The 57671-nt window shown below is 59.7% G+C and carries 52 protein-coding genes, 1 pseudogene and 1 riboswitch (2 of these 54 running past the window's edge); of the genes and pseudogenes, 19 read left to right on the top strand and 34 right to left on the bottom strand.

Features of this window, described 5'->3' with window-relative positions; translation table 11 throughout:
- Nucleotides 1-782: the 3' portion of an OmpP1/FadL family transporter gene (locus FW764_RS04240; RefSeq protein ID WP_446432891.1), read on the top strand. 523 nt of this gene lie to the left of the window's left edge; the window shows 782 of its 1305 coding nt (coding positions 524-1305); its start codon lies off the left edge, out of view; its stop codon occupies nt 780-782.
- A 64-nt stretch (nt 783-846) separates the two neighbouring features.
- Here FW764_RS04240 and FW764_RS04235 read toward each other — a convergent pair whose 3' ends face one another.
- From FW764_RS04235 to cobO, 13 genes are all read right to left on the bottom strand, one after another.
- Nucleotides 847-1395 (bottom strand): glutathione peroxidase, encoded by a 549-nt coding sequence (locus FW764_RS04235; RefSeq protein ID WP_446432890.1) that lies wholly within the window; start codon nt 1393-1395, stop codon nt 847-849.
- A 150-nt stretch (nt 1396-1545) separates the two neighbouring features.
- The gene (locus tag FW764_RS04230) at nt 1546-2754 is read right to left on the bottom strand and encodes an MFS transporter (protein ID WP_446432889.1); all 1209 of its coding nucleotides are present in this window, start codon (nt 2752-2754) and stop codon (nt 1546-1548) included.
- 52 nt (nt 2755-2806) lie between these two features.
- On the bottom strand, nt 2807-3211 hold the full coding sequence (locus FW764_RS04225) for a MarR family winged helix-turn-helix transcriptional regulator (RefSeq protein WP_446432888.1): 405 nt from the start codon (nt 3209-3211) through the stop codon (nt 2807-2809).
- Nucleotides 3212-3253: 42 nt separating this feature from the next.
- Complete coding sequence (locus FW764_RS04220; RefSeq protein WP_446432887.1) at nt 3254-3982, bottom strand: adenosylcobinamide-GDP ribazoletransferase; 729 nt, start codon at nt 3980-3982, stop codon at nt 3254-3256.
- Nucleotides 3983-3984: 2 nt separating this feature from the next.
- Nucleotides 3985-4560, bottom strand: coding sequence for an alpha-ribazole phosphatase family protein (gene cobC / locus FW764_RS04215; RefSeq protein ID WP_446432886.1), 576 nt, complete (start codon nt 4558-4560; stop codon nt 3985-3987).
- Nucleotides 4557-5612 carry a nicotinate-nucleotide--dimethylbenzimidazole phosphoribosyltransferase gene (cobT, locus tag FW764_RS04210; RefSeq protein WP_446432885.1) on the bottom strand — a complete coding sequence of 352 codons (1056 nt, stop codon included), beginning with the start codon at nt 5610-5612 and terminating at the stop codon, nt 4557-4559. Before cobT ends, cobC begins: the two co-directional genes overlap by 4 nt.
- The gene (gene cobU, locus FW764_RS04205) at nt 5609-6130 is read right to left on the bottom strand and encodes a bifunctional adenosylcobinamide kinase/adenosylcobinamide-phosphate guanylyltransferase (RefSeq protein WP_446432884.1); all 522 of its coding nucleotides are present in this window, start codon (nt 6128-6130) and stop codon (nt 5609-5611) included. The genes cobT and cobU overlap by 4 nt, the downstream gene beginning before the upstream one ends.
- A gap of 160 nt (nt 6131-6290) precedes the next feature.
- Nucleotides 6291-7742 (bottom strand): cobyric acid synthase, encoded by a 1452-nt coding sequence (locus FW764_RS04200; protein WP_446432883.1) that lies wholly within the window; start codon nt 7740-7742, stop codon nt 6291-6293.
- On the bottom strand, nt 7739-8728 hold the full coding sequence (gene cobD / locus FW764_RS04195) for a threonine-phosphate decarboxylase CobD (protein ID WP_446432882.1): 990 nt from the start codon (nt 8726-8728) through the stop codon (nt 7739-7741). The genes FW764_RS04200 and cobD overlap by 4 nt, the downstream gene beginning before the upstream one ends.
- Entirely contained in the window at nt 8721-9629 is a 909-nt protein-coding gene (gene cbiB, locus FW764_RS04190) for an adenosylcobinamide-phosphate synthase CbiB (protein WP_446432881.1), read from the bottom strand. Before cbiB ends, cobD begins: the two co-directional genes overlap by 8 nt.
- A complete protein-coding gene (gene bluB, locus FW764_RS04185) occupies nt 9626-10276 on the bottom strand; it encodes a 5,6-dimethylbenzimidazole synthase (RefSeq protein ID WP_446432880.1) in 651 nt (216 codons plus the stop codon). The genes cbiB and bluB overlap by 4 nt, the downstream gene beginning before the upstream one ends.
- The gene (locus FW764_RS04180; RefSeq protein ID WP_446432879.1) at nt 10273-11679 is read right to left on the bottom strand and encodes a cobyrinate a,c-diamide synthase; all 1407 of its coding nucleotides are present in this window, start codon (nt 11677-11679) and stop codon (nt 10273-10275) included. Before FW764_RS04180 ends, bluB begins: the two co-directional genes overlap by 4 nt.
- Entirely contained in the window at nt 11676-12287 is a 612-nt protein-coding gene (gene cobO, locus FW764_RS04175; RefSeq protein WP_446432878.1) for a cob(I)yrinic acid a,c-diamide adenosyltransferase, read from the bottom strand. The genes FW764_RS04180 and cobO overlap by 4 nt, the downstream gene beginning before the upstream one ends.
- Nucleotides 12288-12367: 80 nt before the next feature.
- Nucleotides 12368-12616, bottom strand: a riboswitch (cobalamin riboswitch).
- Nucleotides 12617-12715: 99 nt separating this feature from the next.
- Between cobO and FW764_RS04170 the strand changes: the two genes are divergently transcribed.
- Nucleotides 12716-14029, top strand: coding sequence for a PQQ-dependent sugar dehydrogenase (locus FW764_RS04170; protein WP_446432877.1), 1314 nt, complete (start codon nt 12716-12718; stop codon nt 14027-14029).
- A 125-nt stretch (nt 14030-14154) separates the two neighbouring features.
- On the opposite strand, the gene FW764_RS04165 is transcribed toward FW764_RS04170, so the two are convergent.
- The 5 genes from FW764_RS04165 to FW764_RS04145 all read right to left on the bottom strand — a co-directional run bounded on the left by FW764_RS04165 (nt 14155) and on the right by FW764_RS04145 (nt 18748).
- On the bottom strand, nt 14155-14694 hold the full coding sequence (locus FW764_RS04165; protein ID WP_446432876.1) for a C40 family peptidase: 540 nt from the start codon (nt 14692-14694) through the stop codon (nt 14155-14157).
- Nucleotides 14695-14839: 145 nt separating this feature from the next.
- Complete coding sequence (locus FW764_RS04160) at nt 14840-15469, bottom strand: C40 family peptidase (protein WP_446432875.1); 630 nt, start codon at nt 15467-15469, stop codon at nt 14840-14842.
- Nucleotides 15470-15682: 213 nt separating this feature from the next.
- Nucleotides 15683-16387 (bottom strand): DnaA regulatory inactivator Hda, encoded by a 705-nt coding sequence (gene hda / locus FW764_RS04155; protein WP_017134884.1) that lies wholly within the window; start codon nt 16385-16387, stop codon nt 15683-15685.
- Nucleotides 16388-16591: 204 nt separating this feature from the next.
- A complete protein-coding gene (locus FW764_RS04150) occupies nt 16592-17665 on the bottom strand; it encodes an AI-2E family transporter (RefSeq protein WP_446432874.1) in 1074 nt (357 codons plus the stop codon).
- 42 nt (nt 17666-17707) lie between these two features.
- On the bottom strand, nt 17708-18748 hold the full coding sequence (locus FW764_RS04145; RefSeq protein ID WP_446432873.1) for a DUF2066 domain-containing protein: 1041 nt from the start codon (nt 18746-18748) through the stop codon (nt 17708-17710).
- 354 nt (nt 18749-19102) lie between these two features.
- Here FW764_RS04145 and purM point away from each other — a divergent pair, with 354 nt between their 5' ends.
- From purM to FW764_RS04110, 7 genes are all read left to right on the top strand, one after another.
- Complete coding sequence (purM, locus tag FW764_RS04140; protein ID WP_083357440.1) at nt 19103-20161, top strand: phosphoribosylformylglycinamidine cyclo-ligase; 1059 nt, start codon at nt 19103-19105, stop codon at nt 20159-20161.
- Nucleotides 20161-20811 (top strand): phosphoribosylglycinamide formyltransferase, encoded by a 651-nt coding sequence (gene purN, locus FW764_RS04135; RefSeq protein ID WP_446432872.1) that lies wholly within the window; start codon nt 20161-20163, stop codon nt 20809-20811. The genes purM and purN overlap by 1 nt, the downstream gene beginning before the upstream one ends.
- 8 nt (nt 20812-20819) lie before the next feature.
- Nucleotides 20820-21533, top strand: coding sequence for a DUF3108 domain-containing protein (locus tag FW764_RS04130; RefSeq protein ID WP_446432871.1), 714 nt, complete (start codon nt 20820-20822; stop codon nt 21531-21533).
- A 332-nt stretch (nt 21534-21865) separates the two neighbouring features.
- Nucleotides 21866-22054, top strand: a complete 189-nt coding sequence (locus FW764_RS04125) for a hypothetical protein (RefSeq protein ID WP_078738442.1) — start codon at nt 21866-21868, stop codon at nt 22052-22054.
- A gap of 382 nt (nt 22055-22436) precedes the next feature.
- Nucleotides 22437-24362: an IucA/IucC family protein gene (locus FW764_RS04120; protein ID WP_446432870.1), complete on the top strand. Its 1926-nt coding sequence runs from the start codon at nt 22437-22439 to the stop codon at nt 24360-24362.
- Entirely contained in the window at nt 24352-25563 is a 1212-nt protein-coding gene (locus FW764_RS04115; protein WP_446432869.1) for an MFS transporter, read from the top strand. Before FW764_RS04120 ends, FW764_RS04115 begins: the two co-directional genes overlap by 11 nt.
- An 11-nt stretch (nt 25564-25574) precedes the next feature.
- Nucleotides 25575-27695, top strand: coding sequence for a TonB-dependent receptor (locus FW764_RS04110; RefSeq protein ID WP_446432868.1), 2121 nt, complete (start codon nt 25575-25577; stop codon nt 27693-27695).
- Between the two features lie 101 nt (nt 27696-27796).
- Here FW764_RS04110 and FW764_RS04105 read toward each other — a convergent pair whose 3' ends face one another.
- The 8 genes from FW764_RS04105 to FW764_RS04070 all read right to left on the bottom strand — a co-directional run bounded on the left by FW764_RS04105 (nt 27797) and on the right by FW764_RS04070 (nt 41478).
- On the bottom strand, nt 27797-28342 hold the full coding sequence (locus FW764_RS04105) for a DUF2058 domain-containing protein (protein ID WP_003230516.1): 546 nt from the start codon (nt 28340-28342) through the stop codon (nt 27797-27799).
- Between the two features lie 25 nt (nt 28343-28367).
- The gene (mazG, locus tag FW764_RS04100; protein WP_446432867.1) at nt 28368-29201 is read right to left on the bottom strand and encodes a nucleoside triphosphate pyrophosphohydrolase; all 834 of its coding nucleotides are present in this window, start codon (nt 29199-29201) and stop codon (nt 28368-28370) included.
- Nucleotides 29202-29209: 8 nt separating this feature from the next.
- Nucleotides 29210-31453: a GTP diphosphokinase gene (gene relA / locus FW764_RS04095; protein WP_446432866.1), complete on the bottom strand. Its 2244-nt coding sequence runs from the start codon at nt 31451-31453 to the stop codon at nt 29210-29212.
- 150 nt (nt 31454-31603) lie between these two features.
- A complete protein-coding gene (gene rlmD, locus FW764_RS04090; protein WP_446432865.1) occupies nt 31604-32956 on the bottom strand; it encodes a 23S rRNA (uracil(1939)-C(5))-methyltransferase RlmD in 1353 nt (450 codons plus the stop codon).
- Nucleotides 32956-33858, bottom strand: a complete 903-nt coding sequence (gene cysM / locus FW764_RS04085; RefSeq protein WP_124359320.1) for a cysteine synthase CysM — start codon at nt 33856-33858, stop codon at nt 32956-32958. The genes rlmD and cysM overlap by 1 nt, the downstream gene beginning before the upstream one ends.
- 105 nt (nt 33859-33963) lie before the next feature.
- Nucleotides 33964-39831, bottom strand: a complete 5868-nt coding sequence (locus FW764_RS04080; RefSeq protein ID WP_446432864.1) for an NEL-type E3 ubiquitin ligase domain-containing protein — start codon at nt 39829-39831, stop codon at nt 33964-33966.
- Nucleotides 39832-39978: 147 nt separating this feature from the next.
- Nucleotides 39979-40578: a tRNA-uridine aminocarboxypropyltransferase gene (locus FW764_RS04075; RefSeq protein WP_446432863.1), complete on the bottom strand. Its 600-nt coding sequence runs from the start codon at nt 40576-40578 to the stop codon at nt 39979-39981.
- Nucleotides 40579-40584: 6 nt separating this feature from the next.
- On the bottom strand, nt 40585-41478 hold the full coding sequence (locus FW764_RS04070) for a LysR family transcriptional regulator (RefSeq protein WP_027603788.1): 894 nt from the start codon (nt 41476-41478) through the stop codon (nt 40585-40587).
- 149 nt (nt 41479-41627) lie between these two features.
- Here FW764_RS04070 and speB point away from each other — a divergent pair, with 149 nt between their 5' ends.
- From speB to FW764_RS04050, 4 genes are read left to right on the top strand one after another with little or no spacing between them, the layout of a single operon-like run.
- On the top strand, nt 41628-42578 hold the full coding sequence (gene speB / locus FW764_RS04065) for an agmatinase (protein ID WP_083357426.1): 951 nt from the start codon (nt 41628-41630) through the stop codon (nt 42576-42578).
- Nucleotides 42578-43000, top strand: a complete 423-nt coding sequence (locus FW764_RS04060; RefSeq protein WP_446432862.1) for a YybH family protein — start codon at nt 42578-42580, stop codon at nt 42998-43000. Before speB ends, FW764_RS04060 begins: the two co-directional genes overlap by 1 nt.
- 21 nt (nt 43001-43021) lie before the next feature.
- A complete protein-coding gene (locus tag FW764_RS04055; protein ID WP_446432861.1) occupies nt 43022-44533 on the top strand; it encodes a purine-cytosine permease family protein in 1512 nt (503 codons plus the stop codon).
- A 35-nt stretch (nt 44534-44568) separates the two neighbouring features.
- Complete coding sequence (locus FW764_RS04050; protein ID WP_446432860.1) at nt 44569-45951, top strand: sodium:solute symporter; 1383 nt, start codon at nt 44569-44571, stop codon at nt 45949-45951.
- 134 nt (nt 45952-46085) lie between these two features.
- On the opposite strand, the gene FW764_RS04045 is transcribed toward FW764_RS04050, so the two are convergent.
- The gene (locus tag FW764_RS04045) at nt 46086-46208 is read right to left on the bottom strand and encodes a PA1414 family protein (protein WP_269457884.1); all 123 of its coding nucleotides are present in this window, start codon (nt 46206-46208) and stop codon (nt 46086-46088) included.
- 142 nt (nt 46209-46350) lie between these two features.
- Nucleotides 46351-47244 carry a putrescine utilization regulator PtrR gene (gene ptrR / locus FW764_RS04040; RefSeq protein ID WP_446432859.1) on the bottom strand — a complete coding sequence of 298 codons (894 nt, stop codon included), beginning with the start codon at nt 47242-47244 and terminating at the stop codon, nt 46351-46353.
- Nucleotides 47245-47347: 103 nt separating this feature from the next.
- Between ptrR and FW764_RS04035 the strand changes: the two genes are divergently transcribed.
- A complete protein-coding gene (locus tag FW764_RS04035) occupies nt 47348-48565 on the top strand; it encodes an MFS transporter (protein WP_446432858.1) in 1218 nt (405 codons plus the stop codon).
- A gap of 4 nt (nt 48566-48569) precedes the next feature.
- Here the strand turns inward: FW764_RS04035 and FW764_RS04030 are convergent.
- From FW764_RS04030 to FW764_RS04020, 3 genes and pseudogenes are all read right to left on the bottom strand, one after another.
- Nucleotides 48570-49034, bottom strand: a pseudogene (locus tag FW764_RS04030) (cytosine permease); the annotation flags it as partial.
- Between the two features lie 51 nt (nt 49035-49085).
- The gene (locus FW764_RS04025; protein WP_446432857.1) at nt 49086-49484 is read right to left on the bottom strand and encodes a DUF2177 family protein; all 399 of its coding nucleotides are present in this window, start codon (nt 49482-49484) and stop codon (nt 49086-49088) included.
- Nucleotides 49485-49536: 52 nt separating this feature from the next.
- Entirely contained in the window at nt 49537-50373 is an 837-nt protein-coding gene (locus FW764_RS04020; protein WP_446432856.1) for a CvfB family protein, read from the bottom strand.
- 321 nt (nt 50374-50694) lie between these two features.
- On the opposite strand from FW764_RS04020, the gene FW764_RS04015 reads away from it, so the two are divergent.
- The 3 genes from FW764_RS04015 (at nt 50695) to FW764_RS04005 (ending at nt 52751) form a co-directional block, all read left to right on the top strand.
- Complete coding sequence (locus tag FW764_RS04015; RefSeq protein WP_003193095.1) at nt 50695-50874, top strand: hypothetical protein; 180 nt, start codon at nt 50695-50697, stop codon at nt 50872-50874.
- 221 nt (nt 50875-51095) lie between these two features.
- A complete protein-coding gene (locus tag FW764_RS04010; protein ID WP_446432855.1) occupies nt 51096-51818 on the top strand; it encodes a TorF family putative porin in 723 nt (240 codons plus the stop codon).
- A 66-nt stretch (nt 51819-51884) separates the two neighbouring features.
- Nucleotides 51885-52751 carry a DUF6279 family lipoprotein gene (locus FW764_RS04005; RefSeq protein ID WP_446432854.1) on the top strand — a complete coding sequence of 289 codons (867 nt, stop codon included), beginning with the start codon at nt 51885-51887 and terminating at the stop codon, nt 52749-52751.
- A 17-nt stretch (nt 52752-52768) separates the two neighbouring features.
- On the opposite strand, the gene FW764_RS04000 is transcribed toward FW764_RS04005, so the two are convergent.
- A complete protein-coding gene (locus tag FW764_RS04000) occupies nt 52769-53158 on the bottom strand; it encodes a transcriptional regulator (protein WP_446432853.1) in 390 nt (129 codons plus the stop codon).
- Between the two features lie 155 nt (nt 53159-53313).
- On the opposite strand from FW764_RS04000, the gene FW764_RS03995 reads away from it, so the two are divergent.
- Nucleotides 53314-53589: a hypothetical protein gene (locus FW764_RS03995; protein ID WP_446432852.1), complete on the top strand. Its 276-nt coding sequence runs from the start codon at nt 53314-53316 to the stop codon at nt 53587-53589.
- Between the two features lie 49 nt (nt 53590-53638).
- Here FW764_RS03995 and FW764_RS03990 read toward each other — a convergent pair whose 3' ends face one another.
- Nucleotides 53639-54985, bottom strand: a complete 1347-nt coding sequence (locus FW764_RS03990; RefSeq protein ID WP_446432851.1) for a DEAD/DEAH box helicase — start codon at nt 54983-54985, stop codon at nt 53639-53641.
- Nucleotides 54986-55178: 193 nt separating this feature from the next.
- Here FW764_RS03990 and FW764_RS03985 point away from each other — a divergent pair, with 193 nt between their 5' ends.
- The gene (locus FW764_RS03985; protein ID WP_446432850.1) at nt 55179-56480 is read left to right on the top strand and encodes a mechanosensitive ion channel family protein; all 1302 of its coding nucleotides are present in this window, start codon (nt 55179-55181) and stop codon (nt 56478-56480) included.
- A 70-nt stretch (nt 56481-56550) separates the two neighbouring features.
- Here the strand turns inward: FW764_RS03985 and FW764_RS03980 are convergent, their stop codons facing one another.
- On the bottom strand, nt 56551-57671 hold the 3' portion of the coding sequence (locus FW764_RS03980) for a hypothetical protein (RefSeq protein WP_446432849.1). 121 nt of this gene lie beyond the right edge of the window; the window shows 1121 of its 1242 coding nt (coding positions 122-1242); its start codon lies beyond the right edge, outside the window — the gene reads right to left on this strand; its stop codon occupies nt 56551-56553.

Raw genomic sequence — 57671 nt, 5'->3', positions numbered from 1 at the left:
CCGGCACGCTGGAGTCGCAACCCAACCTGGGCTTGCTGCCACTGCCGGGCCTGGCAGGCACCGGTGACAGCAAAGTTAAAGTCAAAGGCGACGACACTGCATTGGGCTTCAACGCCGGTATCTTGGTGCAAGCCACCGACACCACTCGCGTCGGCCTGACTTACCACTCGAAAGTGAAATACAAGCTCGAAGGCCACACCGACGTCACGCCAGGCACCGGCGTTCCTGGCGCTTACCTGCGCGCCAACCGCTACGATGCCTCGCTGAAAGTTGACACCCCTGAATCCTGGGACGCTTCGGTGACTCAAGACCTGAGCGATGCCTGGAAGGTTTACGGTGGTGCGACCTGGACGCGCTGGAGCCGCCTGAAAGACATTACCGTCAACAACGAAGGTGTAACGGCAGCGACAGGTGGTGCACTTGCACCGCGTATCGTCGGCCAGATCCAAGAGCCACAGAACTGGCACGACACCTGGGCTTACGCTCTGGGTACTTCGTACCAAGTCACCAAGCAAGTGGTCCTGCGTACCGGCCTGACCTTCGACCAGTCGCCGACCAACAACACTGACCGTTCGCCGCGTATTCCTACCGGTGACCGGACCATCTTCAGTGTCGGCCTGGGCTACGCGGTGATGGATAACATGACCATCGACCTGGCTTACTCCTACCTCAAGGAAGAGCCGGTCAAGGTGAACAAGCAGAACGCGCTGGGCCAGACCTATGCGTCCAAGTACGAAAACAGCGCCAACGGTTTCGGCCTGGGCATGACGTACAAGTTCTGATTCAAGCCGTATAAAAAAGCCCCGCTCTCCTGCAAAGGAGGCGGGGCTTTTTAGTTGCCGATGATCAGGGTTTAGACGCAATCGCCTCTTCAACCGCTTTGATCAGCTCCGGGCTGTCCGGCTTGGTCAGGCTGGAAAAATTGGCAATCACCTTGCCCTGGCGGTCCACCACGTACTTATAGAAATTCCACTTCGGCGCGCTGGTCTGCTGCGCCAGGACCTTGAACAAATGCACCGCGTCCGGCCCCTTGACCGTCTGTGGCTCGATCATGGTGAAAGTCACGCCGTAATTCACGTAACAGACCTTGGCGGTCTCCTCGCCAGTCTTGGCTTCCTGCTTGAAGTCATCGGACGGCACGCCGATCACTTCCAACCCTTGGCCCTTATAGCGTTGGTACAAGGCTTCAAGGCCTTTGAACTGCGGCGCAAAGCCACAAAAGCTGGCGGTATTGATGATCACCAGGGGTTTGCCGGCAAAGCGTTGGCACAAATCGATGGATTCTTTGGCCCGCAATTTGGGCAAATGGCCTTCCAGTAACGGCGGGCAATTGGCAGCCATGGCCGCACTACCAACAGCCATCAGGACGGGTACCGCGAGCCAGCGCATCAGCATGTCGAAAGTCCTCGGTTCAGTTCAGACACAGAACTTAACAGATGGACATACCCAGTTGCATCAACGCCAGCCCGCCGCGCTGCCAGCCCCACCAGCCCAGCAGCAACAGAACGACGAACGCCGCAACCATCAAACATCGCACCGTCACACTCATGCCACCTCCATCTGCGTTTGCAAGCGCTGAACTGGCCGCTCGCGCACCGGCCAGTTCAGCGCCGCAGCCAGCAGACTCAAGAGAATCGCCACCTGCCAGATCAAATCGTAGTTGCCGGTTCGGTCATAGACCACTCCGCCCAACCAGCCCCCAAGGAACGAACCAAGCTGATGAAACAGGAACACAATCCCACCGAGCATTGACAGGTTTCGCACGCCAAACAGGGTCGCGACCGTACCGTTGGTCAGCGGCACGGTGGACAGCCATAGAAAGCCCATCGCCATGCCGAACAGGTAGGCCGTGACTTCGGTCACCGGGGCCCACAGGAACAGCACGATCACCACCGCGCGCAGCAAATACAGACCGGTAAGCAAACGCGGTTTGGACATACGCCCGCCTAGCCAGCCGGCGGTGTAGGTGCCAAATACGTTAAACAAGCCGATCAACGCCAGCACCGTAGTACCCGTCGTGGCCGGTAGGTGCTGATCGACCAGGTACGCAGGCAGGTGCACGCCAATAAACACCACCTGGAAACCACAGACGAAAAAGCCAAAGGCCAGCAGCCAGAACCCCGAGTGGGAGCATGCTTCCTTCAAGGCTTCACGCAAGGTTTGCTGGCCGGTCATGACGGGCAGTGGTTTGTCCTTGAGCATCGCCACCAACGGCAGGATCAACGCCACCATCAGGCCCAGTGCCAACAAAGCGGCCGACCAACCCAGCCAGCCGATCAGGCCCAGGGTGCCCGGCACCATGGCAAATTGGCCAAAGGAACCTGCGGCGCTCGCGATGCCCATGGCCATGCTGCGTTTTTCCGGCGCCACCGCGCGCCCGACCACGCCGAGAATTACCGAGAACGAGGTGCCCGACAGGCCGATCCCGATCAGCAAGCCCGCGCTCAGGGACAACGACCACGCCGAATCGGACATGCCCATCAATACCAGCCCGACGGCGTACAACACACCGCCGACAAACACCGCTTTGGTGGCGCCAAAACGATCGGCCAAGGCCCCGGTAAACGGCTGCGCCAAGCCCCAGATCAGGTTCTGCAGGGCGATCGCGAAGGCAAAGGTCTCACGACCCCAGCCGAATTCCGTGCTCATCGGCGCCAGGAACAGGCCAAAGCCATGCCGCACCCCCAAGGACAACGCCAGGATCAGCGCACTCCCCACGAGAACCCAGCCACTGGTGCGCCACATCGAGGTCATTCTTATTCTCCGTCGCGGGTATATACCCGCTTGTATTCGAACTAACTCCCGCTCAGGCGAGTTCGTCCAGCAAGGCCAACAAGGTTTCGCGCTTTTCGACGCCTAACTGATCAATCAATTTCTGCTGCGCGGCTTCCCAGGCCGGCAACGCAGCGGCCAGGCGCTCCGCGCCAGCTGCAGTCAACAACACCAAGCGATTACGCAAGTCATCACCCTCGACCAACTGCACCAGACCCTCGCCTTCCAATACGCGCAGGTTACGCCCAAGCGTACTGCGATCCAGGCCCATGGCTTCGGCCAGGCTGGAAATGCTTGGTTGATCAAGGCGCTGCAAGTTACACAGCAAAGAATACTGGGCGACGTTGATCCCGAAGCCGTCGAGAGCGCCGTCGTAATACCTGCTGACGCCACGCGCGGCACGTCGCAGGTTGGTGCATAAACATTGGGAGGCAAGCATGGAAGGTGTATATACCCGCGATTATGCAAATGCAAGTAAGTGTTACAGCGCCAAGCCGACCAACACCACGACTTCCAGCAACTCCAACAGCGCGCCGGCGGTATCTCCAGTGGTGCCGCCAAGGCGGTTGACCATCAGCTGGCGCAGGCCGACAAAGCACAGTGCAGCGAGTAAAACAGCAATACCACCACTGAAACCGCCGATCAGGAGGCAGGCCAGACCGCTGAGGATCAGCACCTGCTGGCCGACGATCCTCGGCAGATGATCCGACAACGCCTGCCCCAATCCACCTGCACGCACATAGCGCGTCGTGAGGAACAGCGCCAACATCGCAGCACGGCCGATCAGCGGCGCCAGGATCAGCGCCGCACTGTTGTGTTGCTCGATCAAGGCCACCAATGCGGCGAACTTAAGCAGCAACACCAAGCCCAGCGTGACCACCGCAATCGGCCCGCTGCGCGGGTCTTTCATGATGGTCAGCGTACGTTCGCGGTCGCCAAACCCACCGAGCCAAGCATCGGCGCTGTCCGCCAGGCCGTCCAGGTGCAGGCCACCACTGAGTAACACCCAGGCCGTCAACAACAGCGCTGCATGCAGCAATAATGGTGCGCCCATCAACGCCGTATTCAAGGCCCACAACAGCCCCCCAAACAACAACCCGACCACTGGGTAAAACAGCAACGAACGTCCCAATTCCTGGGGCTGCGGCATGCCCGGCAAACGAATGGGCAGGCTGCTGAGAAATTGCAGGGCGATCCAGAACGGCAGCATCGTCAGATTCCTTCCTTCAACACACCATCGGCCACCACCTGCAGACTGAACAGCCCGGCGTGGCCGACTTCGACATTCAGCAACTGTTCGCGCGGCAAGCCCCGCGCCTGCGCCAGCAGCAGGCGCATGACGCCACCGTGGCTGATCAACAACACACGCTCACCGGCATACGCCCGATGCAGGCGTGAGACGGCGCCGAGAACACGATCGGAAAAGTCGCTGACGCGCTCGCCCTCTGGCGGTGTGAAACGGTAGGGGTCAGCCCAGAACAGGCCCAAGCCTTCGGCGTCGGTCTCCATCAGCGCTGCTGCGCTTTGCCCTTCCCAGGCGCCGAAGTGCAGCTCCTGCAGGTCCTTTTCCAGACTCACCGGCAGATTGAGCCGCGCGCTCAACTCATGAGCGAACTGCGCACAACGTTGCAGCGGCGAACTGATCAACCGATCCCATGGCCCCTGCTCCGCCACGGCGGCGCGCATTTGCTCCCAGCCCTTGGCGGTCAATGCGTCGTCCAGGCTACCGCGCAGGCCACCGCCCAGCTCGGTTTCACCGTGGCGCAGCAGGTCCAAGTGCAAGGTCATGTCGGGCGGTCTGCCACGGCGGCTTCGGCGAAGGTCGCCATCTGCCCGTGCAAAGCACACGCCAGACGCAGCAGTGGCACCGCCAGCGCGGCACCGCTGCCCTCACCCAGGCGCAGGCCCAATTCCAGCAACGGTTGCGCCTCAAGGCTTTGCAGCACATGCCGATGACCCGGCTCAGCCCCGCGATGGCCGAACACCAGCCACTCACGGCACGGCGGATTCAGACGGGCGGCAACCAACGCCGCGACCGTGCAGATGAACCCATCTACCAGCACTACGATGCCTTCCTGGGCGCAGGCCAAGTAGGCGCCAACCAGCGCAGCAATTTCAAAACCGCCGAGGTTGAACAGGGTCTGCAACGCGTCGCCACGCTGCCCGGCATGCAACGCCAATGCGCGCTCAATGACGGCCACCTTGTGACTGACACCCTGAGCATTTAAACCGGTGCCCGGACCTGTCAGGTCGCTGACCTGGCAATCGAGCAGCGCGCAGGCCAAGGCACTGGCGGCGGTGGTATTGCCAATGCCCATCTCACCGCCGATATACAGCTGAGCGCCGCTTGCCAAGGCACGGCGTGCACTGTCGCGGCCGGCTTGCAGGGCCAATCGCCCCTGAGCCGCAGTCATCGCCGGGCCGTTGACGAAATTGGCTGTTCCCGCACCGATGTTCAGGTGACGCACACCCGGCAGATTCAGTGACGGCGTTACCGTACCGAGGTCGACGACCTCCAACTGCGCATTCAACTGGCGCGCCAACACACTGATGGCCGCGCCCCCGCTGACAAAGTTGTGCAGCATTTGCCCGGTTACTTCCTGGGGAAACGCCGAAACACCTTCCGCAACCACGCCGTGGTCACCGGCGAAAATGGCGATCCACACGTGGTCCACCAACGGCTTGACCTGGCCCTGCAAGCCGGCCAACTGCACCGCGACGACCTCCAACTGGCCGAGAGAGCCCGCCGGCTTGGTCAGTTGCTGCTGGCGAGCCAGCGCGTGTTCGTACGCCACAGCGTCAACGGCCTTGCAGGGGTTGAGCCACCAGATGTCAGTCATAACGCAGTACCTTTCAAAGTCAGGGGCAGGCCGGCGACCGTCAGGACAACACGCTGACAGCGCTCGGCCAAGGCTTGATGCAGCCAACCGGCTTCATCCACATAGCGGCGAGTCAATTCGCCCAGCGGCACGACACCCATTCCGGTTTCGTTGCTGACAAAAATGATTTCACCTGGCAGCGAGGCCAGGGTTTCCAGTAATTGATCACGCTCGAACGCCAAGCGCGCCGGGTCTTCGAGCATCAGCAGATTGGTCAGCCACAGGGTCAGGCAATCCACCAGGAGGCAGCGCTCGGCTGCGGCGTTTTCACGCAGTACTCGAGCGAGTTCGACGGGTTCTTCGATCAAGCCCCAGTGATCGGGGCGACGCTGGCGATGCAGCGCGACGCGCTGGTTCATTTCGCCGTCCAGCGGCTGGCTGGTGGCGATATAGGTGACAGGCAAGCCGCTCTCACGGGCGAGCTTTTCGGCGAGACGGCTCTTGCCGGATCGGGCACCGCCGAGGATCAACTGATACATGGGAGGGCACCTTTGTCGGCCAGCCGATAATCTGAAGTGGGCACTGTCGAATGTGAGAGCGGGCTTGCTCGCGAATGCGCAGTGTCAGTCGGCTCATTTGCAACTGACCCACCGCATGCGCGAGCAAGCCAGCTCCCACCTGAAGTCCATGTGTACACCGTCAAATCCCGCACAGCTTGCGCAATAAGTCGGTATCCAGATGATTCGCCACCAAGTCCGCCAACCGCTCAATATCACGCTCGCGCAAAGCGTGGTAATCCACGTCCTCCACAGACGCCAAACCAGCCCAGCGCAATAACGCGCTGCAAGCGGCCGGCGTCTCGAACAACCCATGCAGATAGGTACCTAGAATCTGCCCGTCTTCACTCTGCGCACCATCACTACGGCCATCATCCAACTGCACAGCAGCACGCGACAAGGCAGTGCCCGAGGTCACCCCCGCATGGATCTCATAGCCACTGACCTCAGCATCCTCCAGCAACAACCGCCCACGCACATTGCGCAACTGCTTCTCTTCCTCCAGCGTCGTACTGAACGCCAACAACCCTAGCCCGTCACTGGAGCCGGCCAGCCCTTCCAATCCCAGCGGGTCATGCAATTGCTCGCCGAGCATCTGCAACCCGCCGCAAATCCCCAGCACCTTGCCGCCATAACGTAAGTGCCGCGCCACGGCCGTGTCCCAACCATTGGCACGCAAATACGCCAAATCGCTGCGTACACTTTTCGAGCCCGGCAGGATAATCAAGTCAGCCGCCGGAATTGGCTGGCCCGCACCGATAAACTGTAAATCCACCTGAGGATGCAGGCGCAACGGATCAAAATCCGTGTGGTTGCTGATACGCGGCAACACCGGCACCACCACCTTGAGTACCTGCGCGGCCTTGTCGATCTGGCGTTGGTCGATGCCGTCCTCGGCCTCCAGATGCAGGTCCATCACGTAAGGCAGCACACCCACCACCGGCTTGCCGGTGCGCGCTTCCAGCCAATCCAGCCCTGGCTGCAACAGCGCAATATCGCCGCGAAAGCGGTTGATGATGAAGCCCTTGACGCGTGCCTGCTCAGTCGGCGACAGCAATTCCAGGGTGCCGACCAGATGCGCGAACACGCCGCCGCGATTGATATCGGCGATCAACAGTACCGGACAATCCACGGCTTCGGCGAAGCCCATATTGGCGATGTCATTGGCACGCAGGTTGATCTCCGCCGGGGAGCCTGCACCCTCCACCATCACCACCGCGTAAGCGTCGCTTAACCGCGCGTGGGAGGCCAGCACCGCCTGCATTGCTATCGCTTTGTAGTCGTGATAGGCCACAGCGTTCATGCTGGTCACCGCACGGCCGTGGATGATCACCTGGGAACCCGTGTCACTGTTGGGCTTGAGCAGCACCGGATTCATGTCGGTGTGTGGCGCCAGGTTGGCGGCCTGGGCCTGCACTGCCTGGGCGCGGCCGATCTCGCCGCCTTCGGCGGTGACGGCGCTGTTGAGTGCCATGTTCTGGGGCTTGAACGGCGCCACGGCCACACCCTGGCGTACCAGCCAGCGGCACAGCGCGGTCACCAGGGTGCTTTTACCGGCGTCGGAGGTGGTGCCTTGCACCATCAGCGTACTCATGCAACGTCCTTATATGCGGCCAAGGCCTGGTCAAGTCGCAACCAATGCGCCTCAGTTTCAGGCAGACCGAAACGCAGGCTGCTGTCGTGGACGAACAGGCGCAACAAGATGCCGCGCTGAGCCATGAACGCGTGTAGGCGTTCGGCGTGGGGCGTAATCAGCCACTGGAACAACGCGCAGCCACCGTGGGGTTGGAACCCGTGGCGCTCAAGCAGTGCAAACAAGCGCTGGCCGGCTTCGATGCAGCGCCTGCGCTGCTGGGCATGCCCGGCCGTGTCACGCAGGCACACTTGGCCAAGCACCCGCGTCGGCCCACTGACCGCCCAAGGGCCGAGCTGTTCGGCCAGCAACTTAAGCAGCTTGCGTTCGGCCAGCACGAAACCCAAGCGCACACCGGCCAGGCCGAAGAATTTGCCGAATGAGCGCAGCACAATCAGGCCGACTTGGTGGGTCTGGCTGGCCAGGCTGAACTGCGGGGTTACGTCCATAAACGCTTCGTCCACCACCAGCCAGCCGCCGCGCTGGGCCAACCGCGAGTGCCATTCCAGCAGGCGCTGGGGCGGCAGGCTCAGGCCGGTGGGGTTATTGGGGTTGACCACCACCAGCACGTCGAGGCCGTCGAGAAAGAAGTCGACTTCCTGCTCCTGCACTTCGCGCACCACGTAACCGGCGCGGCGCCAGGCTTCGGCATGCTCGGCATAACACGGCGACAGCACGCCGACCTTGCCGGAGCGACGCAGGCGCGGCAGCAGTTGGATCGCGGCCTGCGAACCCGCCACCGGCAACACTTGGGCGGCGCCGTAATACTCGCAGGCGGCTCTTTCCAAGCCGTCATCGGTTTCCGGCAATCGCGCCCAGGCCCGCAACGGGATCTCAGGGATTGGCCAAGGCCAGGGCGCCAGACCACTGGACAGGTCGAGCCAGTCAGCCTCGGCAATCCCGTACTGAATCACTGCCTTACGCAGCCGCCCGCCATGCTCAAGCATAGAATTGCGCCCCCGCGCAGAGGATCAACAACCACAACCAGACGCCGCGCTGCACCAGTTGCCAGCCGCGGTCGATGGAATCGGCGTCAGCCGCCGGGCCTTCGCCCAGTTGCGGGCGCTGGTGCAGCTCGCCGTGATAGATCGCCGCGCCGCCCAGTTCAACCCCCAGTGCACCTGCCCCGGCCGCCATTACGGGACCGGCATTGGGGCTGTCCCAGGTCGGGCCCTGACTGCGCCAGCATTTGAGCGCCAAACGGGTTTTGCCGAGCACGGCGTAGGTCAACGCCACTAGACGTGCAGGAATATAGTTGAGCACATCGTCGATCTTCGCTGCCGCCCAGCCGAAACGCTCAAAGCGCTCGTTGCGGTAGCCCCACATCGCATCGAGGGTGTTGCTCAGGCGGTAAAGCACCACGCCCGGCACACCGGCAACGACAAACCAGAACAGCGCGGCGAACACCGCGTCACTGCCGTTTTCCAGGACCGACTCGGTAGCGGCGCGCGCGACTTCGGTGCTGTCCAGTTCGCTGGTCTGGCGGCTGACCAGGTAACTCACGCGTTTGCGCGCTTCATCCAGGTCATCACTGCGCAAAGCCTGGGCAACCGGGATCACATGCTCGCCGAGGCTGCGCATGCCCAGCGCCAAGTACAGCGCCACTATCTCCAGGACCCAGCCGATATACGGCGCCCACGACAACGCGGTGGCCAGCACGGTCAACGGCACCACCGCGACAAACCACGCGGTCACGCCGTGGCTGCGCCAACCGCGGCCACCGCTGTTGAAACGCTGCTCAATGCGCCCGGCGAAGTTACCGAACGCCACCAGCGGATGCCAGCGCTTGGGCTCACCCAGCAGCGCATCCAGCGCCACGGCAGCGACACACAGCAAGGCCACACTCATTGACTCACTCCCCAGACATTCTCATACAACATGTCACTCAGTGGCCGTGGTTCGGTCCAGCCTTCAAGCTGCAACATCGGTGCCGGGTAGAACTCGGCGACCGGGCCCAGGCATAACACCGCCAGGGGTTTGGCGCCAGGCGGCAAGCCGAGCAGATCGGCCAAGGCTTGCGGCTCGAACAACGAGACCCAACCCATCCCAAGGCCTTCGACACGAGCGGCCAGCCACAGATTCTGGATCGCGCAGGACAGCGACGCCATGTCCATTTCTGGCAAGGTACGGCGGCCAAAGATATGGCGTTCGCGATCATCCATGAGGGCTGCCACCAGTACCTCGGCGCAGTCGTGGATGCCTTCGACCTTGAGCCTCATGAATGCGTCGGAGCGTTGGCCCAATGCTTCGGCGGTGCGCAGGCGTTCTTCCTCTACCAGCAGTTGAATCTGCCCGCGCAACGAGCGGTCGCTGATGCGGATAAACCGCCAGGGCTGCATCAAGCCGACGCTGGGCGCCTGGTGCGCGGCCTGGAGCAGGCGGTGCAACAGCTCAGGGGCCACGCTACCGCCGGTGAAGTGGCGCATGTCTCGGCGTTCGGCGATGGCGCGGTAGACGGCGTCGCGGTCAGCTTTGGGGAAGGCGTTGTCAGTCATGACCCTATCGCGGGCAAGCCCGCTCCCCCATTAGATTGCGTTTCAACTCGGTCAATTGTGGAGGCTGGCTTGTCGGGTCGCCCCATCGCTGCGATAGCGATCTTCAGGTCTGGCGCAAACAGTGCAGCCACCGCAGCCGGATTGGAGGGAAAGTAAAAATGTACGTAGGAAGCCGTCATGCGCCCCTGCCGGTAAACCGCCTCGGCGCCGCGCCCACCGTTGGGGCTAAGCCCGCGGGCAATCGGCTGCCATTCGGTGCTGGTCAGGGAATGGTGATAGGTGTGACCGCGCAGCACGCCTTCGGGCAACTCAACGCTTTGCAGGGCCAGGGCCGCGAGTTTCTTTTGCATCACCGCATCACCCTGCAGCAGGCCGACCAGTTCTGCACGGGTGCCCTCGACATCGGTCAGCGAGTTCAGCAGGTAGAGCATGCCGCCACACTCGGCGAGCAACGGTTTACCCGCCGTGTGATGCGCGCGGATGGCGTCCAGCATCGGGGTATTTTCCGACAGCGCCTGGTGGTGCAACTCCGGGTAACCGCCGGGCAAATAGAGGCTGTCGGCATCAGGCATTTCGCGATCGTGAATCGGCGAAAAAAAGTGCAGTTCAGCGCCCATCGCGCGCAGCAGGTCGAGGCTGGCGCCATAGGTAAAAGCAAAGGCTTCGTCACGGGCCACGGCGATGCGCACACCGGCCAGCAACGGTTCGGCCTCGACCACTTCGGGCGCGGCGAAGGTCACCGGTGGCGGCAAGGCGACTTCGCAACTGCTGCCCAGGGCTTGGGCTGCGGCGTCCAGGCGCACGTCGAGGTCATTCAACTCGCTGGCTTGCACCAGGCCCAAGTGACGGCTAGGCAGTTCGATCCCGGTTTCACGCGATAATGCGCCATACCAACGCAGGCCTTCGGTGAGGCTGCCTTCGAGCAATTGCGCATGACGCAGGGTGCCGACGCGGTTGGCCAGCACGCCGGCGAACGGCAGGTCCGGCTGATAACGCGCCAGGCCCAAGGCCAGCGCCCCAAAGGTCTGGGCCATGGCGGTGCCGTCGATCACCCCGAGCACCGGCACGCCAAAGTGCCGCGCCAAGTCAGCGCTGGAGGGCGTGCCGTCGAACAGGCCCATCACGCCTTCAATCAGGATCAGGTCAGCCTCGCCCGCCGCCTCCCACAGCAAACGGCGACTTTCCTGCTCGCCGACCATCCACATGTCTAACTGATACACCGGCGCACCGCTGGCGCGCTCGTGAATCATCGGGTCGAGAAAGTCCGGCCCGCATTTGAACACGCGCACCTTGCGCCCCAGGTTACGGTGCAAACGGGCGAGCGCAGCGGTGACGGTGGTTTTGCCTTGGCCGGACGCCGGTGCGGCGATCAGGACGGCCGGGCAATGACGGGGCTGATTCAAAGTTCGACGCCCTTCTGTGCCTTGATACCGGCCTGGAACGCATGCTTGAGCATGCCCATTTCGGTAACGGTGTCGCCCATTTCGATCAACTCAGGCTTGGCGCCACGGCCGGTGACCACCACGTGCTGCATCGGCGGGCGGGCTTGCAGGTCGCTGAGTACCTGGTCCAGGTCAAGGTAGCCGTGCTTAAGGGCGATGTTCAGCTCATCCAGGACCACAAGGCCAATGGACGGGTCTTGCAGAAGCTCGCGCGAAACCGCCCAGGCGGCTTCGGCGGCGGCGATGTCGCGCTGGCGGTCCTGGGTTTCCCAGGTGAAACCTTCGCCCATCACATGGAAGCGCACTTGCTCGGGGAAACGGCGGAAGAATAATTCTTCGCCGGTGCTGTTACGCCCCTTGATGAACTGCACCACACCGCACGCCATGCCGTGGCCCATGGCGCGGGCGAGCATGCCAAACGCCGAGCTGCTTTTACCTTTGCCGTTGCCGGTAAGCACCAGCAGCAGCCCGCATTCGTTCGGGGAGTTGGCGATGCGCTCATCGATCACGGCTTTTTTGCGCAGCATACGCGCCAGATGGCGTTCGTCGCGGTCGGGGGAATCGGTCATGACAGCTCTCCGTTGGGGCTGGACAAAAAACGGCGGGCAGGAAAATAGACAAACAGACAGCCAAGCATCGCCCACCGTGATGCTGTTGGATGATCCAGGCCGGTCTCCGGACTCATGAGTGGCGCATTCGTTATAGAAGCAGGCCAACGGCGCGCCTTCCCATATCGCCAGCGATACAGTGGCAAAAAGCACCGTCTTGACTCATTTACCGTTGCGGGGGCAGCGCCGGAATCGCGGCAGCACTGTGTACAAGTGCGCTCACTCACCGGCTTCCCTGTTTCACTCTGTCGACCCACAGGTCACAGAGCACCTGGAACAAGCCGCGAAGGTTAGTGGGTTGGGGGTGGAGCGTCAATTAAAGCTGGCCTTGTACTGGAACGATCGGACCGACAAGCATCTCTACCCTTACAGGTATTAAGGAGAAAACCATGCACAAAACCAGACTCGCCCTGCTCATCATGCTGGCAGGCACCCTCGCCGCCTGCGGTGAAAGCTCTACCCTGAAGGTCTCCGACGGCACCGGGCCCTCGCCTAAGCTGCCTGAGCCGAATAAAACCCTGATCCCCACCGTGAACATCGCCCCGGCGATTGGCTGGCCAGAGGGCGCAACCCCCACAGCCGCCGTCGGCACCCAAGTCACGGCGTTTGCCGAAGGGCTGGACCACCCGCGCTGGCTGTATGTGTTGCCTAACGGTGATGTGCTGGTGACCGAAACCAATGCGCCACCCAAGCCGGACGACTCCGAAGGCATACGCGGTTGGGTCATGGAGAAAGTCATGGGCCGCGCCGGTGCTGGCGTGCCGAGCCCGAACCGCATCACCCTGCTGCGCGATGCCGACCACGACGGCATCGCTGAAACGCGCACGGTGTTCCTGGAGAACCTCAACTCGCCGTTCGGCATGACCCTGGTCGGCAACGACTTGTATGTCGCCGACTCCGACAAGCTGTTGCGCTTTCCTTATCAGCCGGGCGAAACCGCAATCAAGGCCGCTGGCACCAAAGTGGTCGATTTGCCCGGCGGCAGCATTAACCACCACTGGACGAAAAACGTGGTGGCCAGCAAAGACGGCAACAAGCTGTATGTGAGTGTCGGTTCCAACAGCAACGTCGGCGAAAACGGCCTGGCGGCGGAAGAAGGACGCGCGGCAATATGGGAAGTCGACCGCACCACCGGCCAGCATCGCATCTTCGCCTCAGGCCTGCGCAACCCCAACGGCATGGCGTGGGAGCCGCAGAGCGGCAAGCTGTGGACGGCAGTTAACGAGCGCGACGAGATCGGCAGCGACCTGGTGCCGGATTACATCACGTCGGTCAAGGATGGCGCGTTTTATGGCTGGCCGTTCAGCTACTACGGCCAGCATGTGGATGTGCGCGTCACGCCGCAGAATCTGGATCTGGTCGCCAAGGCCATCGCACCAGACTATGCCGTGGGTCCGCACACTGCTTCTCTGGGCCTGACCTTCGCCGAAGGCAGCAAGCTCCCGGCGCCGTTCAGCAACGGCGCGTTTATTGGTCAGCATGGTTCGTGGAATCGCAAGCCGCACAGTGGTTACAAAGTGATCTTCGTGCCGTTCGAGGGTGGCCAGCCCAAAGGGCAGCCGGTGGATGTACTGACCGGGTTCCTCAGTAAAGATGAGAAAGCCATGGGCCGGCCGGTGGGCGTGGTGATTGACCAGCAGGGAGATTTGCTGGTGGCGGATGATGTGGGGAATAAGGTATGGCGGGTTTCAGCAGCTAAATAACCCACCGCATAACTCAATGTGGGAGGGGGCTTGCTGCCGATAGCGGTGTATCCGTCAGCCTAGCTGGCGACTTACACCCTGCCATCGAGAGCACGCCCCCTTCCACATTTTGATCGTTGTGCGACTCAGGGATTACGCGCCAGATTCCCCGGCAATACACGCTTGGCACTCAAGTAGGCATTCTGCCAATACGCTTTGGACAGCGTGTCGAGCTTCACCGTGCCGCCGGTCTGCGGTGCATGCACGAAGCGGCCTTCGCCCACGTAGATACCGGCGTGGCTCACCTGCGAACCGCCACCGGTGGCGAAGAAGATCAGGTCACCGGTCTGAAGGTTGTTTTCACTGACGTCTTGGGCACGCATCACGATCAACTCGCGAGTGGTGCGCGGCAGGCTGATGCCGGCAGCGTCACGGTACACAAAACCTATCAAGCCGCTGCAATCAAACCCGGAGGCTGGTGTATTACCGCCCCAACGATAAGGCGTTCCGACCAGACCCAGCGCACGAAAGAGCACATCTTCGGCCGCAGGCGAGAAACTTTGGCTGGAGTAATTGAACACCGGCTTAGGCTTGACGGCTACAGGAGCCGGTGGCGGTGGGCGGCTTGCGCAGGCGCTGAGAAGCGCGGCGCAAACAAGCAGAATGAGGCGGGCTGAGGTCGACATGGGCAGAACAATCCTGGTCTGGATGCGGCTTTTCGCTGCCGAAGGCTGAAAACCAGAACGCGCAAGCAAAGCTCGCGCGAACGGATTACAACAATGTCCAGGGATTCTAGCGCTTACACGTCAAACTTCAAGTATCACTTTAAGTTTACTTGCTAGCGGTAACCGTAGTCGGGGCCATCGCAAGTGCGCGCTTGGCTTCGATGAAGGTTTTGCTCCAGTAGCTGTCACCCAGGTTATCGACTCGAACACCGCCACTGCGACGGCTGCTGGAGTGGATAAACTGGTTATCGCCCAAGTAGATACCGGCGTGGCTCACACGACCACGGCCAGCAGTACTAAAGAAAAGCAGATCACCGGGCTTGAGGTTGTTACGTGCGACCAACGGTGCATCAACCTTGATCATTTCGCGGGTCGAACGCGGCAAATTCATGCCGGCCTCTTCGCGAAACAGGTAGCCGATGAAACCGCTGCAGTCGAAACCGGCTTCAGAGGTACCGCCGAAACGGTAACGGGTACCGATCAGGGACATGCCGCGTTCGAGGATGCTGTCGGCCAGAACTGGAAGCTGGTACGGCTTGCTGCCGGAGAAGTCGGCCAGTTCTTTCTCTGTTGCAACTTCTTCCTCATAGACAGTGGAAGACTGTGCTGCAACGAATTTTGCCTGCGACTGTCGTGCTGGTTTTTGCTGCTCAGCCACGTTTTGAGTGTGGGTGGCGCAACCAAACAACAGGGTAACGAGTGCGAGAGGCACGAGGGGTGCGAAGCGATTTAGCATGGGCACGACCGTGGCTGATATGTAAAGAAGCCGAGACTATGCCCACTATCACATCGATTTGCAAATTCAATCGTGACCTATGTGACTTCTTGCTTGAGCGCTGACATCTAAGCCCTTGACCCCCAACACACGCCTTTTGCGTGGCCAAAGCGGCCCAAACGCGGGTTTTCTGGCGCCTGAAATTTGCCGAAAGCCCCGAAATACAAGGCTCGGCTACCAGCCGAGGGTTTCCTTGAGGAAAGGGATGGTCAGCTTGCGCTGAGCCTGCAAAGAGGCCTGATCGAGCTGTTCAAGCAAATCGAACAACGCGCTCATGCTGCGGGTGCCACGGGTGAGAATAAAGTGCCCAACTTCGTCAGTGAGGTGCAGGCCGCGACGGGATGCACGCAATTGCAGCGCGCGCAATTTGTCCTCGTCGGACAATGGCCGCATCTGGAAGATCAGCGCCAGGGTCAGGCGCGACTTGAGGTCCGCCAACTTCACCGGCAGTTCACGCGGCGAGGTTGAGGCGGCGATCAACAGGCGCCGGCCACTGTCGCGCAAGCGGTTGAACAGGTGAAACAGCGCCTCTTCCCAATCCGCCTTGCCGGCAATCGCCTGGAGGTCGTCCAGGCATACCAGCTCGTATTGCTCAAGATGGTCGAAGATGCCGATGCCACGGTCCATCAATTCGGCCAGCGGCAGGTAAACCGCCGGCTCACCCATCTGTTCAAAGCGCAAGCACGCCGCCTGCAAGAGGTGAGTACGCCCCACGCCATGCTTGCCCCACAGATAGATCAGGCTTTCAGTCCACCCGGCGTCGGCTTCGCAGAGCCGCTCGACATAGCCGAGTGCAGCGGCATTGGCGCCTGGGTAGTAATTGATGAAGGTGGCGTCGTCACGCAGACGCACACCCAAGGGCAGCTGAATCGGTTTCATGCTGACTGAACGGCTCCAAACGAACCGCTAGTGGCCTCTGTGTAAAGTTTGCAAAGTTTATACCCGTGACGCCGGGCGCACAATGCAGCAGACCACAAGCAAAATCAAAGGTTTGCGTTAACCTGGGTCGATTTGCGCAAATTGTTTGACGCCCCGCCTGCAGAAACAACAAACCCGGCCTGGGCCGGGTTTGTGACGAAGCGGTTACAGGTCGGGGTCTTCAACCCCGGTATACACATCCGAATCCTTGTACAGATCATGCACATGGCGCACCAACACCATGATCACTGCCGCCACCGGCAGCGCCAGCAGAATGCCCGTAAAGCCAAACAGCTCACCGCCCGCCAGGATCGCAAAGATCACTGCTACCGGGTGCAGGCCGATCCTGTCCCCTACCAGCAACGGCGTCAGCACCATACCCTCAAGGGCCTGGCCGACCATAAATACCGCAACAATACCCAGCATTGGGTATAGGTCGCCGCCAAACTGGAACAGACCGGCCACCAACGCTGCGCCAATACCGATCACAAAGCCCATGTACGGAACGATTGCGGCCAAACCGGCGATCAAGCCGATCAACAAGCCCAATTCCAGGCCAATCGCCATCAACCCGGCGGCATAGATAACCCCCAAGGCCAGCATCACCAGCAACTGACCGCGAACAAATGCACCGAGCACCTCATGGCACTCTCCCGCCAGAGAGACGATGCGCTCTTCGCTGTTGCGCGGCAGCAGGCTACGGATCTTGGCCATCATGATGTCCCAGTCACGCAGCAGGTAGAACCCCACCACCGGGATCAGCACCAAGTTGGTCAACCAACCAATCAACGCCAAACTGGAGGCCGTGGCCCGGCTAAGCACGACACCGACGATATCGGTGGTCTGGCCCATATGCTCGCTGATCGCAGCCTTGACCTTGTCGAACTTCCAGAAACCGTCCGCCAGCCCCAACTTGGCCTGGGCCCACGGCATTGCCGTGTGCTGCAGCCAGTCGAGCATCTGCGGCGCCAGCTCATATAAACGGAACAGCTGCTTGACCAGCATCGGCACCAACACCAATACCAGTGCGGTGATGATCAACGTGAACAGGGCGAACACCGCCACCACACCCAAGGTTCGCGATAGGCCAGCTTTCTCCAGGCGATCCACCACTGGATCGAACAGATAAGCCAACAGCAACGCAACCAGGAACGGCGTCAGTATCGAATGCAGCAAGAACACAAAAACGCACAGCAGGACAATCCCGCCAAGCCACACCCAACGACGCGTATCCGCCATAAACCACTCCATTGTTTGCTTCTATCTATATAGGAAGAATATTTACCAACGAAAACGCAACTGCGCCTGGGGCTCGGGCGCGGCGGCCGGCGGTGTACCGCCCACCACCGACGGCTGGACAGGCGCCTCACCGGCCGGCACTTCTTGCAACTTGGCCAGGCCCAACTGCGTACGCAACTGATCGGGACTGCCATTAACGCGATACACAATGCGAGTGCCATCGACCAACTGTGGCTGGCCACCAAAAGGCTCGAGCAGATGGCCCAGGGCAGCGTAGCGCTCCAGGTTCATGCCTTGCACTTCGAGCAACTGCTCGCTGCTTACACCCGGTTTAACGGCAAAACGTGGCGCCAGCTTTTGGCTAACAGCAAGCAATACCGCATCTGCCACAGCCGCGGTGTCGACACCCTGGACGGTGCCCTGCTCGCTTTTGTCGCCCAACCACAGGCGCCATTTGGCCTGCCATTGATTACCCTCCTGGCGGGCGTGTACGGCGAGCAGCGCATCGGCGCCATAGCGCTCGGAGGCGGCGCGCAGTGGCGTGGCGTCGGCGCTTTCAAGATTAGGCGCAGTGGCGACGACTTGCTCATCCAAGTCCCCCAGCGGCAGGCGCAACGGCAAACCACGGTGTTGCGCCGCACGGCGCAGGGTGCCGGCAATCGCCTGGCCATCCCCGACCAGGCTGCTGCCTTCGGTGGAATCGTTCAGCCACCAACCGAGAATCGATGGCCGATTGCTGCCCCAGATCGGCAGACCCGCCTCACGCAAGGCGCGATCAGTGCTCACCGGATCGAAATCAACTTGCAGGCTTTCCGGCGGGCCGGCGTCGTAGCCGTACTGGCTGATGATTTGTCGCGGGTCTTTGCGAATCGCCGCCAGGCCCGGGCCATCAGCGGCCTTGGCGTCGCCGGTCAGGCGAATCACCAGGGTTTGCACGGCGCGCTGGGTGGCTTGGTCGCGCTCTTGGGGCGATTGGCTGCTGACCGGTTCGAGTACTTGATAAAGGCCATTGAGGGTTTCGGCATGACTCGCCAGGCTGACCAACGACAAGCAGCCTACAAATAATAATTTACACAGACGCATGGAAGATTCCCGAACGACAAATTTAGCGGCTGGAACAGACCGCGTGAACTCGCATGGCATGGCTGTGACCACAGCAGCCGGTAAAACATTCACGGGTCTCGGCAAGTTTTTGTACTGTCATAACGATAGCGGGTTAAAGGCTATACCTTAATACGCACCAAGGCAGACCCGAATAGCATTTTTTTAACCGGCTTTTTTAACCGATATGGCCCTGCCCGTCGGCCCGAGGATGGCCGCTGCCCCTCAAGCCTGATAAAATCGCGCGCCTTCGCAGACCGTCAACGGCTGGGCCTCTTCACGAAAGCCTTCGCCAGCTCGGTCGTTACCCAGAAATCCCCCCTAAAGGCCTGGATCATGAGCAAGCAACCCTCCCTGAGCTACAAGGACGCCGGTGTAGACATCGACGCCGGTGAAGCATTGGTCGAACGCATCAAGAGCGTCGCCAAGCGCACTGCGCGCCCCGAAGTCATGGGCGGCCTGGGCGGTTTTGGCGCCCTCTGCGAAATCCCGGCCGGCTACAAACAGCCTGTGCTGGTTTCCGGCACCGACGGCGTGGGCACCAAGCTGCGCCTGGCCTTGAACCTGAACAAGCACGACAGCATCGGCATCGACCTGGTTGCCATGTGCGTCAACGACCTGGTGGTCTGCGGTGCCGAGCCGCTGTTCTTCCTCGACTACTACGCCACCGGCAAACTCAACGTCGAGACCGCAACCCAAGTTGTGACCGGTATCGGTGCGGGCTGCGAACTGTCGGGTTGCTCCCTGGTCGGCGGCGAAACCGCTGAAATGCCAGGCATGTACGAAGGCGAAGACTACGACCTGGCCGGCTTTTGCGTGGGTGTTGTAGAAAAATCCGAAATTATCGACGGCTCCAAAGTGGCTGCCGGTGACGCCCTGCTCGCCCTGCCATCCTCCGGCCCGCACTCCAACGGCTACTCGCTGATCCGCAAGATCATCGAAGTGTCCGGTGCCGACATCGAGAACACCCAGCTCGACGGCAAGCCACTGACCGACTTGCTGATGGCCCCGACCCGCATCTACGTCAAACCGCTGCTCAAACTGATCAAGGACACTGGCGCCGTCAAAGCCATGGCCCACATCACTGGCGGCGGTCTGCTGGACAACATCCCGCGCGTACTGCCAAAAGGCGCCCAGGCAATTGTCGACGTGGCCAGCTGGCAGCGCCCGGCAGTCTTCGACTGGCTGCAAGAGAAAGGCAACGTCAACGAAACCGAAATGCACCGCGTGCTGAACTGCGGCGTGGGCATGGTGATCTGCGTGGCGCAAGAGCACGTTGAAAGCGCGTTGAACGTCCTGCGTGAAGCGGGCGAGCAGCCTTGGGTCATCGGCCAGATCGCCACCGCTGCCGAAGGCGCGGCTCAGGTTGAACTGAAGAACCTCAAGGCTCATTGATGTCTCAGACCTGTGATGTCGTGGTGCTGCTCTCCGGCACCGGCAGTAACTTGCAGGCCTTGATCGACAGCACGCGCATCGGCGACAGCCCGGTGCGCATCGCTGCAGTGATCTCCAACCGCAGCGACGCCTACGGCCTGCAACGCGCCAGGGACGCGGGTATCGCTACCCGCTCCCTGGATCACAAGGCTTTCGAAGGCCGTGAAGCCTTCGATAGCGCCTTGATCGAACTGATCGACGCCTTCAATCCCAAACTGGTGGTTCTTGCCGGCTTCATGCGCATCCTCAGCGCTGACTTCGTGCGGCACTACGAAGGGCGCCTGCTCAATATCCACCCTTCCCTACTGCCCAAGTACAAAGGCATGCATACGCATCAACGCGCCCTCGACGCCGGTGACAGCGAGCATGGCTGCAGCGTGCACTTTGTGACCGAGGAACTCGATGGCGGGCCTCTGGTCGTACAGGCAGTGGTTCCGGTAGAGTCTGCAGACTCGGCGCAGACGCTTGCGCAACGGGTTCACACCCAAGAACACAGGATTTACCCGCTGGCTGTTCGCTGGTTTGCCGAGGGGCGATTGATTCTTGGTGAACACGGTGCATTATTGGACGGTCAGTTACTTGCGGCCAGCGGCCACTTGATTCGAACCTAGGAGATTTTATGCGTCGCGCCTTGCTCTTCGCTTTTGCGCTGTTCGCCTTGCCTGCCGTGCAGGCAGCAGACCTTCACCCGTTCTCCGCGAGCTACACCGCCGACTGGAAACAGTTGCCAATGAGTGGTTCGGCTGAACGCAGCCTGACCAAGAATGGCGACGGCACATGGACCTTGAATTTCAAGGCCTCCATGATGATCGCCAGCCTCACCGAAACCAGCGTGATCAGTTTCGACAAGGACGCTCTGCAACCGAAGGCCTACACCTTCGAGCGCGGCGGCCTGGGCAAGGCGAGGAAGATCAACCTGGATTTCGACCAGGCCACCAATAAGGTCACCGGCTTCGAAAACAAGGACCCGGTCAACGTTACCCTTGAAAGCGGCATGCTCGACAAGTCGACCTACCAGCTTGCCCTGCAGCGTGACGTTGCCGCCGGCAAGAAAAGCATGAGCTACCGCGTGGTTGAAGGCACTGACGTCGATACCTACGACTTCCGTGTCATCGGCCCGGAAAAGGTTCAGACCAAAGCAGGCACCATTGACGCAATCAAGGTCGAGCGCGTGCGCGACCCGTCGCAGAGCAAGCGCATCACCCAGATGTGGTTTGCCAAGGACTGGGGCGGCATCCTGGTTGCCCTGCGTCAGGTGGAAACCGACGGTAAGGAATACAACATCATGCTGCTGGACGGCACCGTTGACGGCAAGGCTGTCAAAGGTAGCTGATGGGCTGATGGGCTGAAAAAGTAGCCTCGCTGAATGCGGGGCTTTTTTTCGCCTGCAGGTTTTGGGGGAGGACGTCCTACCGCTATCGCAGGCTTGCTCGCGAAGGCGGCGTTGGAATCAACACAAGGTAAACACCACCTCAAACATGAAACTTTTGTCATAAAACTCAGGTGCATACGACGCAATGTCACGGTTTACGGGGCCTGTAGCAATATTGCGTTTTATGCAATGAATTGTTGCACGCAAAACCGGTTTACTTAGCAAGCTAACAAAACATATAAAAGAGGCCTGCGACGACTTGCCGCAGATCAACCAGAGATTGGAGCAAGCAGATGACTGTAAAAGTAACTGAACGCGACGATGCACACATGTCTCATGAAGCACTGGGCCATGGGATTCACATCTGGGATGTCCATCAACAAGACCAACTGGTCGGCATGTTCCACAACGAGAACGAAGCCCACAATTATAAAAACGAGCTCGAAACTCTTGAGATGAAACGCCAGGCACAAAGCTCCTGAAACACTGATATCACGTAGACGCCCGGCCCCACGTAGCCGGGCCGCCTCCACAAAAAAACCGCTCAATGTGCGGTTTTTTTGCGTTTTAGAAGCCGCTATATTCCTCGGCACCTGTGCAATCTCACAGAAGCAGACACAACTTACAAAGTCCCAGTCCGGGTACTACACGCCATTCCAAGCCCCCTGAACTAGCCTGTTCCAGACGCCTCCAGGCCATCTCACAGCCCATCCCTGGCCGCCGTATTTGCTGGCAATTCACGCCCTCCGACCGCTCGAATAAACGGTTGCGAAAAAAGCGTAACAAAAAATAGACATTTGGTAATAATTCTCGATACCATTCGCGCGCCATTCACCCAGGACCACGGATAAGGAATTCGACTTGATGCAGGGCCACAACAGCACGCCAGAAAAATTACTGCTTAAGCGCTGGGGTGAAGCACTTGCCACGTCGCAATTCCTCGCCAATCACATCAGCCTTGATGCACTGATCAACACGCTGGCGCCCGCCGCCGAACGCAGCTTCCAACGTCTGATCCAGGCACTGTTTCGTGAAGGCCTGCTGGCCCCCAACACGCGCACCTATGACGAACGCGGCCACTGCTGGCTGGCACTGCCTGAGCAAACCCGCCTGCGCTTCGATCACCTGCGCCCCGGCCGTATGGGCAGCTGGGACCTGCGTGGCCGGGTCACACTGATACGTAATGACCAGACCGAGCAGAAGATTCAATTCCCGTCGCAATTACTGACGCTGCTTAACAACAGCCTTGAATCACCGGCCGACCTGAGTGTTTTGCGCCGTCTTAACACCGAAATCGATGACAGCTTTGTCAACGACACGCTATGCCTCGCTTTTCACGAGCAGTGGACACTCAAGCTGCACGCAGCAATGGACCCGGCCCATCAGCACAATCTGCTCAGCCACCTCAAGAACGATGCGAGCGTGACTAACGCTACGTCCGTGCTTGAACAATGGGGCACGCTGGGCCACCCATGGCACCCTAACTACAAAACCAAGCTGGGCTTGGCTACCGAGCAAGTGATCGATTTCTCACCGGAGTTTGAAGCACGCTTCCCGGTGTTCCTTTGCGCGCTCCACCGTCAATATGCGCATGTCGAAGTATTGGCCGATACCGCAGATTACTGGCAGTGGTGGCAACAGCACTTTCCACAGGCAGCCCGGCAGTTGACCGCAGCGCTCGCAGCGCAAGGGCTTGAGGCGACTGACTACCTGCCGCTGCCTGCTCACCCTTGGCAGGCACGCCAGGAGCTAGCGCAACTGTTCGCCAACGAAATCGGCGACAAGCTGCTGGTCCTGACCGATATCGTCGCGTTTACCGCCCACCCGACCATGTCGTTCAGGACCGTGCTGCCTGAAGGCAGCTGCGACGCGCCGATGGTCAAACTCCCGGTCTCACTACGGCTGACCAGCGTGCAACGAACTGTTTCACCACGCTCGGCGCGCATGGGCCCGCGGATCAGCCATTTGCTGCTGACGATCCTTGAGCGCGAGCCCGCAATTCGGCGACTCCTCAGCATCGTACCCGAGCGGATTGGCGTGCATTTCAAACCCCAACCGGCCAATGATGAGCACTCCCGCCACCTCGCCGTTCTCTACCGCGACAACCCGCAGAGCCTGCTCCAACCGGGCGAAATGGCGGTACCGGTGGGCAGCCTGTTTGCCATCGACCAGCACGGCCAGCCGCTGCTGAGGCAGTGGGTACGCCTGAGTAAAGGCCTGGACGACGCCGATGCCATGCTTGCGTTCTTTCACGACTATGCCGCGATCGCCGTACCGGCACTGTTGGGCATGTACCTGCGCTATGGCGTTGCCTTCGAGGCGCACCAGCAGAACTCGTTCATGGTCATGGCCGCAGACGGCCAATTGAACCGCCTGTTGTTGCGTGACTTCGGTGATATTCGAATCGACCGCAAGACCTTGCACGCCCACGGTTTGGATATCGAACTGCACGACCCCAAGATGACGCTGTACGACGACGCGAGCTTTGTACGTGACAAGCTGCTGCACACGGTATTCATGTGCCACCTGGGCGAACTGGTATTGCTCAGTGCCCGCCACTTCGACATCCCCCAGGCGTTGCTTTGGGATGAACTGTCGGCCCAGGTCAGCCAGTGTTTCGACGACTTGCGCAGCCAGGTCGAACCCCAGCGTTGGGCAACCGAGCGCGAGGCGCTGCTGGAGCAGGACTGGCCCGCCAAGTCGTTCATGCGCATGCGCCTGCTGGAAAGCCATGCCGACATCGTCGGGCGGCTGCCCAACCCGCTGAGTGCCGCCGCCAATGGCAGCTAACCACACCGCGCTGCGGCTGCTGGTGGTGATTCAACTGGTGTCGATGGGGGCCATGGAAATGAGCGGCCCCTTCTGGCCGTTGCAGATCCAGAAGTTGCTTGGCGTGGCCAACGCCCAGTACACCGGCCTGCTGTCTTCGCTGGTGTACGCCGGGCCGATGATGGCGGCGATGTTCCTGACGCCAATATGGGGGCGCCTGGGTGACCGTACCGGCCACAAGCCGATGATCATTCGGGCGCTGCTGGCGCTGGCGGTGTGCCAGGCGTTGGCCGCTATCACCTTCGACCCGTGGCTGCTGGTGGCGATCAGGGTGGCGCAAGGCGCGTTGGCCGGCTTTATCGCAGCGGCCCAAGCCTACGCACTGGCCTACTGTGGTGATGGCGGACGCGGGCAGATTCTGGCGCGACTGCAATCGGCAACCGCAGTGGGATCACTGGCTGGGCCGGTGTTGGGCGGCTGGCTGATGGATATCTCGGGCTTCGCACTGCTGTGCTACAGCGCCACCGCCGTCTGCCTGGTCTGTGCGGTGATCAGCGTGTTCCTGCCCAGCGATGCGCCGCGCTCGCGGCCAACGCGCACGTCCGCACCCGCCGCACTGCCCAAAGGCTGGCTCGGCGCAATGCTGGGGATCATCGTATTGATTCAGGCTGCCAAGATGATGCCTCAGCCGTTTTACGCCCTCTACGTCGCCGACGTTTTACAGGCACCCGCATGGCTAATCGGCGCCAGCTATGCCGCCAGCGCACTCACGCTGGCACTGTCCGCCCCGCTTTGGGGGCGGCTGTTTGACCGACATCAACCCGCACACACACTGCGCATTATCGAATGGATCACGTGGTCCTGCGCCTTGACGCTAGCCTTCACGGCGATGGCCAACGAATGGCTGGGCTTCCTCGCCAGCCGGTTGCTGTGGGGCGTATGGCAAGGCGCGTTGCTGCCCGTCGCGTACACGTTGATCGCCAATACGGTTGCGCCCAGCCAGCAGGGTTTTGCCCTCGGCATGGGCAATAGCGCCGCAAAAGCCGGCGCGCTGTGTGGCGCCTTGATGGGCGGCATCGGCATGGCAATGGTGGGCCTGGCGCACAGCTTCTGGCTGGTGGCACTCACGTATGCCTTGGCCGCCGTGGGTATCCGCGCCATCCGCTCGTTCACCCGAACACCCGAGACATCCGGTTTTTCTGTCAATACTTCTAATAACTGAAAGGCAAGGTCATGAACAAATCGCAACTGGCAGTCCTGCTGCCCCTGCTCGGATCCATGAGCGGCCCAGCCTGGGCCGATCAGGCTGAAGAAACCCAGGCAGCGCCCACCAACCTGCAACTGCAGGCGACCGTGGTCTCGGCCACGCGCAATGAAACCAGCATTGCGGGGATTCCAGGCTCTGTGCAGGTCATCAGCGAAGACCAGATCCGCCAGCAGGCAGGCGCGGGACGCCGGGTTGCGGATATCCTCGGGCAATTGGTGCCGGGTATTGCGCCGTCCAGTGGTGGCATGAGCAACTTCGGCCAGACGCTTCGCGGGCGCAACACGCTGATCCTGATCGATGGCGTGTCCCAGAACGCCACGCGCGACAACTTCCGCCAGCTCAACAGCGTGGCACCAGAAAGCATCGAGCGCATTGAAGTGATTTCCGGCGCCAGCAGTGTCTACGGTGCAGGTGCGTCAGGCGGCATCATCAACATCATCACCAAGCGCAACAAAGGTGAAGACCTGGCCTTCAGCAGCAAAATCGGCATGACCGCCGGCAACAACCTCAGCCACAAAGGTTTCTCCTACGAAGCATTCCAGAGCGCAACGGGCCGTCAGGGCCCGGTGGACTGGTATCTTTCGGGTAACTACGTACAACGCAACGATCAGTTCGACGGCAACGCAAAGCGCATTCCCCAGGACACGTCCCAGGGCAGCAACATGGACACCGACACCTATGACCTGCAAGGTCGCTTCGGCTACGAGCTGGATGACGACAAGAAGATCAGCCTGTCGCTGCAAGACTACAAGGACGAGCAAGACACCCGTTACACCAAGAACCCACGCATCACCGACACCGCCGTCGCGGTCAAAGGCCTGGACCTGGACGACCAACCCTTCACCCACAACCAGGCGATCAACCTTAACTACGCCGACAACAATTTCTACGGCCAAGGCTTGCAGGTCGAAAGTTACTGGCGGCGTGCCGACGCGTTGTTCTTCCCGGACCTGTCGCGTGGTCGCGCCGGGGTATCCGACAACAACAGCGTGCAGGATGTCTACGGCCTGCGCGCGGCGATCGATACGCAAATGCCGGACATTGGGTCGGCCACCGGCAACCTGGTCTGGGGCGCTGATTACGACCATGAAACCTCACGCCAGCGCGGCGACCAGTACCGCGTCAACGGCCTGAGCTACACCAAGACCGGCACCACATTCGAACTCGGCCCCGACATCGCAACCAGCACCAAAGCCATCTTTGGGCAGCTGTCCTACGACATCAATGACTGGACCTTGCGCGGTGGCGTACGCCGCGAGTGGATCGAAAGCGAGGTTTCCGACAGCATCGCTTATGGCGAAATCGTCCAGACCGGCAATCGCGCGATACTGCCGGGTGGCACACTCAAATACGATGACACCCTCTATAACCTCGGCGCGGTGTATCACCTGAGCGAAAACCAGGATGTGTTCGTCAACTTCAGCCAGGGCTTTTCCCTGCCGGATATCCAGCGCTTCCTGCGTGACGTGAACAGCAAGTACGACATTCAAAACCTGAATGCCCAGGCGCTGAAGGTCGACAGCTACGAGCTGGGCTGGCGTGGCAATTGGGACAAGTGGCTGGCCAACGTCACGGCGTATGAAAACACCTCGGACGTCACCCAGTTCTATGACGCCAATGACCGGGTACTGCGCCTGATCAATCAGAAAGAGCGTGTGCGCGGCATTGAAACCAGCCTGACGTACAACTTCACCGATCAATGGTCGGTAGGCGGTACTTACGCGTACGCCAAAGGCGAGACCCAGCAGAACGGCAAATGGATCGACCTGCCGGCCACACGCATCTCTCCGGCCAAGACCACCGCCTTTGTCGGCTACGACCGTGGCGACTACAGCCTGCGCCTGCAAAGTATGCGCCTGGCCGACTATGACGCCGCGTTCAAAGACAACAATGGCCGCGCCATCAAAGGCTATACGCTGACCGACCTATTGGGTTCGGTGAGATTGCCGGTAGGTCGCCTCGAAGGTGCGGTGTACAACCTCACTAACCGCAACTACCAAAACATGTTCGCCCAGGCCAACGCGCGTGCACCGTACCCGAATGCCCAAGGTCGTACCTTCAGCCTGAGTTACGCAGTGGATTGGTGATCGGCTGACCCTATTGGTTAAAACACAAACCCCGCCTTTTGAGCGGGGTTCGTGTTTTTTGGCAAGGGCAAGTCCTTCACCACATGGCTGTTTTTACTGCCTTACCACATCAGGTCATCCGGGATCTGGTAGGCGGCGTAAGGATCATCCTCATCCGGCACTTGGCTTTCGGTGAGGATATTGAGCTGCACGATACGCTCCGGCGCACGCTCCTGGATCTTCAGCGCCGCTTCACGCGGGATCACCTCGTAGCTGCCACCGTGGTGCACGATCGCCAGGGAGCCGTTGCTCAGTTTGTTACGCATCAACGTGTTGACCGACAGGCGTTTGACCTTCTTGTCGTCCACGAAGTTGTAGTAGTCCTCGGTGGTCAGCTTGGGCAGGCGCGAGGTCTCGATCAGTTGCTTGACCTGCGCCGTGCGGGCCTTGGCCTCGGCTTTTTCCTGCTGCTGGCGGTTCAGCTCCTGGTCGCGCTTGACCTTTTCGGCGTGCGCCTCTGCTGCCAAACGCGCCTGGGTGTCATCAACTTCGGCCTGGCCTTTATGGACCAGGCGCTGCTGCTTCTGCTTCTCTTTGCCGACCTGCTTGGCCTGCTTTTGGTTGACCAGACCTGCTTTAAGCAGTTGGTCGCGAAGGGAAAGGCTCATGGTGCTTACTCACTTAGGCAACTGCTCAACCGCAGCTGGACACATTCTTTTCCTGACGTTTGGCTTCACCCCACAGGGCGTCCAACGCTTCGAGGGTGCAATCTTCTATGGATTGGTGCGTGTCGCGCAATGCCTGTTCGATAAATCGGAAACGTCGTTCGAACTTGGCATTGGCGCCACGCAGCGCAGTTTCCGGGTCAACCTTGAGGTGACGTGCCAGGTTGACTGCAGCAAACAGCAGGTCACCGACCTCATCGGCAATCGCCACCGAATCGTTATCAGCCATGGCTTCGAGCACTTCATCGAGCTCTTCGCGCACGTTGTCCACCACCGGCAACGCGGCTGGCCAGTCGAAACCGACCTGGCTGGCGCGCTTTTGCAATTTGGCAGCACGGGACAATGCAGGTAAGGCCGCAGGCACATCGTCCAGCAGGGAAAGTTGCTCCGGCGCGTCGGATTTCTCCGCACGCTCCTCGGCCTTGATCTGCTCCCAGCGCGCCTTGACCTGATCTTCGCTCAACTGAGGAATATCCAGCGGCGCATACAGATCCCCCGTGGGGAACACATGAGGGTGGCGGCGGATGAGCTTGCGCGTAATGCTGTCGACCACCCCGGCAAACTCGAAGCGCCCTTCTTCCCGTGCTAACTGGCTGTAATACACCACTTGGAACAGCAGGTCGCCCAACTCGCCTTGCAGGTGATCAAAGTCGCCGCGCTCGATGGCATCGGCCACTTCGTAGGCTTCTTCCAGGGTGTGCGGGACAATGGTCGCGTAGGTTTGCTTGATGTCCCACGGGCACCCGTATTGCGGGTCCCGCAGGCGATTCATCAAGTACAGCAGGTCTTCAAGTGAATACATCGAGTTACTCATGGCGTGCGATTACGCCGGGTCTCAATGATGTTCGGCAACTGGGAAATGCGCCCCAGCAACCGCCCCAGTGCGTCCAACCCCGGAATCTCGATGGTCAGGGACATCAACGCAGTGTTGTCCTCTTTGTTCGAGCGGGTGTTGACCGCCAGCACGTTGATCCGCTCATTGAGCAGCACTTGCGACACGTCACGCAGCAAACCGGAACGGTCGTAGGCACGAATCACGATATCCACCGGGTAGGTAAGCACCGGCACCGGGCCCCAACTGACCTGGATGATTCGCTCCGGCTCGCGCCCGCCCAATTGCAGCACCGAGGCGCAATCCTGGCGGTGAATGCTCACGCCACGGCCCTGAGTGATGTAACCGACGATGGCGTCGCCCGGCAACGGCTGGCAGCAGCCAGCCATTTGCGTCATCAGGTTGCCCACGCCCTGGATCTGAATGTCGCCGCGCTTGCCCGGCTTGTAGCCGGTGGCTTTGCGTGGGATCAGTTCCAGCTGTTCGCTGCCGCGCTCCGGCTCGACCAACTGTTGCGCCAAGTTGACCAGTTGCGCCAGGCGCAGGTCACCGGCACCCAGGGCGGCGTACATGTCCTCGGCGATCTTCATGTTGGCCTTTTCGGCCAGCTTGTCGAAGTCCACCTGCGGCAGGCCCAGGCGAGCCAGTTCACGCTCGAGCAACGTTTTACCAGCAGCGACGTTCTGGTCGCGTGCCTGCAATTTGTACCAGTGGACGATCTTCGCCCGTGCCCGCGACGTGGTGATGTAGCCCAGGTTCGGGTTCAGCCAGTCGCGGCTCGGCGTGCCGTGCTTGCTGGTGATGATCTCGACCTGTTCACCGGTCTGCAGGCTATAGTTGAGCGGCACGATGCGCCCGTTGATTTTGGCGCCTCGGCAGTTGTGGCCGATTTCGGTGTGCACGCGGTAGGCAAAGTCCAGCGGCGTGGCACCTTTGGGCAAGTCGATGGCGTGACCATCCGGGGTAAAGATGTAGACCCGGTCCGGCTCGATATCCACGCGCAATTGCTCGGCGAGGCCGCCGATGTCGCCGAGTTCTTCGTGCCACTCGAGCACTTGGCGCAGCCAGGAGATTTTCTCTTCGTACTGGTTGGACCCAGCCTTGACGTCGGTGCCCTTGTAGCGCCAGTGCGCGCAAACCCCCAGTTCAGCCTCTTCGTGCATGGCGTGGGTGCGAATCTGCACTTCCAGCACCTTGCCCTCGGGGCCGATCACTGCGGTGTGCAGCGAGCGATAGCCGTTTTCCTTGGGGTTGGCGATGTAGTCGTCGAACTCCTTGGGAATATGTCGCCACAAGGTGTGCACGATACCCAGCGCGGTGTAGCAGTCGCGCATTTCCGGCACCAGCACGCGCACGGCACGCACGTCGTAGATCTGACTGAAGGCCAGGCCTTTGCGCTGCATTTTGCGCCAGATCGAATAGATGTGTTTGGCCCGGCCGCTGATGTCGGCATCGACGCCGGTGGCTTGCAACTCGGAACGCAACTGCCCCATCACATCGGAGATAAAGCGCTCACGGTCGAGCCGCCGCTCGTGCAGCAGCGTGGCAATCTGCTTGTATTGATCGGGCTCGAGATAGCGGAAGGACAGGTCCTCCAGCTCCCACTTGATGTGGCCAATACCCAGGCGGTGCGCCAGCGGCGCATAGATGTCGAAAACTTCGCGGGCAACACGGTTGCGTTTTTCGTCGTCGGCGGTCTTTACCGCTCGGATCGCACAGGTGCGCTCAGCCAGTTTGATCAGCGCGACGCGCACGTCATCGACCATCGCCACCAGCATTTTGCGCAGATTCTCGACCTGCCCCTGGGTGCCCAGCACCATGGATTGACGTGGGCTGAGGCTGGCGCTGATGGCAGCCATGCGCAGCACGCCGTCGATCAACTTGGCCACCACCGTACCGAATCGCTGACTGACCGTCGGCAACGCAATATGCCCTTCGCGCACACCGCGATAGAGCACGGCGGCGATCAGCGAATCCTGGTCCAGCTTGAGATCGGCGAGGATTTCGGCGATTTCCAACCCGGTGCGAAAGCTTGACGTGCCCTCCGCCCACAGGTTCTTGGCGGCATTGTCTTGCTGTTCAGACTCACGAGCGAACTCGCAGGCCGCTTTCAAGGCTTCACGGTCCAGTGCCGGGTCGACACTGACGGCATGATCCAGCCATGCCTCGAGATTGATACTGCCGTCGGTGTTGATCGGCTGGTGTGCTCTCACCTGTACCATCTTGCTTACCTTCCCTACGACGCACCTTTGATGCGCCAAAAATCATCGCTGACCTGCTGCGTAACCCTAGCTCTGCAACCAAAGCTACGTGCAACTCCCTGACAGGTCACGGCCCAGGAGACTACAGGCCAGTCGGATTAAACGGGCATCCTAGCCCGCTTCAAATAACGCCATGGCCTCGACATGAGCTGTCTGTGGAAACATGTCGAGGATCCCGGCACGTTTTAGCCGGTAGCCTTGCTTGACCAACTCAACCGTGTCCCGCGCCAGCGTGGCCGGGTTGCAGGACACATACACCAAGCGCTTGGCTCCCAGCGTGGCGAGCTTGCGCACAACCTCCAGGGCACCATCACGGGGTGGGTCCAAGAGTACCGCAGAAAAGCCCTGTTTGGCCCATTCCGCGTCAGTCAAAGGCTGGGACAAATCGGCTTGAAAAAACTGCACGTTATGCAAATTGTTGCTGACGGCGTTCTGTGCCGCCCGGTCCACCATGGCCTGTACACCTTCTACCGCAACCACTTCGCGCACGTGTTTGGCCAGCGGCAAAGCAAAGTTGCCCAGCCCGCAGAACAGGTCCAACACCCGTTCCTCGGGCTGTGGCGCCAGCCATTCCAGGGCCTGGGCGACCATCGCGGCGTTGACGCCAGCGTTGACCTGCACAAAGTCCCCGGGCCGGTAAGCCAGTTCCAGGTCCCATTGCTCCAACCGATAACCCAACGCCGAGTTCGCCTCGACGGGCTCCGGCTGGCCCTCGCCATGCAGCCACAACTGCGCGTCATGGAAAGTGCAAAATTCTTGCAGGATCAGCAGGTCCGCCTCGGACAACGGCGCCATATGCCGCAGCAACACGGCGTTGGATGAGCCGCTGAACAACTCCACATGCCCCAGCGCCTGCGGTTTGCTCAGGCGGCGCAACATGTTCGGCAAACGCTGCATGATCGGCTGCAAGGCCTGTACCAGCACCGGGCAATCATCGATCGCGATGATGTCCTGGCTGGCCACGGCGCGAAAACCCACTTCGAGGTTTTTCGCCTTGGCGTCCCAGCGCACGGCCACGCGGGCGCGACGACGGTAGCCGAATTCCGGCCCACTCAAAGGGGCGGCCCACGCTTGCGGTTCGACACCGGCCACACGCGACAGTTGTTCGGCGAGCATGCGCTGTTTCAGGGCGAGCTGTTCGTCATGGGGCAAGTGCTGCACGCTGCAACCGCCGCAGCGGCCAAAATGCGCGCACGGCGCCGGGCGGCGCAGTTCGCTGGCCTTGAACACACGCTCGGTGCGCGCTTCTACCACTTTGCCGTGGGCGCCCAATACCCGCGCTTCGACTTCTTCGCCGGCCAGCGCGCCATTTACAAACCAGGTGCGGCCTTCAAAGAACACAATGCCGCGGCCATCGTTGGCCAGGCGCTCGATGGTCAGGCGTTGTTTCTTGCCGACCGGAATCTGCGGAGCGCGGCTGCCGCCCGTCGGTTGGAAGCGCAGGCCTCTCTCGTGCTTGGCCATCAGTTGGGTTCGTCGAAGATGCCGGTCGACAGGTAACGGTCGCCTCGGTCACAGATGATCGCGACGATCACCGCGTTTTCCACTTCTTTGGACAAGCGCAACATACCGGCCACGGCGCCCCCGGAGGACACCCCGCAGAAGATGCCTTCCTCGCGCGCCAGGCGACGGGTGGTGTCTTCGGCTTCACGCTGGGCCATGTCGATGATGCGGTCCACGCGGGTAGCGTTGTAGATCTTCGGTAGGTACTCTTCGGGCCAGCGGCGAATGCCGGGGATGGCCGCGCCTTCCATCGGTTGCAGGCCAACGATCTGGATCGCCGGGTTCTGCTCCTTGAGGTAGCGCGAGTTGCCCATGATGGTGCCGGTGGTGCCCATGGAGCTGACGAAATGGGTGATGGTGCCCTGGGTCTGGCGCCAGATTTCCGGGCCGGTGCTGGTGTAGTGCGCCTCAGGGTTATCGCCATTGGCGAACTGGTCCAGCACCACGCCACGGCCTTCGGCGGCCATGCGCTCGGCGAGGTCGCGGGCGCCTTCCATGCCTTCTTCCTGGGTGACCAGAATGAGCTGGGCGCCATAGGCTGTCATCGCCGCCTTGCGTTCGGCACTGCCGTTGTCGGGCATGATCAGCACCATCTTGTAACCTTTGATCGCTGCAGCCATGGCCAGGGCGATGCCGGTGTTACCCGAGGTGGCTTCGATCAGGGTGTCGCCGGGCTTGATCTGCCCGCGCAACTCGGCGCGGGTGATCATCGACAGCGCCGGACGGTCTTTGACAGAGCCGGCCGGGTTGTTCCCTTCGAGCTTGAGCAACAAGGTGTTGCTGGTTTCACCCGCCATGCGTTGCAAGCGGACCAGGGGCGTGTTGCCGACGCAATCGGCGATTGTAGGGTACTGCAAGGTCATGGCGTATTCGCAATCCAGACTGCGGGGGCGAACATCATACCGGGAAAGGCTGGCGGGCCATATCACGCAAAGTGCGGTGTTTATTCCACTGAGGTATAAGCAAGATCAGTCGCTGCTGACAAAAGCCCCCCATTCCAGGGTGGTGAACCGCAAGACAAGGTTCATCTTGGATGAGCGCATGGCCACGCCAATCTCGTCAACCTTAAGCCTGTACGCGTTATCGCCCAATTCGCCACGTTCGCTTTGATCCACCGCCTGTTCGAACTGATCATCGTAGGGGCTTCGCGCCGATTCAAACTCTGAACGGTACTTTCGCTCCAGAAACTCCACCCAATACTCTTCATCCTTAAGCAGATCAGACCAGTCGATTTGAGCCTCCTCATTGATAATGCCCCAGCGATATTCATTCAACGCAAGCGCGTCAATCTGCACAGTGAGTGTAGAAAAGCGCGCCGTGAGCGGCACCGGCAAATCCAACGCTTGCGCCAGAGCGATCCGACACCCCAGCAGGTGCATACTTTGTTCGACGTTTGAATGAAAGGGGTAATCAAACCGGACCCGATACTCCAGAGATGCGATGCGGCGACGTGCCCGGTAGTAGTTCAAAAAGTCCGCAGCCGTGGCTTGACTGCCGGGTGCAAGCATCTGCAACGGCAACACCGCAAGTTCCAGGTCATTAAGGCACAGCAGCCAGCCATCCGCGTGGCCGTGGATGTACTTCAAACTCTCCTCAAACAAAACCCGCGCGATCTGCTCGTCATGGGTTGCGCTGTCAATCAATTGCCAGACTCTGCGGGTAATGTCTTCGCGTAATACCCGATTCTTCGCAGCGATAAACGGCTGATAGGAAGCAAACGCCCCCAACAGCACGAGAAAGTTCTGCGCGGTTTGCTGTGAGGATATCTGAGACCAAAGAGCTCGACGCAGCCCCGACAGGTCTGGAGGGGTTGAAGCCAACCAAGGATCGACAGAAGAAGAAACCGAGATTTGCTCGTCCCTCATACCAAAATAGACGTTCTGGTAACCCGGCCTTCGTCGGTATTGATTGAATAACGCCATCGTACTGTCAGAAAGCTCATTGCCCTGCAAATCCATAGCGATATGGACATTGAGGTTGAAGCCCAGATCTGTTTCGGTCAGCCCGTTGATACGGTTATCGCGCAAATCGAACGTACGAAGTTTTCGCAGGGTCACCGCCCCCCGGGGCAATCGATTGATATAGGTATTTCTCAGCTTGAGGACCGTCAGTGCTTTCAAACGATGGAGGTTCAACTGTTGACCCTGGCCAAGCGGGTTATAGGACAGATCCAGATGGGTCAGGCGTGTCAACGTTGTCAGATACCGCACATCCTGCAAATTAGGCCGAATGCGATTGTTCGATAGATTCAGCCGCCTCACGTCTTGCACCTCCGAAAGCCCTTCAGGCAAATGGTCCAAAAGGTTGCCATCGAGAGAAAGGCTGCACAGGTTCCCGAAGCGCTTGAGGAAGCCTGCCGGTAGCGCGTGCAACTGATTGTCCCTCAAGCTCAGCAGCGTGACATGAAAAAAGTTTGCGTCCATCTGCGGCAGGCTCTCCAGAGCCAAGTCGTCGAGGTAAAGCGCATGCGGCACACCATGTGGGGCGGCCTGCTTACTCCAGCAACGTCGAATCCGTTCGGAGGCTTCAAGGTGGTTTTTCAAACTCACCGGTTTGCACAGCAAGCACCATCGTTCAAGGCTGGCATTCAAGCCATCTCGATCGCTGAAAAGGCCGCTGATATAGTCCTGCCGGCCCTCGAAGGTGTCAGCTACGTTTCGCAGGATCTCAATGGCTTGCGCATCAGATTTGGTCGGATACAACGTTCGTAACTGCGCTACCTGCCCTGGGTTTACACCGCCTGCGCCCGCCTCGCCGCTCAGCGGATAACCTATGCGCCCGTCACTCAATCGTCGCGGCGGGTTGAACCAGGGGCGCGACACCATGCCGAGGAGCTTTTCAATGCCGAACGGATCACCGAATACCTGCCGGGATTCCAGGCGTCGCGCAATTTCCTGTGTCAGTTCTTCAATACCAGCCCTATGGGTGTAGCCCAACGCCAGGCGCTCACGGGCCGGCAGTGCGTTTAACAAAACCACCAGAAACTCACCGAAGCCGCCGATTGGGTGGCGCTCACCGTTGCCCCTTGGCTTGTAGGCCTGATAGTGACCGTCCATGACCTCCAATACACGCTTTAGTGGCGTGCTGGCAGGGCCGATGCTGTCGACCAGACGCCCTCTTTCCCAGACCTCGACCCTTAGGCTTTCTGGCCATCCGTCGATGGTTGGCAAGGTATGCAGAATCAGTTTCGCGCTGTCTGCATTTGCGGCTGCAGGCAAATGCACCCCCTCCAAAGCGCGCGCCTTGCGTAAATGATGCAGCCACCAACGCACCGATGGTGCAAATGTAAAAGGCACGCGGCCAGCCTCCAGCTCTGTCCGCTCAACAGGCTTGGCCTGGCTCACCAACTCCTCGGCAATGACTGCGGTGAGACTGGGAAAGACGCGCTGCACCACTTGCGCCAGGGGGTCGGATGACTGCGCGGCCTTGTGGCACATCGCCCTGAACATTAACCGCTCCATCAAGGGTTGGTTGGTCATGACCTTGGCTTCCAGCACGGTTACTTGGTCTGCCCTGCTGACCCCAGCGCGCCCGACCAGTGCATCGGCACTGTCCGGGCCGATCTCTCCCAACAGTTGATCAAAGAAGTCGCGCCCCGCGGCGGTGCCCTCAAACGCGTCCATCCCCTGCATGTGCGTCTTAAGCCGCTGATGAAGGGTGAAGCGCTCGACGGTCTCCCTCAGGATTGCGGGGGGCCGCTCGTTACGCACATGTACCCGACGCAGGATGTCCGGCGTCACCCCGCTGATCTGCTGAATCTGCACAATGGCATCCGGCGTCAACGCACGAAACGATGGCCCGAGGCGATAAAAGGGTTTCTGCCCGTCCCAGGTCAGAGGGTTTTCCCATTCATGCCGCCAGGCGCCGGCGCCATTGTGGCTCAGCACGGGTGCATAGGCCTGCTCCAGCGACGGGTGTGGAATACGCCAGGGTTCATGCCCCTGCCCCTGGGCGACCTTGAAATACTCCCCCTCGATAAACAGGTAGCGATCATCGCCCAGGCTGTAAAGGCCGAGCGCGTCAGGCTCGGGCACGAGACTCGATGCCTCGATAGTGCTGGTGTATCGCCCGATCTCCCGCGGTGAAGGATAAAACGTGCCATCAATCGCACGATTACGCAGCACGGCCTGGGCGATTTCATAACGAAACTGGCGAATTGCACTCTGCGTGCTCCCACCCAGTTGTTGCAGCTCACTGGCGGCGAGCTGGCTCACCACGGCTTCATAAAAACTATCGGCGCCGGTCAACGCCGCACCGACGAGGGGGGCCTGGTGATTGAACGGTGAAAATCGCCCATTCATCTGGTCGATCACGACGATGGTCCGATCAAGCTCGCCACGCGAAGCATAGGGCTGCGCTTGCCCCTTGGTGCTGACCACCAATGCCCGGCCGATCAAGGAACGCAGTACGCCACCGGCAAACTCTGCAGCCCAGCCCTGGGTTTGGCGGTTGAACCTGCGTGGGTAGAAGAGCCCATCGATAATAGCTTCGCATCGTACCGCTTGGCGCGCGGCGCGTAGCGCAGTGTGAAGCGCCTCGGGTTGCAGCTGCGATTCCAACAGTTGCGTCTGTTGATGCTCCGACAGCGGATGTTCACGCAGCGCTTCCAATAACCGTGCCTGGCTTAAGCCAGGATGCAAGTCCTGTAGCTGCTTGATCACGGCGGGCAACTGCCGCTCGCTGTCGACATACTCGGGCAACAATCGATGTACTGACGCGGACACATCCCTGGCCGCTGAGCGGCTGGTGTTGGCAAATGCCGTCAGCGCATCAAACAAGTCAATTCGCAAGGCCTTGGCTTTATCGGCCAATTGTTGAACCAGCCCACTTTCTCCACCGGAAAAAACCGTGGGTAACAGCCTGACAATCGCTTCGGGAAAATGTGTAGTCATCCGGCGAGGTGTTGCGTAAGCCAATTGATGGTTTTCCAACACCCTCACCGTGATCACCTTTGCCGTCGTACTGAGTGCCCCTTTGCTGTAGTGCCGCATTTGCTCGCCTTGATGATTTTCGATGCTCAAGGACGCACCTGCGGGCCACTCTTTCAATTGCGTCAGCAAAGGCGCCATGACCTCAACGGCGCCGACGGGCACAGGGCGATTGGCGTCTGCCCCTTCGGCAACCCAGTCGATCAGCTTATCGGCCTGGTACCGATGCACCGCCTCGACCAGCGAGGCCGACGGATGCGCGCCCTCCCAGATCTGGTTGAGGGTCTGGCGTGAGGTGGCGCTTGAGTCGAGTATTACCTGCATGTCCCGAACCGCAGAATCCTGGGCACCGAGCATGCGCTCAAGCAACTGAGGGCTGGTTTGGGACGGGGACTTGTTCACGACGCCGCCCGACTGTGACAATTGTTGATACAGGCGCTGATGGCGAAGCCTTACGGTTTTGGCCAAGCGGGTATGCAACCGACTACTCACGAGTAAATCGGCCAAATCTACAAAGCCCTGCAACAGCGCCTCTGGCTCACCTTGCAACGCCCGGAGGCCACCGTCGACCAAGGCCTGCTCCAACGCAACAAACATCGCGATCGTGCGTAGTCGGCCCAATCCTTTCAACGGCCCCGGCACTGGAATCAACAGCAGGTTGAGGGTTTCACCGACCACCGTCTCAAACAGCTCAATAAGGGCGGCCATGAAGCCTGAGGTTTTATTGGCCAATTCCTGCAGATTGGCTTGAGAGCGATTGATATAGAAATCATTCAGGATGACGATGGGCGTTTTGCGCACCGACTCACGCTTGTAGCCAATCTTCTGCACATTGGTAAGGGTGGGAATATATTGAACCAATTGATAAAGCAACTTGCCCTGCGGCGTAAGATCAGGGGGTTGCGGTTTTTTTTTAGCGATATCCTTCAGTCGCGCACAGTCACTGAACCCCATGACCTGATGCAGCCAATCGACCTTCCCCAAGAGATAGAAACCGTGGAACGCGACATGGAATTCCTCGCAGGCCTCACGGTGGCTGTCATGGTGACGAAGGCTGCCACCGGGCCGGTTCGGGAAGAAGCTGAAGGCACCTTTGCAACCCTCGACGGAAAAAACGATGTGGGGAATCTTCAAGCTGTCACCTGGCGGCGCGCTCACATACTGCCCCGTCAAACCAATGTATTGAGGTAACCAACTGGTGTTGTCCACGCCATGGGGTATGAACAACATCATTTCTTCCACGGTTCCCCACCGCGCTTCGCCCATCAATGCCCGTTTCACACACTGGTATCTGTCTGTGTCTACTCGACTGGCCTTGGTGTTTTTCAACGCCTCTATCAGGGCGAACTCAAATTCGGCACTGGCAAACGCCATGATGTGAATACCCAGCGATGCAGTGGGCTGCAACGCCTGCTCGAGTTGCTGCCTGAGTTGTCCGCCGATATCGAGCCGGCGCACGAGTGCTATGAACTGCCGAGGGGTGATGTTGACATGGCTGTCCAGATAGCTGGCACCTGCCAAGTCTGTGTGGCCGGGAAAACTCCAGCCAGTCAGGCCGCCATAGTTCATGCACGCGGCGTCCCACAGCGTGAGACTGGATACGCCGATTCTGTCCTTCTGGTGCTCGGTCGGCTTCAGATAACGGGTATGAATCCGGGCAACCTTTGGGTCGACAGCCTTGCCGACCAGTTTTTCCAGCTCTGCACTCAGCGTCGCCAACGCCGCTGTTTCAAAATCCAGATTGAAATGACGGATGGCATTTTCGAAAGTGCCTTGTGCGTTGAGATAGGCCCTTTGCAGACGTGCATAGTCGTGCCGCTCTTGTGCATCGAGTTCGCCGAAAAAAACCGTGAGGCTTTCGTGCAACGGATCCAGAGCGCGCATTACCGACCATTCCGCACCGGACATCAAAGGCCCTCGATCCTGTTGGTCGTATAAAAACACGGACAACGCATTCGCAGGGGGAGGCGTCTCGCCAGGCTCTGTCATTTTTTGTGCCCTCTAAGGGTGTGGTAAATGATGAGCCTAATCAGCGGCGCTTACGCCAGACGGTAACTATGTAGCATCTGTGTGATTACGCTGGTAGACCGCCTCTCCCATGGCGGCAATCTGGCCTTCGATCAACGCGTCGAATGGCTTGAGCAACGCGTCGAATGAAGCCGAGGCTTCGAGTACCTGCAACGCTTGCACGATTGCTTCCACCGTCGACAAAGCGCCCGGTCCGGGCGCCTTGCGCAGCCGATAACGCGACTCGCCAGCGCCCGCCAGGGTGACGCGCGGCAAAGCGGCCAGCAGCGGGTTGAGGTACAGCAGCTTGCGCGCCTTGCGCCATGTGCCGTCGGGCACTACCAGCAGGAGCGCTTGATCGTTCGGCGTATACGTTTTCAAAAGCTCAGCGTCGTCCGCCGGAAACAACAGCCGCGCCTGAAAACCCGGCGGGCTCAACAACGTGGCCAGGTCGTCGAACACCTCGCCCACCACCAACTGCGCATTGTTCAAGCCCAACGCCGCCAACCGCGCGGTATTGAGCGCGTGATTGACCTCGCTGGGGTGCTGCAACAGCAAGACGCGAGTGCGGCTGTCGAGGCTGGGGATCAGCGCACACAGGCAATGGGTAGTCGGCCGCTGGCAGCGGGAGCACTGGGGTCTGGACATGGTTTTTCAGGCCTGATTGAGCTGAGCTTTGAGTAAATCGCGGAAGGTCTGGATCAGCGGTTCGCGGCTGCGGCCCCGGCGCATGATCATCGAGAATGGCGCCTGGTAGCCGAAGGTTGCCGGCAGTAGTACGCGCAGGTCACCCTTATCGGCCCAGGCCTGAGCATAGTGCTCGGGCAAGTAGCCGATGTAGGCGCCGGACAGCACCAGAATCAGTTGTGCCTCCATACTTTCCACGGTGGCCGCACTGTGTTTGAAGCCATGGCGTGCCAGTTCGGCCTGGCTCCAGTAGCCGCGCCCGACCATGCGCTGTTGGGTGATCACCTGTTCGGGGATACGCCGCTCGCTGAACAACGGGTGCCGGGTGCTGCAATACAGCCAGTGCTGCTCGCGGTAAAGCGGCATGTAGATCAGCCCACTCATGCGGTTGGAAAAGGCGCCAATGGCCAAATCCAGGCGGTTGTCCTGCACACCCAGTTGCAGCTCGTAAGGGCTCATCACCGACAGATTCAGATGCACCGCCGGGTGTTCCAGGCTGTACGCGCCGATCACCTCAGCAAATGGCAGCGCCTTATCGCTGACGGTGGAGTCCAGGACGCCGAGCTTGAGGGTACCGCGCAGCTCGCCTTTGAGCGCTGCAGCGTATTGCTCGAAGCCTTCGAGTTCGCCCAACAGACGCAGGGTTTCCTGATGGAACAGCTCGCCTTTACTGGTCAGGCTGAACCCGCCGCGCCCGCGATGGCAAAGCACCAGGCCCAACGCCGACTCCAACTGACTCATGTAGGTGCTGATGGCCGAGGTCGACAGGTTGAGTTCGTGCTGAGCGTTAGCGAACCCCTGATGCCGCACGACGCTGACGAAAATGCGCAGGAGTTTCAGGTCGGGCAAGGCGTTGGCCATGGTCGGCTCCGGGTGTGGATGGCGGCAGTCTACCTGCCGGCCTTAGTTTAGAAAAACCTGAACTAAGTATTTGCCCCTGCCGATTCTTCCCGCCCAGGGCTTTTCGCAGAATCGGCCTCTAATAAACAAAACAACGATGAGGCAATTCCGTGGACAAGATTTTCCACCAACCACTGGGCGGCAACGAAATGCCGCGCTTCGCCGGCATCGCCACCATGATGCGACTCCCCCACCTGCAATCGGCCAAAGGCCTGGACGCCGCCTTTGTCGGCGTGCCCCTGGACATCGGCACCTCGCTACGCGCCGGCACCCGCTTCGGGCCGCGGGAAATCCGCGCAGAGTCGGTGATGATCCGCCCCTACAACATGGCCACCGGCGCAGCGCCGTTTGACTCGCTGTCGGTTGCCGACATTGGCGACGTAGCGATCAACACCTTTAACCTGCTCGACGCCGTGCGCATCATCGAAGAAGCCTACGATGAGATCCTCGAGCACAACGTCGTCCCGATGACCTTGGGCGGCGACCACACCATCACCTTGCCGATCCTGCGGGCGATCCACAAGAAACACGGCAAGGTCGGGCTGGTGCACATCGATGCCCATGCCGACGTCAACGACCATATGTTCGGCGAGAAAATCGCCCACGGCACCACGTTTCGCCGCGCGGTGGAAGAAGGTTTGCTCGATTGCGACCGTGTGGTGCAGATCGGTCTGCGCGCCCAGGGCTACACCGCCGAAGACTTCAACTGGAGCCGCAAACAGGGCTTCCGTGTGGTCCAGGCTGAAGAATGCTGGCACCACTCCCTCGCGCCATTGATGGCCGAAGTACGTGAAAAAGTCGGCGGCGGCCCGGTGTACCTGAGCTTCGACATCGACGGTATCGACCCGGCCTGGGCACCGGGCACCGGCACGCCGGAAATCGGCGGCCTGACCACCATCCAGGCGATCGAGATCATCCGTGGCTGCCAAGGCCTCGACCTGATTGGTTGCGACCTGGTCGAAGTTTCGCCGCCTTACGACACCACCGGCAACACCTCGCTGCTCGGCGCCAACCTGCTGTACGAGATGCTCTGCGTACTGCCCGGCGTGGCGCATCGCTGATGAGCACGCTTGCTGTGCTGCAAGCGGCGGCCGACCTGGTGTCAGCCTTCGCCCGCAATGACCGCGCCGCCTACTTCGGCGCGTTCACCGCGGATGCCAGCTTTGTGTTTTACACACTCCCCCAGCCGCTGCTCAACCGCGACGCTTACCAGGCGTTGTGGGACAGCTGGCGCCGGGACGAGGGGTTTGAGGTGCTGTCCTGCACTTCAAGCAACGCCATTGTCAGCCTGCACGGTGACGCGGCGATTTTTATGCATGACGTCGCCACCGAGCTACGCATGAACGGGGAGCACCTTTTTAGCCAGGAGCGCGAGACCATTGTCTTCACCCGACAAGGGTCAGACGCACAACAAAAACAAGGCCTATGGCTGGCCTGTCACGAACATTTGTCCGCTATGCCGGAAGGGCTGCCGCCCCCTTAGCCAATGTGATCGGAGCTGATCATGAATAATAAAAACAACGACAAAAGTATTCGAAAGATAGAAACCAACGGGGTCGAACAGATCCCCGACCACGAACGTACCGCCAGCCCCAAGGATCTGTTTCGACTGATCTTCGGCGGTGCCAATACCTTTGCCACCGCCGTACTGGGTGCGTTTCCGGTGCTGTTCGGCTTGTCGTTCCAGGCCGGTGTCTGGGCGATTGTGCTGGGCGTGCTGGTGGGCGCGCTGATCCTGGCACCGATGGGCCTGTTCGGGCCGATCAACGGCACCAACAACGCCGTGTCTTCCGGTGCGCACTTTGGTGTGCACGGGCGGATTGTCGGCTCGTTTCTGTCGCTTCTGACGGCGATTGCCTTCTTCTCACTGTCGGTGTGGAGTTCAGGCGATGCGTTGGTCGGTGGTGCGAAACGCCTGATTGGTTTGCCAGAAACCGGCATGACGTTGGGCCTGGCCTACGGCCTGTTCGCCCTGCTGGTGCTCACCGTGTGCATCTATGGCTTCCGCTTCATGCTGTGGGTCAACCGCATTGCCGTGTGGGCCGCGAGCCTGCTGTTCCTGCTGGGGATCTTCGCGTTTGCGCCGGCCTTCGACAGCCACTTCGCCGGCACCGTCGCCATCGGCCAGACCGGCTTCTGGGCAGCGTTTATCGGTGCAGCATTGGTGGCCATGAGCAATCCGATTTCCTTCGGCGCGTTCCTGGGTGATTGGTCACGCTACATCCCACGTGAGACGCCGAAAATACGCATCATGCTGGCGGTGGTGCTGGCCCAGATCGCCACCTTGATTCCGTTCCTGTTCGGCCTGGCCACCGCGACCATCGTGGCCGTGAAGGCTCCGGACTACATCGCAGCTAACAACTATGTCGGCGGTTTACTGGCAGTCGCGCCGAGCTGGTTCTTCCTGCCGGTGTGCCTGATCGCGGTAATCGGTGGCATGTCCACTGGCACCACGTCGCTGTATGGCACCGGATTGGACATGTCCAGCGTGTTCCCGCGCCTGCTGTCGCGGGTCAAGGCCACGCTGCTGATTGGGGTCATGTCGATTGCCTTTATCTTTATCGGACGCTTCGCCGCCAACCTGGTGCAAAGCGTGTCGACCTTCGCCGTGCTGATCATCACCTGCACCACGCCGTGGATGGTGATGATGATCATCGGCCTGATCGTACGTCGCGGCTTCTACTGCCCGGATGATCTGCAGGTGTTCACCCGCGGTGAGACCGGCGGCCGCTACTGGTTCAGCCATGGCTGGAACTGGCGTGGCCTGGGGGCCTGGATCCCGAGTGCGCTGGTGGGCCTGTGCTTCGTCAACCTGCCGGGGCAGTTTGTCGGGCCACTGGGCAACCTGGCCGATGGCATCGATATCAGCCTGCCGGTGACGCTGGGGCTGGCCTCGGTGGTGTACCTGACCTTGCTTCGTGTGTTCCCGGAACCGGCCGCCGTCTACGGCCCGGCCGACCCTCGCAGCCAGCGCACGGATGCGCGCATTAAACCGGCGCTGCAACAAGCCGCCTGATCGCCCATAAAAACGATAATCGGAGACCCGCCGTCATGGCTTTGGATTTATTCGTCGTACTCATCTACGCCGCCGGCATGCTCGTGCTCGGCTATTACGGCATGCGCCGCGCCAAGACCCACGAAGACTACCTGGTAGCCGGTCGCAACTTGGGCCCGTCGCTGTACATGGGCACCATGGCCGCCACCGTTCTTGGCGGTGCATCCACCGTCGGCACCGTGCGCCTGGGTTATGTGCACGGCATCTCCGGCTTCTGGTTGTGCGCCGCACTGGGCGCCGGGATCATCGCGCTGAACCTGTTCCTGGCCAAACCGCTGCTGAAGCTTAAGATCTTCACCGTCACCCAGGTCCTGGAAAAACGCTACAACCCGATGGCCCGCCAAGCGAGTGCGGTGATCATGCTGGCCTACGCACTGATGATCGGCGTGACCTCGATCCTGGCCATCGGCACCGTGCTGCAAGTGCTGTTCGGCCTGCCGTTCTGGGTCTCGGTGCTGTTGGGCGGTGGCGTGGTGGTGGTGTATTCGACCATTGGCGGCATGTGGTCACTGACCCTGACCGACATCGTGCAGTTCGTGATCAAGACCGTTGGCCTGATGTTTATCCTGCTGCCGATCTGCCTGTACCGCGTTGGCGGCTGGGATCAACTGGTGGCCAAGCTGCCGGCGTCGAATTTCAGCTTCACCGAAATCGGCTGGGATACGATCATCACCTACTTCATGATCTACTTCTTCGGCATCCTGATCGGCCAGGACATTTGGCAACGGGTGTTCACCGCCCGTGACGAGAAAGTCGCCCAGTACGCAGGCACCTTCGCCGGTTTCTACTGCATCCTTTACGGCCTGGCGTGCGCTTTGATCGGCATGGCGGCGCACGTGCTGCTGCCGAACCTGGACAACGTCAACAATGCCTTCGCCGCTATCGTCAAAGCGTCGCTGCCGGACGGCATTCGCGGTCTGGTGATCGCCGCCGCACTGGCCGCAATGATGTCCACCGCCAGCGCCGGTTTACTCGCCGCCTCCACCGTTTTGACCGAAGACCTGCTGCCGCGTTTGCGCGGGGGAAAGCCGTCGAGCCTGAACCTCAACCGTCTGTTCACGATGCTCACGGGCATTGCCGTGCTGGGTATCGCATTGGTCGTGAACGATGTGATCAGCGCCCTGACTTTGGCCTACAACCTGTTGGTGGGCGGCATGCTGATACCGCTGATGGGGGCGATTTTCTGGAAACGGGCGACCACGTCCGGGGCCATTGCATCAATGACCCTGGGCTTCGTGACCGCACTGGCGTTTATGTTCAAGGACGGCTTGGATGCGAACACGCCGATCTACTACAGCCTGGCGATTGGGCTGGTGAGCTTCGTCGTGGTGAGTTTGTTGTCGCCACGACCGGAGAAGGTCGCGGCTCGGGCGATTTGAGCTATAAAGAATTCAGAGCAGTTTCTTCAGCGGGTGCGACGTCGGATGTCGCGCCCGTTTTTTAGTCTTGCGCAACAATAACTGTGGGAGCGGGCTTGCTCGCTCCCACAGTTATTGTTGCGGCGATACTGGCTCTAGCGGCGACGAGGGCGACGCTGCTCGTCATCCGTGCGAATCGGGATCGGTTGCAGCGGTGGCTCGATCAAGCCAAGCGCGACTCCAACGTCATGGAGCCAGTTTTGAATTTTCTCTTTCATGGTTGCCCCCTGTGCGGGTAATGCGGGTCGGCGAGAGTTTTGTCGCCTTTTCCTACAGTGATAGTAGCCCTAAGTCCTAAGTAATGCTTGAACGAAACCACAACGAACTATTACTGAATTGATCCAAATCCTGACGGATCGCTCAAGCAATCGCGCGCGCGTCCTGCAAGGACTCGGCTTTGCCTTCCTGCTGCAGGTCGATCCATGCATTGAGGTTAGCGCCGAGCATACCCTTTCGCCACATCAGCCAGGTCGTTGCGGTAGCAAAAGGCCCTGTCAGGGGATGAACGGACACGCTGCCCTTGCCCGGCAAGCTGTCGAGCATGGATTCGGACATCAATGCCACGCCGGAACCGGCGATTACGCAGGCGAGCATACCCTGATAGGACTCAATCTCAATCGCCCGTCCCATGGCCACCCGCTCGTGAGAAAACCAGGTTTCCAGACGTGCGCGGTAGGCGCAACTGCGGCGGAAAGTGAATACCGAGCGGCCGGCAACATCCTGCGGGCCACGCACGGGTGGGTGATCAGCCTCGCAAATCAGCACCAGGCGCTCTTCGCAAAGCGGCACACCGTCCAGCGTGGCAATGGTCAGCGGGCCATCCACCAACGCCGCGTCCAGCCGCCCAGTGATCAAGCCTTCGAGCAATTCACCGCTGGGCGCCGACTGCACCTGCAGGTTCACCATCGGATACGCCTTGTGGTAGCGGGCCAACAACTGGGGCAAATGAATTGCAGCGGTGCTGTACATGCTGCCCAGCACAAAGTCGCCGGCCGGTTGCCCGCCCTGAACGGCGCCGTGGGCTTCATCGTGCAATGCAATCAGACGGGTGCTGTAGTCCAACAACACTTTTCCCGCAGGAGAAAGCTGCAAACGCTGACGTTCACGTACGAACAACTCAACACCGAGCTGCTCCTCCATCTGCTTAAGCCGGGTCGACAGGTTCGACGGCACGCGATGCAGGCGCTCGGCAGCACGGGTGATGGAGCCCTCTTCTGCCACAGCTTGGAAAAATCGCAATTGACTGAACTCCATACCTTTCTCCAAAACTGAACAAGTTACTCACTATTATTCATTTTTACAGAAAGTCAATTCACTCTAGCCTGAAGGTCGTCGCGTCCTTGCAGGAAACCTGAAGATGTCACCACTGATCCGCTTACTCGCCAGCTTTATCGCCCTGATGATGGCCATGGGCATTGGCCGCTTCGCCCTTACCCCGCAGATGCCGCACTTGCTCAACGAGGGCCAAATCGACCTGACGGGCGCGGGCCTGATTGCCGCCGCCAATTACCTGGGCTACTTCGTCGGCGCGGTGGATTCAATCTTCGCCCGCAGCCACCACCATGTGCGCGGGCGGATGTACGGCGGGCTGTGGCTGTGTGTGCTACTGACGCTGACGTCGTATTGGGCGCAAGGGTTTTGGCCGCATCTACTGCTGCGTTTCGGCACCGGCGTTGCGAGCGCCTGGGCTTTAGTGATGATCACCAGTTTGAGCCAGCCGCTGGCGATCGCCGCCGGGCGTCCGCGCTTGGGTGCCATGGTGTTCGCCGGGCCAGGGCTGGGGATTTTGCTGACCGGTTTACTGGCGCTGGGCTCAAACCTGCTGGGGCAAAGTTCAGCCACGCTGTGGCTGGTGTATGGCGTGGTGGCACTGGTGATGTTACTGGCGATTCTGCCGTTCCTGCCTCAACCGACTACCACGGTTGCACATACCATCAGTGCCGGCAGCAACCAGAGCATCGTGCACCTGGGCTGGATTTATTTTCTCTACGGCCTGGGCTACATCATCCCGGCGACCTTCCTCTCGCAGATGGCCAGCGCGCAATTCAAGGGCGCGTGGCAGGCCGACCTGTTCTGGCCCTGTTTTGGCCTGGCGGCCGCCGTTGGGGTCCTTGTGGTGAGCATGCGCCGCCATAATCCGTACACCACTCGTCGCTGGCTGATGACCACCTTGTGGCTGCAGGCAGCCGGTGTGTTCACCTGCTTGCTGGGCAGTGGCTGGGGCTTGGCGCTGGGGGTGTTACTGTGCGGTACGCCATTCCTGGCGTGCATGATGCTGGTGATGCGGCGTTTGCGAGAAATCGCGCCCCACGGCTATCAGCGCAGCACCGGCTTACTGACGGCAAGCTTTGCCATCGGTCAATTGAGCGGCCCCTTGCTGGCGTCGGTCAGCAGCCATCTGAGTGGCGGCCTGCAACCGGCGTTGGTGATCGCAGGTGCAGGCCTGGCACTGGCTGGCGCGGTGTTGCTGCGCCCGGATACGGCTGTCAGCCAGCAACCCTCGGCGCCGGTTCGCGAACCTATTCTCGCCGCGCAAGGACCAGGAAAAACAGCCGACCCAGCAAGCAGCCGGTAAACCAGGCAAAGCGGGTGAAAATCGACGCGACGTTGGCGACGATATTGATGCCGACATTCGTGGTAACAAACGCAAAGGCGCCGAGCAGTAACGGCATGCTGCGGCACTAGCGGTGGAAATCACAGAAATTCAACGTGGGTACGGAGAAGTACGAAACCACCCACGCCGTTGCCATAATCACCGCCCCAAAAGCCTGCCATCCCGACAAAGATTTCTCCGCCACGGTAAAGCTGATATTCGCCCCGGACACGCCGAAAGCCAGCCGGCAGATCAACGGGTATGGCACCGCCGCTTGCTGACCGGGTTTGGCAACCCGATCAGCGATCAATTGCACAATGCAAATACCTGTAAGCAAGCCGATCAACACCTTTCAACTGACCAACCCGAGCGCGATAAGGCTGACGGCGAAGACGTAACCGCCGACGTTGTGCACGTCACTCATCCAGAAGACGAAGGTGTTGTTCCAGGTCTAAAGGCAGGTACTACGCTCAGCAACGGTGCACATAAATCCTGTACACAGTCAGTGGCCCACCCGATGTGCACACAGGTAGCCAACCGTGCAGCAAGCCGCTGTCAGGAAGGTGCCCCACGCCATGTCCATGATGGCCAGCCCGGCCGACCAACCTTGCAGCGTCGCCCAGTTGCTCAGGTCATACGTGCCGTAGGCCACCAACCCGAGCAAGGCACCCAGGCGCGCGGCGCGTTGCCAACTGCCGCTGGGCAAGACCACGAACACCACGCAACCGATCACATACAGGAGATAGAACAGCACGGCGGGCAACAGGCGGGGCTGGTCAAGCATCAATGGGCCGAGCAGTGACTTGTAGGTCTGGCCCATAAGAACGCCGAGCCAAAGGCCATCGAGCAGCAGGAAGGCAAGCAAGGTGGCGAGGTAAGCGAACAGTGTTTTCTGGGTCATTTACGCAACCTCTGTAGGAGCCCAATCGCTCCTACAGAAGAGCAAACCGCACTCAGCTTAGTTCAATGCGATCCGCGTGAATCACGATCTGACCTTGCTTATAGAGCGCGCCAATGGCCTTTTTGAAGTTGCCTTTGCTCACGCCGAACAAGTTGCTGATCACCGTCGGGTCGCTTTTGTCGCTGACCGGCAGCGTGCCGTTGTTTTCACGCAACTTGGCGAGGATCTTCGAGTTCAGGCTGGAGGCCGCTTCCTGGCCAACCGGCTGCAGGCTCAGGCTGATGTTGCCATCGGCGCGAATCTCTTTGATAAAGCCTTTCTCTTCCTTGCCCGGGCGCAGGAACTTGAACACTTCGTTCTTGTGGATCAGGCCCCAGTGCTTGTTGTTGATGATCGCCTTGAAGCCCATGTCCGTGGCTTCGGCCACCAGCAGATCGACTTCCTGGCCCACCTGATAGTTGGCTGGCGTCTTGTCCAGGTAGCGGTCAAGACGCGCGGTGGCGGTGATGCGCTTGGTGTGCTTGTCGAGGTAGACGTGCACGACGCAATATTCACCGGCAGTCATCTGACGCTTTTCTTCCGAATACGGCAGCAGCAGATCTTTTGGCAACCCCCAGTCGAGGAACACGCCAATGCTGTTGACCTCGACGACTTTCAAACTGGCGAATTCACCGACTTGAACTTTCGGTTTTTCAGTCGTCGCGATAAGTTTGTCATCGCTGTCCAGATAAATGAAAACGTTAAGCCAGTCTTCATCTTCACTGGGAATATCTTTGGGGATGTACCGATTGGGCAAGAGGATTTCGCCCTCTTGCGCACCGTCCAGGTACAAACCAAAGTTAGTGTGTTTAACCACTTGCAAGCTGTTGTAGCGCCCGACTAAAGCCATTTCCAATACCCTCGTTACGTGGGCGGCATTCTACCCGAGTTGCGCCCTGCACGCGCGCGCGCCTGAAAAATCGCGGGTGCAGTGGCGCTGCGATAGCACCGATCCGCTCGTCTGATCAGCGCACCAAATTTGGCCAAAGGCCTGTGGCCGTTTACTCCAATGGTTTCGAGCTAAAACAGTAAGTTAGGCGGTTATTTCAACAACAAACTTTGGCTAATTCTGACCGCGCCAAGTATTGCTCAAAGATATTTGCCAAGCAATTGTCAAGTATTTCCTGTACGATGCCTGGCCAAGTTAATTTTCTACAGGTTAGTGGCCGCCATGCGCGTAAAAGCATCCAACAGCAAAGCAAAGCCAGCTCCAGCCGTTGAAACCAGCGAATCGATCAACAGCCAGATTGCTGCGTTCCTCAAGTCCGGCGGCGAAATCCAGCAAATTGCCAAGGGCGTGAGCGGCCAGACTTTCGGCCCGTCCAAGCAGATCAGCCTGGGCAAAAAGTAAGACTCTCGCAATACACCAAGGCGTTGCATCTAGTCCCTAAGCGTCTTGCCCTCAAGGCGCCAGGACTAGAGCCTGAAACACCCTCTTTACACTACCCGATATTGCGCTAATCGACGAACGGGCCCCACCTTCAGGCTTTCGTCGGTATGCTTGCACACGTCTAGCACGGGCATCTGCCCAATTTTTCCTGTCACTGCTCCTCGCTTTTCATGGAGTGAAGCATGCTTAAGCCCTGCTTTTTTCTGATAACTGCCCTTGCGGCAAGCCCCTTTGCGCAAGCGCAGATTTTTCAGCGTGAGTTGGGCGATTTCGACCTGAAATTGGGCACTACGCCAAGTCGTAGCATGGCCCAAGGCCTTGTAAAGCCTACGTCCCCTGGCAGTGACTCATTTCATGGCGGCCTGGACCTGAGCCATGACAGCGGCCTGTATTTCGGCCAATTCTCCCCGAACATGGGGCTTTCATCTGCCAACAACCTCGAAGTCGACTCCTACATGGGTTTCAAACGCCCTTTTGACAAGACCCTGGGTTATGAAGTGGGCCTGATCCATTACAGCTACCCCAAGCTCAGCCCCCTGGACAGCCAAGAGTTCTATGGCGGCTTGAACCTATTGGGTAATCGCTTTGGCGTCTCCTTCAGCAACGACCCGGACCGCCAGGACAGCACCCTGTTTGCCGACCTTGGCGGCACGCAGCCTTTCGGCATCGGCGTCAGCATGAAGTACACCACACACCAACTGGGCACCCCATCCTCGGTGGAAAGCGGTGCCATCAGCCGCTTCAGCGATTGGTCAGTACAACTCTCCCGCGCGTGGAGGGGCATCGACCTTGACCTGATCTACAGCGACTCAAGCCTCAGCGGCGGCGACTGTTCGGCCTACTCCGGACACAACTCGCAATGCGACGGTCTTTTGACCTTAAAGGCTGTGCAGCCGTTTTATTGATGGGCTGAACTGTCACCCACAGCACGGGTTCACATGCATTACCCTCCTCTGCGCAAGGAATCGCCCATGCTGCGTCGGCTCAAATTTCTGGTGATATTGCTGACCTTCAGCCTGGTGCTCGCCGGTTGCAATCGCGTGGGCCTGGCCTACCGCAATCTGGACGTGATTATTCCCTGGACCCTCAACGACTACCTGGACATGAATGCCGGGCAGAAGAGCTGGTTCAACGACAAACTCCAGGAACACCTGGCCTGGCACTGCACCACGCAGTTACCGGGCTACCTGGATTGGCTCAATCGCCTGCAACAGATGGTCGACAGCAATCAAGTGACTGACGCCGCACTGCAGACGCGTACCGTCGAAGCCAAGCAGGCGATTGCCGAGGTGGCGCGTGAAATTACGCCCTCAGCCATCCAATTGCTGCAAGGCTTGGATGATCAGCAGGTCAAAGACATGAGCGACGCCCTGGCCAAAGACTTGCGTAAGCGCCAGGACGAATACCTCAAACCGCCCCTGGCGCAGCAAATCAAGGAGCGCGCCCAGCGGATGAGCAAACGCCTGAACGCCTGGATCGGCCCACTCAGTGCCAGCCAGCAAAATCGGGTTATGGCGTGGTCTATTGCCCTGGGTGAACAGAACCAGGAATGGATCGGCAACCGTGCGCGTTGGCAGGCGCACCTCATCGCCGCCGTACAGCAGCGTAAAAACGCGGACTTCCCGCAAAAAATACAACAATTACTGGTGGACCGTGAAAGCCTGTGGACTCAGGCGTACAAAGTTGCGTATGCGCAGACGGAAACGGCCGCACGCAGCCTGATTGTCGACCTGATGGCCGAAAGCAGCGTGCAGCAGAGGCTGAAGCTGACGCAAAAAATCGCCAGTGTGCGCAGCGATTTCAAGACGCTAACGTGCCTTAAGGCCGCTCTCCTTTAAATGTGCGACTCTGCGCTTTAAGCGATTTGCGCCTTTGAGGCCACTTCAGCAAACGTCTCTGGGTCCAATGCATCAGGCTGCTCATCCAAGACTTGGCGAGGATGATCATTGCCCGGGATGGAGCTATCGATCAGCGCCAGCAACTGAGCGCCCAACGCGGTCAGGATGAAGTTCTCACCATTCCCGCCCTCTTCCTCCGGCCGCGATTCGATAAACCCACGTTTGAACAGCAGCGCTTCGTAATCGGCAGCGGTCTTTTTCAACGCATCCAAATTGCCCGTGGACTCGCCCGCGGTGGCCTTCTCCGCAGCTTCCTGCTCGGCATACTTGCGCGGTGCAAAGCTGCCTTCGCCGTTCTGCACTTCATGCAGCAGACGTTCGATCAAATCCCAATTGTAAGTCGTCATCCTGATTCCTCCTGCAGGCCAATGAAAAGTTAGCCCGTCAAGAGGTGTGACATGCCTCGTCTCTGACCGTTCAGCCGAATAGACGGCCGTCATTTCTCGGAACTTTCCAGACGTTCGCCTCCTCAACTAAGCACGACTGCCAAGGAGGTCCGACCATGAAAACCCTGATAAACCTGGCCATTGCCGCCACGCTGCTGACCGCGCTGCCCACCTGGGCGTGCACGCCTGAAGAAGCCACGGCGAAACGCGAACAATTGGCCCAGGAAGTGACCAAGCTCACTAAACAGAACCCGACCAAGGCCAAGGAAATGAATGCAGAGCTGCAAAAAATGGACATGGACACGACGGCCGCTGATTTACCTGACAAATGCCAGTTGATCGATCAGCGCCTTAAAGACCTCGATAAAGCTGCTACCGAGACAAAAAATTGAAGGCATAAAAAAACCGGACATCGTCCGGTTTTTTAATGCCCGCACAGCCTTACTCGGCAGCTGGCGCTTCTGGCTTACGACGCTTGAGCGGCGCCATGCCGTCCTTGCTCACGAGCGACAGATTGTCGGTCTTCGGCCGGTTGGCAATCTTGCGCTTGGTCGGCGACTTGGCACCGGCCTTTTTCTTGTCGCCCTTGGCGTCGACTTTTTTCTTCTTCACGCCAACCGCCTTGCCCGACGCTTTGACCTTCTTCGGCCCGGTATAGGTGCCTTTGACTTCCTTGATGGTGCGGCGCTCGAACGACTGCTTGAGGTAGCGCTCGATGCTCGACATCAGGTTCCAGTCGCCGTGGCAGATCAGCGAGATCGCCAGGCCATCGTTGCCAGCCCGCCCGGTACGGCCAATACGGTGCACGTATTCGTCGCCGCTGCGGGGCATGTCGAAGTTGATCACCATGTCCAGGCCATCCACGTCCAGTCCGCGAGCGGCGACATCGGTGGCAACCAGGATCTTCACGCCGCCAGCCTTCAGACGGTCAATGGCCAGCTTGCGGTCCTTCTGGTCCTTCTCACCGTGCAGCACGAACGCTTTGTAGTCCTGTGCCACCAGGCGACCGTAAATACGGTCAGCGGCAGCACGAGTGTTGGTGAACACGATGGCCTTCTGATAGGTCTCGTTGGCCAACAGCCAGTTCAGGATTTGTTCTTTGTGGACGTTGTGGTCGGCAGTGACGATCTGCTGACGCGTGGTAGCGTTCAGGTCACTGACGTTATTGACCTGCAAGTGCTCAGGGTCGTTCAGGACTTTGGCGACCATGTCGCGCAGGGTCGAGCCGCCAGTAGTGGCGGAGAAGAGCATGGTCTGCTGGCGATTCACACATTCAGCCACCAAGCGCTGCACGTCGTCGGCAAAGCCCATGTCGAGCATGCGGTCGGCTTCGTCGAGCACCAGTACTTCAACTTCCTTGAGGTCGAGGTTGCCGGCGTTGAGTTGCTCGATCATGCGCCCTGGCGTGCCGATCAGAATATCCGGCACCTTGCGCAGCATAGCCGCCTGGACCTTGAAGTCTTCGCCGCCAGTGATCAGGCCGGACTTAATGAAGGTGAACTGCGAGAAGCGCTCCACTTCTTTCAGGGTCTGCTGGGCCAGCTCGCGGGTCGGCAGCAGGATCAAGGTCTTGATGCTGACACGGACTTTAGCCGGGCCGATCAGGCGGTGCAGAATCGGCAGGACGAAAGCGGCGGTCTTACCACTCCCGGTTTGAGCCGTCACCCGCAGGTCACGCCCTTGGAGCGCGAGCGGTATGGCCGCTGCTTGCACAGGCGTAGGCTCGACAAATTTAAGCTCGGCCACGGCTTTGAGCAGGCGTTCGTGCAGGGCGAATTGGGAAAACACGGGTGCTACCTCGAAGAAATACAAAATATCAGCTGCATAGGGTAACGGTTTCGGGCGTCCAAACCGAGTTTCTTTACGCGAACGGGGCTAATCAGCTGCTTTTTTGTCAGGATATTTGTCTACGACGTCAACTTAGTCGCACTTAAATGCTCTAATCGGCCCGTGTTGTCTTACAGAAGAATCGGTTTCACCCATGGATATCAAACAGTTCTGGCTCAACGTCCAAGACCTTTGGGGCGCACTCGATCAACACCCGCTGCTGCATGCAAGCTTAGGTTTGGTGGTATTGCTGGTGGTGGCCCTGCTGCTCGGACGGGTCGCACGCTACCTCATCCTCCACGCCGTCAAATTGCTCGGCCGGCAACCGGCGCTGCACTGGCTCAATGACCTGCGGCACAACAAAGTCTTCCACCGCCTGGCGCAGATGACGCCGTCCCTGGTGATCCAGTTCGGCCTGTACCTGGTGCCGGACGTGAGCAAGACCGCCACGCTGTTCATCGGCAACGTGGCCCTGGCGTTCACCATCCTGTTCATGACACTGGCTGTGAGCGCCCTGCTCAATGCGCTGCTGGATATCTACGCGCGCACTGAACATGCGCGTACCCGCTCGATCAAGGGCTATGTGCAACTGGCAAAAATGGTGCTGTTCGTGTTTGCCGCGATCATCATCGTCGCCACCCTGATCGACCGTTCGCCGCTGTTGCTGCTGTCCGGTTTGGGCGCCATGTCGGCGGTGATCTTGTTGGTGTACAAGGACACGCTGCTGTCGTTTGTCGCCAGTGTGCAATTGACCAGCAACGACATGCTGCGGGTCGGCGACTGGATCGAAATGCCCCAGGTCGGCGCCGACGGTGACGTGGTCGACATCACCCTGCACACGGTCAAAGTGCAGAACTTCGACAAGACCATCGTCTCGATTCCTACCTGGCGCCTGATGTCCGAGTCGTTCAAGAACTGGCGCGGCATGCAGGCGTCCGGCGGGCGCCGTATCAAGCGCAGCCTGTACATCGACGCCAGCGGCGTGCGCTTCCTGCGTGGCGAGGAAGAAGTACGCATGACCCAGGTGCACCTGCTCACCGACTACATCGGCCGCAAGCAGGCCGAACTCAAGGCCTGGAACGAAGCCCAGGGCGACAGCTCCCAGCTGTCAGCCAACCGCCGCCGCATGACCAACCTCGGCACCTTTCGCGCCTATGCCCTGGCCTATCTGAAAAGCCACCCGGACATCCAGCCGAACATGACCTGCATGGTGCGCCAGATGCAAACCACCGCACAGGGCGTGCCGCTGGAAATCTACTGCTTCACGCGCACCACGGCGTGGGCAGATTACGAGCGCATTCAGGGGGATATTTTTGATTATCTGCTGGCGGTGCTGCCGGAATTCGGCTTGAGTCTGTATCAGCAGCCGAGTGGCGGTGACTTGCGGGCAGGGATGTTGCCAGCGGTGTTGGGGGCCAGTCATTTACCGGCGTCCGAAAGCCACGCGATTTTATAGCGTCTTCCCCCCTGAATAGTTGGTTGTCACCAACTATTCAGGGGGGCGGAGGCTGCCGATTAACAATCACTTATCGACACATTCCTGCCATCTCCACTTTCGGGTCCTGACTTCTGTTGCATATCTGCCCGCCGCGCTCGGCAAGCGACCATGCGCTTGCTGCCGCGTTACCGGCATTCCTCGTGGTTTCACACGCCGAATCCATAGCATAGCCAGCTCGCAGCCGAACTTCGGCAGAAGTGAACTGACCTGTTTTGAAATGAATCTGGGCTTGCTGGAGCTTCTCCATTTCCGTCGATAACGCTGTACATAAGTCGGCCGCATTGCTTCGATATTTGGAAGCGTTTGCCAGTTCATCTGCTTCCGCTTTTGCAACAGCCTTTGGGTCAAGCTTGGCGACAGCCATATCAACGGCCTTTTGCTTGTTCGCGGCGACAAAGCTCGCGACGGACTGCAGCCATGCTGTTGGATGAGGTGTCTCAGCCACGGTAACGGTCAAATTGACCGGCCCGGCAAAATCTTTTCCCGCTCCTCCTTCTACCGAAGGGACCACTACCCATAACCCGCTGGTCTGCAACGACTGCTTGGCCCTTACAGTGCGTGGCGTTACCCCGTCCCCGCCTAGAAAAACCTCTAGAACGGTATCGCCGCTAACCCGCGTGGATTTGGTCGGCTTAGAGGCCGTTACCAAGATTGAAAAGCCTTTGACTTTGTCTTCTTTCATCGTAGAGATCGGCTGAGGATAATAAATCTTTCTAACTTCTGGAATTACCGCTACAACCGGGCCTCCTTCCGGCTGACGAAAGGATATTTCAGCAAAAAAAGTGGGCGTCCCTAGGCTCCAATCTCTCCATTTACTAACAAGCTCAGACGAAACCGTCTTGCAAGACACAGGATTGTACCAGTTTCCTTTTTTCCCTTTTACGGGCAAGCAGAACTGCCCCTCGGCAACGCGCGGAGCAACAACGACGTAGAGGCACCCCCTCATCTTAATTTTTTCATCCTGAACTTTAAACAGATAGTCGGGATTTTGCCCCGTGATAGTGACAGTTTCCTTGTCCGCCTTTGCCGCTTGCGCGACAGCATCAGTGACATAACCAACTACAAGCTCGCTGGCCTTAGTGACACCCCAGGTCACTGCGGCAGCGCCCAACAGCGACTCACTAACCCCTTGTGTGCCCGTGCAAGCCT

This window comes from Pseudomonas sp. 1152_12 (assembly GCF_052850675.1).
This window is presented reverse-complemented; position numbering and strand designations above follow the sequence as displayed.

What these genes read in the sequence shown, in the direction of transcription:
- FW764_RS04235 (WP_446432890.1), bottom strand. Translation starts at nt 1,395, where the DNA reads ATGCTGATGCGCTGGCTCGCGGTACCCGTCCTGATGGCTGTTGGTAGT.
- FW764_RS04230 (WP_446432889.1), bottom strand. Translation starts at nt 2,754, where the DNA reads ATGACCTCGATGTGGCGCACCAGTGGCTGGGTTCTCGTGGGGAGTGCG.
- FW764_RS04225 (WP_446432888.1), bottom strand. Translation starts at nt 3,211, where the DNA reads ATGCTTGCCTCCCAATGTTTATGCACCAACCTGCGACGTGCCGCGCGT.
- FW764_RS04220 (WP_446432887.1), bottom strand. Translation starts at nt 3,982, where the DNA reads ATGCTGCCGTTCTGGATCGCCCTGCAATTTCTCAGCAGCCTGCCCATT.
- cobC (WP_446432886.1), bottom strand. Translation starts at nt 4,560, where the DNA reads ATGACCTTGCACTTGGACCTGCTGCGCCACGGTGAAACCGAGCTGGGC.
- cobT (WP_446432885.1), bottom strand. Translation starts at nt 5,612, where the DNA reads ATGACTGACATCTGGTGGCTCAACCCCTGCAAGGCCGTTGACGCTGTG.
- cobU (WP_446432884.1), bottom strand. Translation starts at nt 6,130, where the DNA reads ATGTATCAGTTGATCCTCGGCGGTGCCCGATCCGGCAAGAGCCGTCTC.
- FW764_RS04200 (WP_446432883.1), bottom strand. Translation starts at nt 7,742, where the DNA reads ATGAGTACGCTGATGGTGCAAGGCACCACCTCCGACGCCGGTAAAAGC.
- cobD (WP_446432882.1), bottom strand. Translation starts at nt 8,728, where the DNA reads ATGCTTGAGCATGGCGGGCGGCTGCGTAAGGCAGTGATTCAGTACGGG.
- cbiB (WP_446432881.1), bottom strand. Translation starts at nt 9,629, where the DNA reads ATGAGTGTGGCCTTGCTGTGTGTCGCTGCCGTGGCGCTGGATGCGCTG.
- bluB (WP_446432880.1), bottom strand. Translation starts at nt 10,276, where the DNA reads ATGACTGACAACGCCTTCCCCAAAGCTGACCGCGACGCCGTCTACCGC.
- cobO (WP_446432878.1), bottom strand. Translation starts at nt 12,287, where the DNA reads ATGACCGATTCCCCCGACCGCGACGAACGCCATCTGGCGCGTATGCTG.
- FW764_RS04170 (WP_446432877.1), top strand. Translation starts at nt 12,716, where the DNA reads ATGCACAAAACCAGACTCGCCCTGCTCATCATGCTGGCAGGCACCCTC.
- FW764_RS04165 (WP_446432876.1), bottom strand. Translation starts at nt 14,694, where the DNA reads ATGTCGACCTCAGCCCGCCTCATTCTGCTTGTTTGCGCCGCGCTTCTC.
- FW764_RS04160 (WP_446432875.1), bottom strand. Translation starts at nt 15,469, where the DNA reads ATGCTAAATCGCTTCGCACCCCTCGTGCCTCTCGCACTCGTTACCCTG.
- hda (WP_017134884.1), bottom strand. Translation starts at nt 16,387, where the DNA reads ATGAAACCGATTCAGCTGCCCTTGGGTGTGCGTCTGCGTGACGACGCC.
- FW764_RS04150 (WP_446432874.1), bottom strand. Translation starts at nt 17,665, where the DNA reads ATGGCGGATACGCGTCGTTGGGTGTGGCTTGGCGGGATTGTCCTGCTG.
- FW764_RS04145 (WP_446432873.1), bottom strand. Translation starts at nt 18,748, where the DNA reads ATGCGTCTGTGTAAATTATTATTTGTAGGCTGCTTGTCGTTGGTCAGC.
- purM (WP_083357440.1), top strand. Translation starts at nt 19,103, where the DNA reads ATGAGCAAGCAACCCTCCCTGAGCTACAAGGACGCCGGTGTAGACATC.
- purN (WP_446432872.1), top strand. Translation starts at nt 20,161, where the DNA reads ATGTCTCAGACCTGTGATGTCGTGGTGCTGCTCTCCGGCACCGGCAGT.
- FW764_RS04130 (WP_446432871.1), top strand. Translation starts at nt 20,820, where the DNA reads ATGCGTCGCGCCTTGCTCTTCGCTTTTGCGCTGTTCGCCTTGCCTGCC.
- FW764_RS04125 (WP_078738442.1), top strand. Translation starts at nt 21,866, where the DNA reads ATGACTGTAAAAGTAACTGAACGCGACGATGCACACATGTCTCATGAA.
- FW764_RS04120 (WP_446432870.1), top strand. Translation starts at nt 22,437, where the DNA reads ATGCAGGGCCACAACAGCACGCCAGAAAAATTACTGCTTAAGCGCTGG.
- FW764_RS04115 (WP_446432869.1), top strand. Translation starts at nt 24,352, where the DNA reads ATGGCAGCTAACCACACCGCGCTGCGGCTGCTGGTGGTGATTCAACTG.
- FW764_RS04110 (WP_446432868.1), top strand. Translation starts at nt 25,575, where the DNA reads ATGAACAAATCGCAACTGGCAGTCCTGCTGCCCCTGCTCGGATCCATG.
- FW764_RS04105 (WP_003230516.1), bottom strand. Translation starts at nt 28,342, where the DNA reads ATGAGCCTTTCCCTTCGCGACCAACTGCTTAAAGCAGGTCTGGTCAAC.
- mazG (WP_446432867.1), bottom strand. Translation starts at nt 29,201, where the DNA reads ATGTATTCACTTGAAGACCTGCTGTACTTGATGAATCGCCTGCGGGAC.
- relA (WP_446432866.1), bottom strand. Translation starts at nt 31,453, where the DNA reads ATGGTACAGGTGAGAGCACACCAGCCGATCAACACCGACGGCAGTATC.
- rlmD (WP_446432865.1), bottom strand. Translation starts at nt 32,956, where the DNA reads ATGGCCAAGCACGAGAGAGGCCTGCGCTTCCAACCGACGGGCGGCAGC.
- cysM (WP_124359320.1), bottom strand. Translation starts at nt 33,858, where the DNA reads ATGACCTTGCAGTACCCTACAATCGCCGATTGCGTCGGCAACACGCCC.
- FW764_RS04080 (WP_446432864.1), bottom strand. Translation starts at nt 39,831, where the DNA reads ATGTCCGGTGCGGAATGGTCGGTAATGCGCGCTCTGGATCCGTTGCAC.
- FW764_RS04075 (WP_446432863.1), bottom strand. Translation starts at nt 40,578, where the DNA reads ATGTCCAGACCCCAGTGCTCCCGCTGCCAGCGGCCGACTACCCATTGC.
- FW764_RS04070 (WP_027603788.1), bottom strand. Translation starts at nt 41,478, where the DNA reads ATGGCCAACGCCTTGCCCGACCTGAAACTCCTGCGCATTTTCGTCAGC.
- FW764_RS04060 (WP_446432862.1), top strand. Translation starts at nt 42,578, where the DNA reads ATGAGCACGCTTGCTGTGCTGCAAGCGGCGGCCGACCTGGTGTCAGCC.
- FW764_RS04055 (WP_446432861.1), top strand. Translation starts at nt 43,022, where the DNA reads ATGAATAATAAAAACAACGACAAAAGTATTCGAAAGATAGAAACCAAC.
- FW764_RS04050 (WP_446432860.1), top strand. Translation starts at nt 44,569, where the DNA reads ATGGCTTTGGATTTATTCGTCGTACTCATCTACGCCGCCGGCATGCTC.
- FW764_RS04045 (WP_269457884.1), bottom strand. Translation starts at nt 46,208, where the DNA reads ATGAAAGAGAAAATTCAAAACTGGCTCCATGACGTTGGAGTCGCGCTT.
- ptrR (WP_446432859.1), bottom strand. Translation starts at nt 47,244, where the DNA reads ATGGAGTTCAGTCAATTGCGATTTTTCCAAGCTGTGGCAGAAGAGGGC.
- FW764_RS04035 (WP_446432858.1), top strand. Translation starts at nt 47,348, where the DNA reads ATGTCACCACTGATCCGCTTACTCGCCAGCTTTATCGCCCTGATGATG.
- FW764_RS04025 (WP_446432857.1), bottom strand. Translation starts at nt 49,484, where the DNA reads ATGACCCAGAAAACACTGTTCGCTTACCTCGCCACCTTGCTTGCCTTC.
- FW764_RS04020 (WP_446432856.1), bottom strand. Translation starts at nt 50,373, where the DNA reads ATGGCTTTAGTCGGGCGCTACAACAGCTTGCAAGTGGTTAAACACACT.
- FW764_RS04015 (WP_003193095.1), top strand. Translation starts at nt 50,695, where the DNA reads ATGCGCGTAAAAGCATCCAACAGCAAAGCAAAGCCAGCTCCAGCCGTT.
- FW764_RS04010 (WP_446432855.1), top strand. Translation starts at nt 51,096, where the DNA reads ATGCTTAAGCCCTGCTTTTTTCTGATAACTGCCCTTGCGGCAAGCCCC.
- FW764_RS04005 (WP_446432854.1), top strand. Translation starts at nt 51,885, where the DNA reads ATGCTGCGTCGGCTCAAATTTCTGGTGATATTGCTGACCTTCAGCCTG.
- FW764_RS04000 (WP_446432853.1), bottom strand. Translation starts at nt 53,158, where the DNA reads ATGACGACTTACAATTGGGATTTGATCGAACGTCTGCTGCATGAAGTG.
- FW764_RS03995 (WP_446432852.1), top strand. Translation starts at nt 53,314, where the DNA reads ATGAAAACCCTGATAAACCTGGCCATTGCCGCCACGCTGCTGACCGCG.
- FW764_RS03985 (WP_446432850.1), top strand. Translation starts at nt 55,179, where the DNA reads ATGGATATCAAACAGTTCTGGCTCAACGTCCAAGACCTTTGGGGCGCA.